42 protein-coding genes, 1 tRNA gene and 1 pseudogene (1 of these 44 cut by a window edge) are annotated in these 52,302 nt (G+C 71.1%); 33 read left to right on the top strand and 11 right to left on the bottom strand.

Going from position 1 to position 52,302, the window contains the following annotated elements; genetic code table 11:
* Positions 1 to 86 precede the first annotated feature (86 nt).
* A complete protein-coding gene (locus ACY34J_RS12940; RefSeq protein WP_462726563.1) occupies positions 87 to 2,528 on the bottom strand; it encodes a DEAD/DEAH box helicase in 2,442 nt (813 codons plus the stop codon).
* Between the two features lie 54 nt (positions 2,529 to 2,582).
* On the opposite strand from ACY34J_RS12940, the gene bldG reads away from it, so the two are divergent.
* The 6 genes from bldG (at position 2,583) to ACY34J_RS12910 (ending at position 9,094) form a co-directional block, all read left to right on the top strand.
* Entirely contained in the window at positions 2,583 to 2,924 is a 342-nt protein-coding gene (bldG, locus tag ACY34J_RS12935; protein ID WP_462726562.1) for an anti-sigma factor antagonist BldG, read from the top strand.
* 135 nt (positions 2,925 to 3,059) lie between these two features.
* On the top strand, positions 3,060 to 3,506 hold the full coding sequence (locus ACY34J_RS12930) for an ATP-binding protein (RefSeq protein ID WP_462726561.1): 447 nt from the start codon (positions 3,060 to 3,062) through the stop codon (positions 3,504 to 3,506).
* 432 nt (positions 3,507 to 3,938) lie between these two features.
* Positions 3,939 to 6,332: a sodium-translocating pyrophosphatase gene (locus ACY34J_RS12925; protein WP_462726560.1), complete on the top strand. Its 2,394-nt coding sequence runs from the start codon at positions 3,939 to 3,941 to the stop codon at positions 6,330 to 6,332.
* A gap of 205 nt (positions 6,333 to 6,537) precedes the next feature.
* On the top strand, positions 6,538 to 7,098 hold the full coding sequence (locus ACY34J_RS12920) for a small secreted protein (protein ID WP_462726559.1): 561 nt from the start codon (positions 6,538 to 6,540) through the stop codon (positions 7,096 to 7,098).
* A gap of 106 nt (positions 7,099 to 7,204) precedes the next feature.
* A complete protein-coding gene (locus ACY34J_RS12915) occupies positions 7,205 to 8,734 on the top strand; it encodes a DUF7059 domain-containing protein (protein WP_462726558.1) in 1,530 nt (509 codons plus the stop codon).
* 162 nt (positions 8,735 to 8,896) lie between these two features.
* The gene (locus ACY34J_RS12910; RefSeq protein WP_462726557.1) at positions 8,897 to 9,094 is read left to right on the top strand and encodes a hypothetical protein; all 198 of its coding nucleotides are present in this window, start codon (positions 8,897 to 8,899) and stop codon (positions 9,092 to 9,094) included.
* Between the two features lie 112 nt (positions 9,095 to 9,206).
* Here ACY34J_RS12910 and ACY34J_RS12905 read toward each other — a convergent pair whose 3' ends face one another.
* From ACY34J_RS12905 to ACY34J_RS12895, 3 genes are all read right to left on the bottom strand, one after another.
* Positions 9,207 to 9,482, bottom strand: a complete 276-nt coding sequence (locus ACY34J_RS12905; RefSeq protein WP_462726556.1) for a TM2 domain-containing protein — start codon at positions 9,480 to 9,482, stop codon at positions 9,207 to 9,209.
* Positions 9,483 to 9,653: 171 nt separating this feature from the next.
* Positions 9,654 to 10,097 carry a DUF2752 domain-containing protein gene (locus ACY34J_RS12900; RefSeq protein WP_462726555.1) on the bottom strand — a complete coding sequence of 148 codons (444 nt, stop codon included), beginning with the start codon at positions 10,095 to 10,097 and terminating at the stop codon, positions 9,654 to 9,656.
* Complete coding sequence (locus tag ACY34J_RS12895) at positions 10,090 to 10,464, bottom strand: TM2 domain-containing protein (RefSeq protein WP_462726554.1); 375 nt, start codon at positions 10,462 to 10,464, stop codon at positions 10,090 to 10,092. The genes ACY34J_RS12900 and ACY34J_RS12895 overlap by 8 nt, the downstream gene beginning before the upstream one ends.
* Before the next feature lie 268 nt (positions 10,465 to 10,732).
* On the opposite strand from ACY34J_RS12895, the gene topA reads away from it, so the two are divergent.
* The 15 genes from topA (at position 10,733) to ACY34J_RS12820 (ending at position 34,091) form a co-directional block, all read left to right on the top strand.
* Positions 10,733 to 13,585, top strand: coding sequence for a type I DNA topoisomerase (gene topA / locus ACY34J_RS12890; protein ID WP_462726553.1), 2,853 nt, complete (start codon positions 10,733 to 10,735; stop codon positions 13,583 to 13,585).
* A gap of 124 nt (positions 13,586 to 13,709) precedes the next feature.
* Positions 13,710 to 16,850, top strand: coding sequence for a dTMP kinase (gene tmk / locus ACY34J_RS12885; protein ID WP_462726552.1), 3,141 nt, complete (start codon positions 13,710 to 13,712; stop codon positions 16,848 to 16,850).
* Between the two features lie 265 nt (positions 16,851 to 17,115).
* Positions 17,116 to 18,396 carry a DNA polymerase III subunit delta' gene (locus tag ACY34J_RS12880; RefSeq protein WP_462726551.1) on the top strand — a complete coding sequence of 427 codons (1,281 nt, stop codon included), beginning with the start codon at positions 17,116 to 17,118 and terminating at the stop codon, positions 18,394 to 18,396.
* 119 nt (positions 18,397 to 18,515) lie between these two features.
* Positions 18,516 to 20,108, top strand: a complete 1,593-nt coding sequence (locus ACY34J_RS12875; protein ID WP_462726550.1) for an alpha/beta hydrolase — start codon at positions 18,516 to 18,518, stop codon at positions 20,106 to 20,108.
* Positions 20,109 to 20,275: 167 nt separating this feature from the next.
* Positions 20,276 to 20,349, top strand: a tRNA-Thr gene (locus ACY34J_RS12870).
* A gap of 425 nt (positions 20,350 to 20,774) precedes the next feature.
* Complete coding sequence (locus ACY34J_RS12865) at positions 20,775 to 21,134, top strand: hypothetical protein (protein WP_462726549.1); 360 nt, start codon at positions 20,775 to 20,777, stop codon at positions 21,132 to 21,134.
* On the top strand, positions 21,131 to 22,831 hold the full coding sequence (locus ACY34J_RS12860) for an ABC transporter ATP-binding protein (RefSeq protein WP_462726548.1): 1,701 nt from the start codon (positions 21,131 to 21,133) through the stop codon (positions 22,829 to 22,831). Before ACY34J_RS12865 ends, ACY34J_RS12860 begins: the two co-directional genes overlap by 4 nt.
* A gap of 330 nt (positions 22,832 to 23,161) precedes the next feature.
* Positions 23,162 to 24,907, top strand: a complete 1,746-nt coding sequence (locus ACY34J_RS12855) for a DEAD/DEAH box helicase (RefSeq protein WP_462726547.1) — start codon at positions 23,162 to 23,164, stop codon at positions 24,905 to 24,907.
* A complete protein-coding gene (locus ACY34J_RS12850; RefSeq protein ID WP_462726546.1) occupies positions 24,904 to 27,003 on the top strand; it encodes a hypothetical protein in 2,100 nt (699 codons plus the stop codon). The genes ACY34J_RS12855 and ACY34J_RS12850 overlap by 4 nt, the downstream gene beginning before the upstream one ends.
* Before the next feature lie 484 nt (positions 27,004 to 27,487).
* Positions 27,488 to 28,207, top strand: coding sequence for a hypothetical protein (locus tag ACY34J_RS12845; protein WP_462726545.1), 720 nt, complete (start codon positions 27,488 to 27,490; stop codon positions 28,205 to 28,207).
* An 87-nt stretch (positions 28,208 to 28,294) separates the two neighbouring features.
* Positions 28,295 to 30,388, top strand: coding sequence for a hypothetical protein (locus ACY34J_RS12840; protein WP_462726544.1), 2,094 nt, complete (start codon positions 28,295 to 28,297; stop codon positions 30,386 to 30,388).
* A gap of 583 nt (positions 30,389 to 30,971) precedes the next feature.
* The gene (locus tag ACY34J_RS12835) at positions 30,972 to 31,388 is read left to right on the top strand and encodes a PepSY domain-containing protein (protein ID WP_462726543.1); all 417 of its coding nucleotides are present in this window, start codon (positions 30,972 to 30,974) and stop codon (positions 31,386 to 31,388) included.
* 53 nt (positions 31,389 to 31,441) lie between these two features.
* Positions 31,442 to 31,747, top strand: a complete 306-nt coding sequence (locus ACY34J_RS12830) for a hypothetical protein (RefSeq protein WP_462761958.1) — start codon at positions 31,442 to 31,444, stop codon at positions 31,745 to 31,747.
* Positions 31,748 to 31,929: 182 nt separating this feature from the next.
* Positions 31,930 to 32,676: a response regulator transcription factor gene (locus ACY34J_RS12825; protein ID WP_462726574.1), complete on the top strand. Its 747-nt coding sequence runs from the start codon at positions 31,930 to 31,932 to the stop codon at positions 32,674 to 32,676.
* Positions 32,673 to 34,091, top strand: a complete 1,419-nt coding sequence (locus tag ACY34J_RS12820; RefSeq protein ID WP_462726541.1) for a sensor histidine kinase — start codon at positions 32,673 to 32,675, stop codon at positions 34,089 to 34,091. The genes ACY34J_RS12825 and ACY34J_RS12820 overlap by 4 nt, the downstream gene beginning before the upstream one ends.
* A 179-nt stretch (positions 34,092 to 34,270) precedes the next feature.
* Here ACY34J_RS12820 and ACY34J_RS12815 read toward each other — a convergent pair whose 3' ends face one another.
* Both ACY34J_RS12815 and ACY34J_RS12810 read right to left on the bottom strand, forming a co-directional pair.
* Complete coding sequence (locus ACY34J_RS12815; RefSeq protein ID WP_462726540.1) at positions 34,271 to 35,806, bottom strand: ATP-dependent DNA ligase; 1,536 nt, start codon at positions 35,804 to 35,806, stop codon at positions 34,271 to 34,273.
* A gap of 4 nt (positions 35,807 to 35,810) precedes the next feature.
* Positions 35,811 to 37,562 carry a bifunctional 3'-5' exonuclease/DNA polymerase gene (locus ACY34J_RS12810; protein WP_462726539.1) on the bottom strand — a complete coding sequence of 584 codons (1,752 nt, stop codon included), beginning with the start codon at positions 37,560 to 37,562 and terminating at the stop codon, positions 35,811 to 35,813.
* A 212-nt stretch (positions 37,563 to 37,774) separates the two neighbouring features.
* Here ACY34J_RS12810 and ACY34J_RS12805 point away from each other — a divergent pair.
* From ACY34J_RS12805 to ACY34J_RS12795, 3 genes and pseudogenes are all read left to right on the top strand, one after another.
* Positions 37,775 to 37,960, top strand: a pseudogene (locus ACY34J_RS12805) (DUF1275 family protein); the annotation flags it as partial.
* Positions 37,961 to 37,982: 22 nt separating this feature from the next.
* Complete coding sequence (locus tag ACY34J_RS12800; protein ID WP_462726538.1) at positions 37,983 to 38,468, top strand: DUF1275 family protein; 486 nt, start codon at positions 37,983 to 37,985, stop codon at positions 38,466 to 38,468.
* Positions 38,469 to 38,792: 324 nt separating this feature from the next.
* Complete coding sequence (locus tag ACY34J_RS12795; RefSeq protein WP_462726537.1) at positions 38,793 to 40,883, top strand: FUSC family protein; 2,091 nt, start codon at positions 38,793 to 38,795, stop codon at positions 40,881 to 40,883.
* Positions 40,884 to 40,900: 17 nt separating this feature from the next.
* Here ACY34J_RS12795 and ACY34J_RS12790 read toward each other — a convergent pair whose 3' ends face one another.
* Complete coding sequence (locus ACY34J_RS12790; RefSeq protein ID WP_462726573.1) at positions 40,901 to 41,320, bottom strand: (2Fe-2S) ferredoxin domain-containing protein; 420 nt, start codon at positions 41,318 to 41,320, stop codon at positions 40,901 to 40,903.
* A gap of 101 nt (positions 41,321 to 41,421) precedes the next feature.
* Here ACY34J_RS12790 and ACY34J_RS12785 point away from each other — a divergent pair, with 101 nt between their 5' ends.
* The gene (locus ACY34J_RS12785; protein WP_462726536.1) at positions 41,422 to 41,568 is read left to right on the top strand and encodes a hypothetical protein; all 147 of its coding nucleotides are present in this window, start codon (positions 41,422 to 41,424) and stop codon (positions 41,566 to 41,568) included.
* A gap of 130 nt (positions 41,569 to 41,698) precedes the next feature.
* Positions 41,699 to 41,938 carry a DUF397 domain-containing protein gene (locus tag ACY34J_RS12780; protein WP_462726572.1) on the top strand — a complete coding sequence of 80 codons (240 nt, stop codon included), beginning with the start codon at positions 41,699 to 41,701 and terminating at the stop codon, positions 41,936 to 41,938.
* A gap of 39 nt (positions 41,939 to 41,977) precedes the next feature.
* On the opposite strand, the gene ACY34J_RS12775 is transcribed toward ACY34J_RS12780, so the two are convergent.
* Positions 41,978 to 42,472 carry an ATP-binding protein gene (locus tag ACY34J_RS12775; RefSeq protein WP_462726535.1) on the bottom strand — a complete coding sequence of 165 codons (495 nt, stop codon included), beginning with the start codon at positions 42,470 to 42,472 and terminating at the stop codon, positions 41,978 to 41,980.
* 282 nt (positions 42,473 to 42,754) lie between these two features.
* Between ACY34J_RS12775 and ACY34J_RS12770 the strand changes: the two genes are divergently transcribed.
* The 5 genes from ACY34J_RS12770 (at position 42,755) to ACY34J_RS12750 (ending at position 46,986) form a co-directional block, all read left to right on the top strand.
* Entirely contained in the window at positions 42,755 to 43,651 is an 897-nt protein-coding gene (locus ACY34J_RS12770) for a helix-turn-helix domain-containing protein (RefSeq protein ID WP_462726534.1), read from the top strand.
* An 86-nt stretch (positions 43,652 to 43,737) separates the two neighbouring features.
* Positions 43,738 to 45,195: an aldehyde dehydrogenase family protein gene (locus tag ACY34J_RS12765; RefSeq protein ID WP_462726533.1), complete on the top strand. Its 1,458-nt coding sequence runs from the start codon at positions 43,738 to 43,740 to the stop codon at positions 45,193 to 45,195.
* Between the two features lie 97 nt (positions 45,196 to 45,292).
* The gene (locus tag ACY34J_RS12760) at positions 45,293 to 45,829 is read left to right on the top strand and encodes a DinB family protein (RefSeq protein ID WP_462726532.1); all 537 of its coding nucleotides are present in this window, start codon (positions 45,293 to 45,295) and stop codon (positions 45,827 to 45,829) included.
* A 42-nt stretch (positions 45,830 to 45,871) separates the two neighbouring features.
* Positions 45,872 to 46,504 (top strand): PadR family transcriptional regulator, encoded by a 633-nt coding sequence (locus ACY34J_RS12755; RefSeq protein ID WP_462726531.1) that lies wholly within the window; start codon positions 45,872 to 45,874, stop codon positions 46,502 to 46,504.
* A 71-nt stretch (positions 46,505 to 46,575) separates the two neighbouring features.
* Positions 46,576 to 46,986, top strand: a complete 411-nt coding sequence (locus ACY34J_RS12750) for a VOC family protein (protein ID WP_462726530.1) — start codon at positions 46,576 to 46,578, stop codon at positions 46,984 to 46,986.
* Between the two features lie 90 nt (positions 46,987 to 47,076).
* On the opposite strand, the gene ACY34J_RS12745 is transcribed toward ACY34J_RS12750, so the two are convergent.
* Complete coding sequence (locus ACY34J_RS12745) at positions 47,077 to 48,504, bottom strand: glutamate decarboxylase (RefSeq protein WP_462726529.1); 1,428 nt, start codon at positions 48,502 to 48,504, stop codon at positions 47,077 to 47,079.
* A 178-nt stretch (positions 48,505 to 48,682) separates the two neighbouring features.
* Between ACY34J_RS12745 and ACY34J_RS12740 the strand changes: the two genes are divergently transcribed.
* Entirely contained in the window at positions 48,683 to 49,441 is a 759-nt protein-coding gene (locus tag ACY34J_RS12740; protein WP_462726528.1) for a MerR family transcriptional regulator, read from the top strand.
* A 186-nt stretch (positions 49,442 to 49,627) separates the two neighbouring features.
* Here ACY34J_RS12740 and ACY34J_RS12735 read toward each other — a convergent pair whose 3' ends face one another.
* Positions 49,628 to 49,996, bottom strand: a complete 369-nt coding sequence (locus ACY34J_RS12735) for a YbjQ family protein (RefSeq protein ID WP_462726527.1) — start codon at positions 49,994 to 49,996, stop codon at positions 49,628 to 49,630.
* A 235-nt stretch (positions 49,997 to 50,231) separates the two neighbouring features.
* On the opposite strand from ACY34J_RS12735, the gene ACY34J_RS12730 reads away from it, so the two are divergent.
* Entirely contained in the window at positions 50,232 to 50,921 is a 690-nt protein-coding gene (locus ACY34J_RS12730) for a DedA family protein (protein ID WP_462726526.1), read from the top strand.
* A gap of 570 nt (positions 50,922 to 51,491) precedes the next feature.
* On the opposite strand, the gene ACY34J_RS12725 is transcribed toward ACY34J_RS12730, so the two are convergent.
* Positions 51,492 to 52,302, bottom strand: partial view of a threonine/serine exporter family protein gene (locus tag ACY34J_RS12725; protein WP_462726571.1) — the end only. Its footprint extends 914 nt past the window's final position; the window shows 811 of its 1,725 coding nt (coding positions 915–1,725); the start codon falls outside the window, past its right edge — the gene reads right to left on this strand; the stop codon is at positions 51,492 to 51,494.

Genomic DNA, 52,302 nt, shown 5'->3' with positions numbered 1-52,302 from the left:
GAGTAGGCCCACTACGAGGCCGATCCGGCGCCTTGCAGCTGACCGCACCAGGTCACCTCGCTAGGCAAACCCTGGCTGACGTGGCACTAGTCCTCCGGCGCGCCCGCCAGAAGCGTGGTGAGCAGCCGTACGGCGGCCCGCTTGTGCAGGGGATCGTTGCCGTTGCCGCACTTGGGGGACTGGATGCAGGAGGGACAGCCGGACTCGCACTCGCAGGCCGCGATGGCCTCGCGTGTGGCGCGCAGCCAGCTGTACGCCGTGTGGAAGGCGCGCTCCGCGAAGCCCGCCCCGCCGGGGTGGCCGTCGTACACGAAGACCGTGGGCAGCAGGGTGTCCGGGTGCAGCGGGACCGACACCCCGCCGATGTCCCAGCGGTCGCAGGTGGCGAACAGCGGCAGCATGCCGATCGAGGCGTGCTCGGCGGCGTGCAGGGCGCCCGGCAGCTGCTCCTGGCCGATGCGGGCGTCGTCCAGCTGGTCGTCGGTGACCGTCCACCACACGGCCCGCGTGCGCAGGGTCCGTGGCGGCAGATCCAGCTTGGCCTCGCCGAGGACCTCACCGGTGATGAGTTTGCGGCGGAGGAAGGAGACGACCTGGTTGGTGACCTCGACCGAGCCGAAGCACAGCCGCGCGTCTCCCCACGGGATCTCGGTGGTGGTCTCCAGAACGGAGATCGCCGTGGTGTCGCGGGCGGTGGTGGAGTACGGCGGGCTCGCCTCCTCCACCAGCGCGACGGACTCCTCCAGGTCCAGCTCCCGGACGAGATAGGTACGGCCCTGGTGGAGGTGGACCGCACCCTCGTGCACCGTGGCGTGCGCGGCGGAGGCGTCCACGGTGCCCAGCAGACGGCCGGTCCCGGCCTCGACGACCTGGACGGGGGTGCCGCCCCCGCCGCGGATGTCGGCCAGGTCCACCGCCCGCTCGCGGTGCGGCCAGTGCCAGGCGGTGGCCCGACGGCGCAGCAGCCTCCGCTGCTCGAGCTGCGGTATCAGCTCCGGGGCGGCCGGGCCGAAGAGCTTCAGGTCGGTTTCGGTCAGAGGAAGTTCGGACGCGGCGGCGCACAGATGAGGGGCGAGCACGTACGGGTTGTCGGGGTCGAGGACGGTGGACTCCACCGGCCGCTGGAACAGCGCCTCGGGGTGGTGCACCAGGTAGGTGTCCAGGGGGTCGTCGCGCGCCACCAGCATGGCCAGCGCGCCTTGGCCTGCCCGGCCTGCCCGGCCCGCCTGCTGCCACAGGGAGGCCCGGGTGCCCGGATACCCGGCCAGTACGACGGCGTCGAGTCCGGAGACGTCCACGCCCAGTTCCAGGGCGGTGGTCGCGGCCAGGCCGAGCAGCCGGCCCGAGTGCAGCGCGCGCTCCAGTGCCCGGCGCTCCTCCGGGAGGTAGCCGCCGCGGTAGGCCGCGACGCGCCGGGGCAGCGAGCGGTCGACGGCCGCCAGCCGCTCCTGCGCGATGAGGGAGATCAGCTCGGCGCCCCGCCGGGAGCGTACGAAGGCGACCGTGCGAACGCCCTGCACGGCGAGATCGGTGAGGAGGTCGGCGGTTTCGGCGGTGGCGGTACGGCGGACCGGAGCCCCCTGCTCGCCGCGCAGCTCGGTCAGCGGCGGCTCCCACAGGGCGAAGACGACCTCGCCGCGCGGCGAGGCATCGTCTGTGACCTCGGCCACCGGCAGGCCGGTGAGCCGGGCGGCCGCCTCGGCCGGCTCCGCCGCGGTGGCGGAGGCGAGCAGGAAGACCGGCTCGGAGCCGTAGCGGGCACAGACCCGCCGGAGCCGGCGCAGGACCTGGGCGACGTGCGAGCCGAAGACGCCGCGATAGGTGTGGCACTCGTCGATGACGACATAGCGCAGGGCGCGCAGGAAGGAGGACCAGCGGGCATGGGCCGGAAGGATGCCCCGGTGCAGCATGTCGGGGTTGGTCAGCGCGTAGTTCGCGTACTGGCGGACCCACTCGCGTTCCTCGACCGGAGTGTCGCCGTCGTACACCGCGGGCCGTACGGCACTGCCCAGCGGGGCAGCCAGCTCTGCCACGGCGCGTCGCTGGTCGGCTGCCAGGGCCTTGGTCGGGGCGAGGTAGAGGGCCGTGGCCCCGCGCCCGTTCGGCGCTTCCGAGCCGTCGAGAAGGGCGCTGAGTACGGGCACGAGATAGGCCAGGGACTTGCCCGAAGCCGTGCCGGTGGCCACCACCACGGACTCCCCGCGCAGCGCGTGCTCGACCGTACGTGCCTGGTGCTCCCACGGCCGCTCGATCCCCGCGCCGCAGACGGCCGAGATCACCTCTGGCCGGATCTGCTCGGGCCAGTCCGCATGCCTGCCCGTACGCGGGGGCAAGTGCTCCGTATGAGTGATGCGCGCAGCCCGGTCACCTCCGGCCGCCAGCCGGTCCAGGACCGTGCGGGGGGAGGGGCGCATGCCCGCGACACGCGGGAGTTGTTCGTCGGCCATCGGAACCGAGTCTGTCACTGGCCTGACGGACAATGGGCTCAAGGCGTCGTGCACGCCTACTCGTAAGTGATTGAATGCCATCGCGGCTGCCGATCCATGGGGGGCGACCGCTCGATGCAAGGTGCTGGAGGATCCGTGGACCTGTCCCTGTCGACCCGGACCGTTGGCGACCGCACGGTCGTCGAGGTCGGTGGCGAGATTGATGTATACACCGCGCCCAAGCTGCGCGAGCAGCTGGTCGAGCTTGTCAATGACGGGAACTACCACCTGGTTGTGGACATGGAGGGAGTCGACTTCCTCGACTCCACCGGGCTCGGCGTGCTGGTCGGTGGCCTGAAGCGAGTGCGTGCCCATGAGGGCTCCCTGCGCCTGGTCTGCAACCAGGAGCGCATTCTCAAGATCTTCCGAATCACCGGTCTGACCAAGGTGTTCCCGATCCACAGCTCGGTCGAGGAAGCCGTGGCGGCCACCGACTGACGGCTACCGGTTCCCGTGTGAAAGTCCCCCGGCCGCGCGGCGCGGGGGATGCACAGGGAGGAAGTTCTTGGGGGGTACCGGGCTGTAGGGGCCCGGCCCCCTGCGATGTACGCCCGTACGACCGAGGGGGATGGCATGGCCACCGTCGAGCTGCTGTTCAGCGCCCTGCCCGAGCACGTTCGCACGGCTCGGCTGGTAGCGGCTGCGGTGGCGCGAAGGGCCGGGGTCGACGAGGCCGCCCTCGACGAGGTGCGCCTGGCCGTCGGCGAGGCGTGCACCCGCGCGGTCGGGCTGCACATCAGCCATGGTGTGACCGAGCCGGTGCGGGTCGAGCTGATCGAGGACGAGAAGAAGTTCTCCATCGAGGTCGGAGATCACGCACCGCACACCGTCAGCGGCTCGGCCGCCGGAGCCGGTGGAGACGAGGAAGGCGGCGTGGACGGGGCCGCGACCGAGGAGGAGGACGAGATGGGCCTTGCGGTCATCAGCGGGCTCGTCGACGACGTCGAGGTGACCACCGCCGAGTCCGGTGGCCGCATCCGGATGAGCTGGCCGACGACCCCGGACTCTGTCACTACCTAGAACGTTCTGTCACCATCTGAAAAGCGCTCGGGCGCATACCGCTACGCCCCGCTCAGCAGGCGGTTTCACAGAACGTGGAGATCTTCCGTGGATCTCCCCGCAGATCACCCGCTGATCTCTCCGGAGATCAACTCGTAGATCACCTCATAGATCATCCCCATAGACCATTCGGCGGATCATCTCGAGATCGTTTTACATATCATCCCCGATTGTCAGTCCAGGGGGCGCTTTCCGTCCTCCGGGGGAATTCCCGCAGCGTCCCCTTTCGATCTTCGCTGGTACCGGCGAAATCGCGCGGCACGCGCACTTTTGCGATCTAGCCCAGGTACCTACAATCCGTCCACATCTTGAGCTCAGGACGCCTGAGCGTGGCGGCTGTTCTTGACCGCAAGGACTGCTGCGCGCCCATGTGCCAAACGTCAAGGAGGACGAATGGCGGGGCCTCTTACCCCTCTCCAGCAGGACCATTCCTCATCGCTCGCAGCCGCCGTGCTCACCACGGACAATCGCGTGATCGTGCTGGTCATCGCGGCAGTCGCGGTGGCGGCGATCGGCGTCGCCGTGACGCTGGTCCGGCAGGTGCTCGCCGCGGGCGAGGGCACCGACAGCATGAAGAAGATCGCCGCGGCTGTGCAGGAGGGCGCCAATGCCTATCTCGCACGCCAGCTGCGCACCCTCGGCGTATTCGCCATTGTGGTGTTCTTCCTGCTCATGCTGCTGCCGGCCGACGACTGGAACCAGCGTGCCGGGCGTTCGGTGTTCTTCCTGATCGGCGCGGCCTTCTCGGCGACGACCGGCTACATCGGAATGTGGCTTGCGGTGCGCAGCAATGTGCGTGTCGCGGCCGCCGCCCGCGAAGCCACCCCCGGCGAGGGTCAGCCGGCCAAGGACCTCACCCTGGTCTCGCACAAGGCAATGAAGATCGCCTTCCGTACGGGCGGCGTAGTGGGCATGTTCACCGTGGGACTGGGCCTGCTGGGCGCCTCCTGCGTCGTGCTGGTCTATGCGGCCGACGCGCCCAAGGTGCTTGAGGGCTTCGGTCTGGGTGCCGCGCTGATCGCGATGTTCATGCGTGTCGGGGGCGGCATCTTCACCAAGGCCGCGGACGTTGGCGCGGACCTCGTCGGCAAGGTCGAGCAGGGCATCCCCGAGGACGACCCGCGCAACGCCGCCACGATCGCGGACAACGTCGGCGACAACGTGGGTGACTGCGCGGGCATGGCGGCCGACCTGTTCGAGTCGTACGCGGTGACGCTCGTCGCCGCGCTGATCCTCGGCAAGGTCGCCTTCGGCGACTCCGGTCTCGCCTTCCCGCTGCTCGTCCCGGCGATCGGCGTGATCACCGCCATGATCGGTATCTTCGCCGTGGCCCCCCGGCGGGCCGACCGCAGCGGTATGACCGCGATCAACCGTGGTTTCTTCATCTCCGCGGTCATCTCGCTGGTGCTGGTCGCCGCCGCGGTCTTCATCTATCTGCCGTCCTCGTACGGCGACCTCGACGGTGTCACCGACACCGCCATCCTCGGGCACGAGGGCGACCCCAGGGTCCTCGCGCTAGTGGCGGTCGCCATCGGCATTGTGCTCGCCGCGCTGATCCAGCAGCTCACCGGCTACTTCACCGAGACCAACCGGCGCCCGGTCCGGGACATCGGCAAGACATCGCTGACCGGACCGGCCACCGTCGTGCTGTCCGGCATCTCGGTCGGCCTGGAGTCGGCGGTCTACTCGGCGGTGCTGATCGGGCTCAGCGTCTACGGGGCGTTCCTGCTCGGCGGCAGCTCGATCATGCTGGCGCTGTTCGCGGTCGCCCTGGCCGGGACCGGCCTGCTCACCACCGTCGGCGTGATCGTGGCGATGGACACCTTCGGCCCGGTCTCCGACAACGCGCAGGGCATCGCCGAGATGTCCGGCGACGTCCGCGGCGAGGGCGCCAAGGTGCTCACCGACCTCGACGCCGTCGGCAACACCACCAAGGCGATCACCAAGGGCATCGCCATCGCGACGGCGGTGCTCGCCGCCTCGGCGCTCTTCGGCTCCTACCGCGACGCGATCGCCACGGCGGTCTCGGACGTACAGGCGAAGGCCGGGCAGATGGGGCTGAGTCTGGACATCTCGCAGCCCAACAACCTCGTCGGCCTGATCCTGGGCGCGTCCGTCGTCTTCCTCTTCTCGGGACTGGCGATCAACGCGGTGTCGCGGTCCGCAGGGTCGGTGGTCTTCGAGGTCCGGCGGCAGTTCCGTGAGCTGCCGGGGATCATGGACTACTCCCAGAAGCCGGAGTACGGCCGGGTCGTGGACATCTGCACCAAGGACGCACAGCGTGAGCTCACCACCCCGGGCCTGCTCGCCGTCATGTCCCCCATCGTTGTCGGCTTCATCTTCGGTATCGGCGCCCTCGGCTCGTTCCTGGCGGGGGCGATCGGCACCGGCGTCCTGATGGCGGTTTTCCTCGCCAACTCGGGCGGTGCCTGGGACAACGCCAAGAAGCTGGTCGAGGACGGGCACCATGGCGGCAAGGGCAGCGAGGCGCACGCCGCCACGGTGATCGGTGACACGGTCGGCGACCCGTTCAAGGACACCGCCGGCCCGGCGATCAACCCGCTGCTGAAGGTCATGAACCTGGTGGCGCTGCTGATCGCCCCGGCCGTCGTGAAGTTCTCCTACGGTGACCAGTCCAACCTCGGCATCCGCGTGCTCGTGGCCGTGATCGGACTGGTGGTCATCGTCGCCGCCGTCTACGTCTCGAAGCGGCGCGGAATCGCCGTAGGTGACGAAGACAACTCCGAGCGGGTTTCCAAGGCGGGTGACGCGGCCGTCGTGTCCTAGCGGCACGGGGCCTTACACCTCGTCAAACACCGGGCGGGCGGCGCGCGAAGGGCGTGCCGTCCGCCCCTTCGCATGCCTGCGAACGCGTCGTCCACCACAGGGTGCAAATGCTCGCAATAGCCGTCGGGAAGGATGATCAGCTCGCGAACCCCACCGGCCGGGCGTGTAAGTTCCGGGGCCGAGAGCCATGGAAGGGACCGATCCGGTGAACAAGAAGCTTGTAGCCGCGGTGTGCGGAAGTGCGGCACTGGTACTGGCGCTGTCCGGGTGCGGCGACAACCAGAACAAGGTCAACGACTACGCCAAGAAGGTCTGCGACGACGTCCAGCCGCAGCTGAAGAAGATCACCGACGCCAACCAGTCGATCACCTCGACGGCGGCGGACGGCAAGCCGACGGAAATCAAGAAGGTCGACTCGGCTGCCTTCCAGCAGATCTCCGCTGCCTACGCGGCCATGTCCGACGCGGTCGAGAAGGCGGGCGTCCCGCCGGTCGACAAGGGCGAGCAGACCCAGCAGGAGGCGGTCAAGGAACTCGACGCCACCTCCAAGGCGTACGCGGATCTGAAGCGGGCCGTGGACAAGCTGGCAGTCAAGGATCAGGCCAAGTTCGCCGAGGGGCTCAAGGGCGTCGCGGAGGACCTCGGCAAGGTCAACAGGGTCGGCGACAACGCCGTCAAGAAACTGCAGTCCGGCGAGATCGGTGCGGCGATGGCCAAGCAGGCGGGCTGCCAGCGGTCCAGCGCCTCGCCTGCGAAGGCGTCCTGACTGCCGCCCACCACTGCGTGAGGTACCAACCGGCCATGGCCCGCCGCCCCGCCGAACAGGTGGCGGGCCATGGCCGCGGCCGTTGCCTGCACCCGACAATGGTCCGGTGAGTACGCACACCCTCCCCACCCCCGACGCCGACCGCACCTCCCGCCTGCGGGACGCGCTGCAGGCGGCAGCCTTCACCGCTGACGGCCTGCTCGACCTGCTCGGCGCGTCCGCCTACGCCGCACTGGCCCGCAGCGAGACCATCCCTGCCCTGCGCGCCACCCGCGGCGGCTCCCCGCTCGAGACGCTGGTGCGGCTCTTTCTGCTGCAGCGCCCGGTGCCGTACGAGCAGGCGCAGGCCGCTCTGCCGGTCGAGGACTGCCTCGCCGACGGCTGGCTCCGGAAGGACGGGGCTCAGGTGCGCGCGTGCATGGACGTGCGCCCGTACAGCGGGCCGGCGGGCGAGGACTGGTGGATCGTCTCCGACCTGGGCTGCGCGGTCGGCGGGGCCGGTGGGATCGCCGGTGGTACCGCATCCGAGGCGGCCGGCGTGGACCGCTCCGAGTTGGTCCTGGGCGTGGGAGGCGCGTCCACCACCCTGGCTGGGATCACCGTCCGCACGCCGGTCGGGCGAGCCCTCGACCTCGGCACCGGCTCCGGCATCCAGGCACTGCACGCCGCCCAGCACGCCACCCGCGTCACGGCCACCGACCTCAATCCGCGCGCCCTGCGTTTCGCCCGCCTCACCCTCGCCCTGTCCGGCGCGCCGGAGCCGGATCTTCGCAAGGGCTCGCTCTTCGAGCCGGTCGGCGGCGAGACCTTTGATCTGATCGTCTCCAACCCGCCCTTCGTCATCTCGCCCTCCGCCCGGCTGACGTACCGAGACGGCGGGATGGGTGGCGACGACCTGTGCCGCACACTCGTCCAGCGGTCCGCCGGCCATCTCTCCGACGGCGGCTACTGCCAACTGCTCGCCAACTGGCAGCACGTGGAGGGAGAGGACTGGCGGGAGCGGCTGTCGGCCTGGGTGCCGGCGGGCTGTGACGCGTGGATCGTGCAGCGTGAGGTCCAGGACATCACGCAGTACGTCGAGCTGTGGCTGCGCGACAGCGGCGACCACCGGGGCGACCGCGAGCGGTATGCCGAGCGCTATGACGCCTGGCTGGCGGAGTTCGAGGCCCGCAAGACCAAGGCCGTCGGCTTCGGCTGGATCACGCTGCGCAAGTCCGGCTCAAAACGGCCGTCCATCACCACCGAGGAGTGGCCGCACCCTGTCGAGCAGCCGCTCGGCGAGGCCGTGCTGGCCCACTTCGCGCGCGAGGACTTCCTGCGGGACACCGACGACGCCGGGCTGCTCGCCGCTCGTTTCAGGCTGGCCGACGAGGTGGTGCAGGAGCAGGTCGGGATGCCGGGCGCCGAGGACCCCGAGCACGTGGTGTTGCGCCAGAACCGCGGGATGCGGCGGGCGACCAAGGTGGACACGGTCGGCGCGGGCTTCGCGGGGGTGTGCGACGGCACCCTCAGCGCCGGCCGCATCCTCGACGCGATTGCCCAGCTGGTCGGCGAGGACCCGGTGCTGCTGCGCGACCGTACGCCCGAGTCGATCCGGCTGCTGGTGGAACAGGGCTTCCTGGAGCCGGTGCGGTAGCCCGCTCTCCTGACCGGCGCCACTGCGTACCCCTGTGCGTCATCGGTCACTGTGGTCACAGGGGTCACTGTGGTTCCCGCTCGTTCACCTGTCGTTCGCCCTTACGCCGTGGGCAGGTGCCACTGTGCTGCGGGCGCGCCGTGCACAAGGGGGTTTGGAGCCTTGGAGAGTGTTCCCGCTGTCTTCGCCGGGACGGTTTTTGTGCTGTTCGGTACGGCGCTACTGCTCTGGACAGGGGCGCGCATCCGGGCCAACGCGCCGGTCGCGTACGGAGTGAGCCGCCCTGTGGGCGCAGCGCTGGCGGTGCTCTTCGGATGCGTTTTCCTGGTCGCCGGCGTCTGGGTCCTGCTGCAGATCTGACAGCGGCCCTCAGGCCCGCATCCGACCGCGGCCCGCGTCCGGCACTCGGAACGCGGGCCACGCATCACGCACAACGCGTCGTACAGACGAGCCGACGCCCGTACAGCCGCCGTCAGCCGCGCAGGACCCGGCCCTGGCTGTCGGTGCGCTCGCTGCTGACGAAGAACATGATCGCGTCGATCAGCGCCCAGAAGCCGAGGCCGCCGCAGGTGAGCAGCTGGGCGATCGCCATGCCGGTGTGGCCGGTGTAGAAGCGCCCTATGCCGAGGCCGCCCAGGAACAGCTGCAGCAGACCGGCGACGACCTTGGACTTGTCGGAGTAGGGCTGCCCGTTGGGGGCGTAGCCGAACGGCGCTTCGGGGGACGCGGGGGTCGCGGGGTTCGACACTTCGGAGGCTCCTTGTTGACCTTTGCGGACGTTCCACACCGCTGTGATCACACAGCGGCACAGAGGTGACCGCAGGCAGGCCGGCATGGTTGCACCGTCAACCAGATCGTCATCGGGCAGTGACCCGGGTGATCGCCGGATGGTGATATTCCGGATCGACCGCCGTTGGTCTCAGCCCACAAGATTGCGTACGACGGCCCAGACCGCGGCGGTGACGAGGATCACCGCATTGCCACGCGGCCCCAGTGTGAGCCGGTAGCGCCTGCCGCGCAGGCCTTCGAACAGCCAGCGGCCGCAGGTCCAGGCCGCGAGCGGAAGGCCGAGGACGAACAGCGCGGCGTTGTCGTGGAAGGCCGCGAGGACGTCGCCGTGCATCAGGTCGTACGCCATACGCGTGCCACCGCAGGCCGGGCACAGCAGTCCGGTCGCCCAGTTGAACGGGCAGCGCGGCAGCCAGTGACCCGGCTCATGCGGATTCGTCCCCCACAGATACGCGGCTCCCGCGGCCCCGGCTCCGAGCGTCGCGAGAGGCGCCGCGGACGGATGGGCGGCCGCCCGGCGTGCCGCACTCCACAGCGCCCTCCCACCCCGGGGTGCCCCAGGCCCTTCAGCCACGCAGAACGCGTCCCTCGGAATCGGTGGGATTTCCGGTCAGCAGGATGATGCCGTCGATCAGCGCCCAGATCCCGAGGCCGCCGCAGGTGAACAGCTGGCCCAGCGCGATGCCTATGTGCCCCGTGTAGAAGCGGCCGACGCCGAAGGTGCCGACGAAGAACTGCAGAATGCCCGCGACGATCTTGGATTTGTCGGAATATGGACGGCCGTAGGGGTCGTAGCCGTAAGGTGCGGTGGGATCCCCGGTGTACATGCCGGGGGCAAGGTATGGGTAGCCGTAGGCCGGCTGGCCGTACGGTCCGGCAGGGGGCGGGCCCGGCTGGCCATGCGGATTCTGCGGCTGCGCGTACGGATTCGTGTCGGACATCGAACGGACCCCCTGAGGCGTAAAACGGACCGAAATGCCAGGCGCACCAAGGAAGGTTCGCCTCGTCCGTCATCCTGCCAGCCCAGGCCGGCGGCCGGCCTCCGGGACCGGGACGTTGCGGTCCGGGCGGCAAACAGGACGCTTGTCGGGTTACCGTTCGAGTGGCGTTGCGGGGTTTTCCCGTTTGACACGGGGCCGGGAGGTACCGTCACACTCCGCACCGACACCGCAGTGCCTACATGAGCGTCAACCGGAGAGAAGAGCGAAGTTGTCCCCGACCAGCGAGACCGCACAGGGCGGCCGCCGACTCGTCATCGTCGAGTCGCCTGCCAAGGCGAAGACGATCAAGGGCTACCTCGGCCCGGGCTACATGGTCGAGGCGAGCGTCGGGCACATCCGCGACCTGCCCAACGGCGCGGCGGAGGTCCCCGCCAAGTACAAGGGCGAACCCTGGGCACGCCTGGGTGTCAATGTCGACGCGGACTTCCAGCCGATCTATGTCGTCAACGCCGACAAGAAGAGCCAGGTCAGCAAGCTCAAGGAACTGCTGGCCGAGTCCGACGAGCTCTTCCTCGCCACCGATGAGGACCGCGAGGGCGAGGCCATCGCGTGGCATCTGCAGGAAGTCCTCAAGCCCAAGGTCCCGGTCCGGCGCATGGTCTTCCACGAGATCACCGAGGCCGCGATCCAGGAGGCCGTGAACAACCCGCGCCAGCTCAACCAGCGGCTCGTCGACGCCCAGGAAACCCGCCGAATCCTCGACCGCCTCTACGGCTACGAGGTCTCTCCGGTGCTGTGGAAGAAGGTCATGCCGCGGCTGTCCGCAGGCCGTGTGCAGTCCGTCGCCACCCGTCTCGTCGTCGAGCGGGAGCGCGAGCGCATCGCGTTCCGCTCCGCCGAGTACTGGGACCTGAACGGCACCTTCGCCACCGGCCGCCCCGGTGACGCCACCGACCCCGGCACCTTCGGCGCCCGCCTGGCCACGGTCGACGGCCGCCGGGTCGCCCAGGGCCGCGACTTCGGTCCGAACGGGCAGCTCAAGGAGGGCGCGCAGGTCCTGCACCTGGACGAGGCGGCCGCTCGGGCGCTGGCCGAGGCGCTGCAGGACACCTCCTTCTCGGTGCGCTCCGTCGAGTCCAAGCCGTACCGCCGCTCGCCGTACGCCCCGTTCCGTACGACCACGCTCCAGCAGGAGGCCTCGCGCAAGCTCGGCTTCGGTGCCAAGGCGACGATGCAGATCGCGCAGAAGCTGTACGAAAACGGCTTCATCACCTATATGCGTACCGACTCCACCACGCTGTCGGACACGGCGGTGGCGGCCGCCCGTGCGCAGGTCACGCAGCTGTACGGCTCCGACTACCTGCCGGACCGGCCGCGGGTCTACACGGGCAAGGTCAAGAACGCGCAGGAGGCGCACGAGGCGATCCGGCCGTCCGGTGACCGGTTCCGTACGCCGGCGGAGACGGGCCTGACCGGCGACCAGTTCAAGCTGTACGAGCTGATCTGGAAGCGGACCGTCGCCTCCCAGATGAAGGACGCCGTCGGCCAGTCCGTGACCGTGAAGGTCGGCGGGCGCGCGAGCGACGGCCGGGACGTCGAGTTCACCGCCTCCGGCAAGATCATCACCTTCCACGGCTTCCTGAAGGCCTATGTCGAGGGCGCCGACGACCCGAACGCCGAGCTCGACGACCGCGAGCGGCGCCTGCCGCAGGTCGCCGAGGGAGACGCGCTGACCGCCGAGGAGATCACCGCGGCCGGGCACGAGACCAAGCCCCCGGCCCGCTACACCGAGGCCTCCCTGGTCAAGGAGCTGGAGGAGCGGGAGATCGGCCGCCCGTCGACGTACGCGTCGATCATCGGCACGATCCTCGACCGCGGCTATGTCTTCAAGAAGGGCACGGCCCTCGTGCCGTCCTTCCTGTCCTTCGCCGTCGTCGGCCTGCTGGAGAAGCACTTCGGCCGGCTCGTCGACTACGACTTCACGGCGAAGATGGAGGACGACCTCGACCGGATCGCCGCGGGCGAAGCCCAGGCGGTGCCGTGGCTGCGCCGGTTCTACTTCGGTGAGGGCCCGCAGAGCGGTGCAGCCGACGCGGGCAACGGCGACGGCGACCACCTCGGCGGGCTGAAGGAGCTGGTCACCGACCTCGGCGCGATCGACGCCCGTGAGGTGTCCTCGTTCCCGGTCGGCGAAGGCATCGTGCTGCGCGTGGGCCGCTACGGTCCGTACGTCGAGAAGCCCTCGGAGGTCGAGGGCGAGCCCGGGCAGCGGGCCGATGTGCCGGAGGACCTGCCGCCGGACGAGCTGACCGTCGAGCTGGCCCAGGAACTGCTGGCCAAGCCCAGCGGCGAGCGCGTGCTCGGCACCGATCCGGAGCCTCCGCACCACCCGATCGTGGCCAAGGACGGGCGCTACGGCCCGTACGTCACCGAGGTCCTGCCCGAGGGCACGCCGAAGACCGGCAAGAACGCGGTCAAGCCGCGGACGGCGTCGCTGCTGAAGTCGATGTCCCTGGACACGGTCACGCTCGAGGACGCGCTGAAGCTGCTCAGCCTGCCCCGTGTCGTCGGTGTCGACCCCGAATCCGGCACCGAGATCACCGCGCAGAACGGGCGCTACGGCCCGTATCTGAAGAAGGGCACGGACTCGCGCTCGCTCGAGAGCGAGGAGCAGCTGTTCACGATCACCCTGGACGAGGCGCTGGCGATCTACGCACAGCCCAAGCAGCGCGGGCGGGCCGCGGCCAGACCGCCGCTGAAGGAGCTGGGCACCGACCCCGTCAGCGAGCGTCCGGTGGTGGTCAAGGACGGGCGCTTCGGGCCGTACGTCACGGACGGCGAGACCAACGCGACGCTGCGCCGCGAGGACGACGTCGAGACGATCACGCCCGAGCGCGCATACGAGCTGCTGGCCGAGAAGCGGGCCAAGGGTCCGGCCAAGAAGACGGCGAAGAAGGCCGCCAAGAAGGCGCCGGCGAAGAAGGCCGCCGCGAAGAAGACCACGGCCAAGAAGACGTCGGCCGGCAAGACGGCGGCGAAGAAGACAACGGCGAAGAAGACAACGGCGAAGAAGACGGCGGCCAAGAAGGCCGCAGCGAAGGCGACGCCGGAGGACGCCTGATGCCCTGGCCTGCGCCGGTGGCGCGGCCTTCCCACCCGGTCTCCGCGCAACGGGGCGTGAGCGGGGTGGGGCACTTGTTCGGATGCACTCACAGGGATTCGGCCAGTCCGGATAGGCTGACGGGATGACGCGAGCCGAGCAGCCAACGGTCGTGACCTCTTCATCCGACGCACTTGCCGCGGACTCCCGCGAGCGCGCCGTACGAGCCCTGTTGCGCTTTCCGCCGCTGAGGCGGCTGTGGAGCGCCCAGCTGGTCGACAGCATCGGAGATGCCCTCGCCCTGCTGGTCCTTGTGCTGTTGTCGCTTCAAGCGGCAGTGGCGCAGGGCTCCTTGGGGCCCGGCTATCGCAATGCCGCGTTCGCCGTCGCCGCCGTCTTCGGCGCCCGGCTCCTGGCAACCCTGCTCTTCGGTGCGGTTCTCCTCGGTCCGCTCTCGGCTCTGACCGGGCCCTCCGGCCCGCTCGACCGCCGCTGGACCATGATCGGGGCGGACGGGGTGCGGCTCGCGCTCCTCATCGTCGCTCCGCTGTGGATCGACTGGATGCCCGACAAGGCGCTCGCCGCCCTGCTCGTCACCGTCTTCCTCACCGGCGTCGCCGAGCGCTTCTGGATGGTCGCCAAGGACGGGGCGGCGCCCGCGTTGCTGCCTGCGCCGCCCGCCGAGGGCGCCGCCGTACGGCCACTGCCCGACCGGATGGAGGCCCTGCGCCGGCTCTCGCTGCGGACGGGCTATGTGGCGCTGCCGCTCGCGGCCGGCACGCTCCTCGTCGTCACGCTGATCGGGAACCTGCTCGGCTCCGGCGTGGAGTGGTTCCACCTGCACCAGGCAGCCCTCGGCTCGTACGTCGCCGCCGGGCTCTTCGCCGCCGCCATCTCGGTGCTCCTCTCCCTCGAACTGCCCGGCGCGAAGACCCCCCGCGCGCGCTCCCCGCTTGAGGGGCTGCGCCGTCCCCGGTCCGGCACGAGTCTCGACAAGGGACGCACTGGCGCGATCCCGCTGCTCGTCCTGTCCTGTGCGGCAGTCGCCGGAGCGGTGGCGGGCGCCGTGGCGGTGGCCGCGCTGCAAGCCCGCGACCTCGGCGGCGGGCCGGTCGGCTTCTCATTGCTCGTCCTCGCGCTCACCGGCGGCACGGTCGCCGGCATCCGGCTCGCGCCACGCGTGCTGCCCGCCTTCTCCCGGCGCCGGATGCTCGCGCTCGCGATCGCTGTCACCGGGCTCGCCTTGCTCGCCGTGGGCCTCACCCCCGACCCGACGAGCGTGCTGATCCTGGCGCTCGTGGCCGGTACCTCGGCCGGGATAGCGGCCAACACCGGGCACACCCTGCTGGACCAGGAGTCCGAGGAGTACCGGCGGGCCCGTACGACCGACCATCTGCACGCCGTTGTCCGCGTCTTCATCGCACTGGGAGCGGTCGCGGCCCCGCTGCTCGCCGCCGGAATCGGCCCGCACCGGCTGGCAACCGGCGACTTCGTCTTCGCGCACGGCGGCGCTGCCTTCACGCTGATGCTGATCGGCGCGCTGCTGCTGCCGGTGGCGGCGCTCGTCCTCGGCAGGACCGACGACCGGTCCGGCGTGCCGCTGCGCCGTGATCTCAGGGACGCCCTGCGCGGCGGAGAGACCGAGCTGCACCCGGCGCCCACGGGCTTCTTCATCGCTGTGGAGGGTGGCGACGGCGCGGGCAAGTCCACCCAGGTCGAGGCGCTGGCGGAGTGGATCCGCGCCAAGGGGCACGAGGTCGTCGTGACGCGCGAACCGGGCGCGACCGCCATCGGCAAGCGCCTGCGTGCCATCCTGCTGGACGTATCCAGTGCCGGGCTGTCGCCTCGCGCTGAGGCGCTGCTGTACGCGGCCGACCGCGCCGAGCACGTCGACTCGGTCGTACGGCCGGCCCTGGCGCGCGGCGCCGTCGTGATCTCCGACCGCTACATCGACTCCTCCGTTGCCTACCAGGGCGCCGGCCGCGATCTGTCGCCGACCGAGATCGCCCGTATCTCGCGCTGGGCCACCGACGGCCTGGTGCCGCATCTGACCGTGCTGCTGGACGTCTCCCCGGAGGTTGCCCGGGAGCGGTTCACGGAGGCGCCGGACCGGCTGGAGTCCGAGCCCGCCGAGTTCCACGCGCGCGTGCGCGCCGGCTTCCTGGCGCTCGCCGCCGCCGACCCGACGCGCTACCTCGTCGTCGACGCCGGACAGGAGCCCGAGGCGGTCACCACGGTCGTACGCCACCGGCTCGACCAGATGCTGCCGCTGTCGGAAGCGGAGGTGGAGGCGCAGGAGGAGGCTCGTAAGGCCGCCGAGGAGGAGGCCCGGCGCCGGGCCGAGGAAGAGGCGGCCCGGAAGGCCGAGGAGGAACGGCTCGAGCGCGAGCGCCAGGAGCAGTTGGCGAAGCAGCGCGCCGAAGAGGAGGAGCGCAAGCGCCGCGAGCTGGAGGAAGCGCAGCGCCGCGAGGCCGAGCGGCAGGCCGAGGAGGCCCAGAAGCGGGCGGAGGAGACGCGCCGCCGGGTCGAGGCCGAGCGCCAGCGCCGCGAGGCGGAGGAGCGCGAACAGGAGCGGCTGCGGCGCGAGGCCGAGCGGGAGGCCCGGCTCCGGGCGGAGGCCGAGGCGCAGCGCCTGGAGAAGCAGCGCAGAGCCGAGGAGGCCTTGCTCGCGGCGGAGCGGGAGCGCGCGGCGGAGGCCGCGGCGTCGTCTGCGAACGAGGCCGCGACGGTGGAGACGCCGATGCCCGACCGCCCGGAGGGCCCGGACTCCTCCTCGGACTCCGAGGCGACGCAGAACGTCCGCACCCCAGGGGCGGACCACGCTCCGCGCCGGGATGCGGACGAGACGGCGGTGCTGCGACCGGTCCCGCCGGAGGACGGGGACGACAGCGCCGGAGACCCGGAGGAGACGACCGTCCTGCCCAAGCCGCCGACGGCCGGCCCGGCCGACGAGACGGCCGTGCTGCCACCCGTACGGCCCGAGGACGGCGGCCCGTACGAGCAGCGGTCGTCCGACCCGACGGACCGGGTGCCGCCGTGGCTGTTCCGTCCCGAGGACGGGGCGGAACAGCAGCCGTCGGATGCCGACCGCACCCGCGAGCTGCCGCAGGTCGATCCGTCCGCGGGTCAGGGGGCACCCGAGCCGCGACGGCGCGGCCGTGGCGGCGATCGTCCGGACTGGGCGGAGGAGACCCCGCTCGACGACCTGCCGAGCCTTGCCGACGAACTGCTCGGCTCGTACGACGAGGAGAACGACGACCGGCGCGGCAGGCGGCGCGGACGCTAGCCCGCGGGGCCACGCTGCCGGCGAGGACCGCCACCGAGGCGGGGGATACGTGGCCACCGTCCCCCGCCTCGGCGTCTGTCTGTACGGCGACGCGTCTGGGGGACGCGTCTGAACGGTGACCGGAGCGGAGCGTGCGGGCCGGTCGTCCGTCACCGTTGTCAGTGCGGTGGACGACAATGGGGAACCGCGGCGCGCCACGCATTCCGTGCGGCGCGCCCGCGGTACGGGGCAGGGACGCGGGAAAGAGACGGACGGCAGGGCAGCGATGGCGGTGTGGGACGACCTGGTCGGGCAGGACCGGGTGACTGAGCAGCTCGCGGCTGCCGCCCGCGATGCGGACGCGTTCGTCACCGCGGAGGCCGCTGAGGCCGCCGCCGCGGGGTCGGCCCATGTGGTCGCCGTACCTGGCCCCGCCGATGAGCACCCCGACGGTCCTGGGGGGCGGGCGGCGCCATCGAGGATGACGCATGCCTGGCTGTTCACCGGCCCCCCTGGCTCCGGCCGCTCCACCGCCGCCCGCGCCTTCGCCGCCGCGCTGCAGTGCGTCAGCCCCGACCGCGCCTTGGGCGGCGCCCCCGGCTGCGGCTTCTGCGAGGGCTGCCACACCACTCTCGTCGGCACTCACGCCGACGTCGAGATCGTCCGCACCGATCTGCTGTCCATCGGTGTGAAGGAGACCCGCGACCTCGTCCGCCGCGCCCAGCTCTCCCCCGCGGGCGGCCGCTGGCAGGTGATCGTCATGGAGGACGCCGACCGGCTCACCGAGGGCGCGGGCAACGTCCTGCTCAAGGCCGTCGAGGAGCCCGCGCCCCGCACCGTGTGGCTGCTGTGCGCACCGTCGATCGAGGATGTGCTCCCGACGATCCGCTCGCGCTGCCGCCACCTCACCCTCCGTACGCCACCCGTCGACGCGGTCGCGGATGTGCTGGTGCGCCGCGACGGCATCGAGCCGCCCCTGGCCGCGGCGGTCGCCCGGGCCACCCAGGGCCACATCGGGCGGGCCCGCCGCCTGGCCATCGACGAGCGGGCGCGCGCCCGCCGGGCCGCCGTGCTGAAGGTGCCGCTCCGGGTCGACGATGTCGGTGGCTGTCTGAAGGCCGCGCAAGAGCTGGTCGACGCGGCAGCCGAAGACGCCAAGCAGGTGGCCGAGGAGATCGACGCCAAGGAGACCGAGGAGCTGCGTGCCGCGCTCGGGGCCGCGGCCGGCACCGGCGGCCGGCTTCCGCGCGGCACGGCCGGCGCGATGAAGGAGCTCCAGGACCGGCAGAAGCGCCGTGCGACCCGCACCCAGCGCGACAGCCTGGACCTGGCACTGACCGACCTCACGGGCTTCTACCGCGATGTGCTCGCCCTGCAGCTGGGCTCCTCCGTCGCGATCTCCAACACCGAGGTTCGGGATGCTTTGGAGCGCGTCGCCCAGTCCTCCACGCCGGAGCGCACCCTTCGCCGCATAGAGGCGGTGATCGCCTGCCGTCAGGCGCTGGACAGCAATGTCGCTCCGCTGCTGGCGGTCGAGGCGATGACCATGGCACTGCGCGCCGGCTGAGGGCGGCCGAGGGCCAGACGGTCATGGCCTCACCCGTACGGGATGGCGGACTGCGCATGGAAGGTGGTCGGACGGATACTCTCCGAACACCCGACGTCGACAACCGAGGGACACCCCCCATGGACACCAGTCGCCTGTTCCGCATCTCCGCCACCGTTGTCGCGGTCGCGGGCCTGCTGATCTCCGGCTGTTCCTCCGGCCAGTCGCCCCAGAGCGCCTCGGCGTCGCCGAAACCCACCGGTGCGCAGGCGCAGACCAGCGGAGCGGTGAGCGTCCTGCCGCCGCTGCCGGCGCAGACACCGGCGGGCCTCAGACCGTTCTACGAGCAGAAGCTGCGCTGGCGCGAGTGCGGCGTCCCCGGCTTCGAGTGCACCTCCGTGAAAGCGCCGCTCGACTACGCACACCCCGACAACGGCAAGGACGTCGACCTCGCCGTCGCCCGGAAGAAGGCGACCGGCCCGGGTGAGCGGCTCGGCTCCCTCCTGGTGAACCCCGGTGGCCCTGGTGGCTCCGCGATCGGCTATCTGCAGAACTACGCGGCGATCGGCTATCCGGCGCCGGTCCGGGCGCGGTACGACATGGTGGCGATGGACCCGCGCGGCGTGGCCCGCAGCGAGCCCGTCATCTGCCTGACGAACGAGGAGATGGACGCCTACACCCAGGTTGACCAGACCCCCGACGACCAGGGCGAGGTCAAGCACCTCGTCGACTCCTTCAAGGAGTTCGCGGGCGGCTGCGAGCGCCGCTCGGGCAATATCCTCGGCCATGTCTCCACGGTCGAGTCGGCCCGCGACATGGACATCCTGCGCGCGGCTCTGGGCGACCAGAAGCTGAACTACGTGGGGGCCTCGTACGGCACCTTCCTGGGCGCCACATACGCCGGGCTCTTCCCGAGCCGGGTGGGCCGGCTGGTCCTGGACGGCGCGATGGACCCCTCGCTTCCGGCCCTCCGCATCAACCGCGACCAGACCGCCGGCTTCGAGACCGCCTTCGATGCCTTCGCCGCGGACTGTGTGAAGCGCAAGACCTGCCCGCTGGGCCACAAGAGCGGGCAGGAGGCGGGCAAACAGCTCTCGGACTTCTTCAAGAAGCTCGACGCACAGCCCATCCCGACGGGCGAGGACCGCCAGCTGGGGGAGTCGCTGGCCACCACCGCCGTGATCGCCGCGATGTACGACGAGGGCGCGTGGCCGCAGCTGCGCGCCTCGCTGAAGGCGGCGATGGACGGCGACGGCAGCGGGCTGCTGAAGCTCTCGGACCTCTACTACGAGCGACAGCCCGACGGGACGTACGCGAACCTCATGTTCGCCAACGCGGCCGTCAACTGCCTTGATCTTCCCCCTGCCTTCCGGGGGCCGGCCGATGTGCGCAAGCATCTGCCGTCCTTCCAGAAGGCCTCGCCGATCTTCGGTAGGGGCCTGGCCTGGTCGGCGTTGAACTGCACGTACTGGCCGGTGGAGCCGACCGGCACGCCGCACCGCATCGAGGCCAAGGGCGCCGCCCCGATCGTCGTGGTCGGCACCGTCCGTGACCCGGCCACCCCGTATGTCTGGGCGAAGGGGCTGGCCGGCCAGCTCAGCTCGGGCCGCCTGCTGACGTACGACGGCGACGGGCACACGGCGTACGGGCGGGGCAGCGAATGCATCGACAACGCGATCAACACCTACCTCCTGGAGGGCACGCCCCCGTCGGAGGGCATGAACTGCCGCTGACCTGCACCGCCTGGCCGTCGGACCCGCTCCCGCCGACGCCGCGGCCCGTCCCGGCCGCCTCCCAGTACCGGCGCAGGCCCTGGTGCGGGGCACCCTTGGCAACTGTGTAGACTTGGCGCCGTTGCCGATGCCAGTCTGTGCCTCACAGCCCGGTGTATCCGCAGCTTGCCGCCTTAGCTCAGTCGGCCAGAGCGACGCACTCGTAATGCGTAGGTCAAGGGTTCGATTCCCTTAGGCGGCTCAGAGAAACCCCAGGTCAGATAGCAAGCTGACCTGGGGTTTTCTGTTGCTCGGAGCATGGCATGTCACACGGTCGGGTTGCCGTGACTTTGCTTGCGTGAGCGATGCGTGAGCGGAGCCGCTCGGGGACCTACTTCTCGGGCGTTCGGCGCGTGGCCTTCTTGTCCGCCTTGGCCTGGGCTTTCGCCAGGTTCTGCGGCTTGCCGCCCTTGCCCTTGCCGGCGTTCTTCGCCGCGGCCTTCTTGGCCTTCTCCTTCTTCGCGGCCTTGCGTGCGGCCTTCTCGGCCTCGGCCTTGCGCTGAAGCGGGACCAGCTTCGCCGTCGCCTCGGCGGCGCTCCTGCCGCCCTGGGGCAGGACGCTCTGGTAGATGTCCCGCGTGATCCGGGTGTCGCTGTGCCCAAGCGTCCCCGGCGGCCGCCTTCATCGTGGAGACCCACAACAAGCCCGCCATCCTCGCCCTCCACGAAGGGCGCAGCCACGCCACGTACTTCACCCCGTACCCGGAGCGCGGCACCGGACTGCAGACCCACTCCACCCTGCTGCCGGAAGGCGGCCTGTGGCACTGCTCCCACATCTGGTACGAGTCCGACGGCAGCACCCGCGTCGGCACCGAACTGTCCCGCCTCACCCACCCGGACGAGGTCGACGCCTACGCCCGTAACGCCAGTCTGGAACCGGAAAGCCGCACCGCGAGCTGGTCCGGCGACGGCGCCCCGTACACCGAACAGTCCCCCATCTTCATCTCCACCTACGTCAAGTCCGCCCACGCCAAGGCCGCGGCGTGAGCGTCTGGCAGATCGCCCGCAGGCACCGCGCACTGCTGCTGACCGGAATCGTCCTCGGTGTCGCCGGCGCGGCGGCGACCCTGGCCCAGCCCGTGGTCATCGGCGAAATGATCGAGGCCGTCGCGGCGGACCGGTCGCTGACGGGGCCGATCCTGCTGGCCGCCGCGCTGTTCGCCGCGGACGCCGCTCTCGCGGCCGCCCACGCGTACGCCATCGGCCGGGCCGGGGAGAATGTCGTCCACGACATCCGGCACACGCTGGCCGCCCGGCTGCTGCGCTCCCGGCTCCAGTCCTACAACCGTTGGGACCAGGGCGATGTGTTCACCCGGATGGTCACCGACACCTCGCTGGCCCGTGTCTGCATGACCCAGGCCCTCGCCCAGATCGTCACCAGCGCTTTCATGGTCGTCGGCGGGATCGCGCTGATGGCGTGGCTCGATCCGCTGCTGCTCGCCACCACCCTCGGCTGCCTCGGAGTCGCCAGTGTGGTCTCCCTGCTGCTGGCCCGTCAGGTCCGCCGGGTGTCGGTGACCAACCGCGAGGACACCAGCACCTTCGGCTCCGCCCTGATGCGCGTCATGGGCGCCCTGCCGACCGTGAAGGCGTCCCGCGCCGAGGCCCGCGAGACCGAGCACGTCACCGGCCTCGCCCAGCGGGCCCGGCGCTCCGGCATCCGCGTCTCGGCCCTGTCGGCGATGCTCACCCCGGCCATGAACGTCGGCACCCAGGTCGCGCTGACCGTCGTCACCGCCTGGGGCATGGCTCGCGTGGCCACCGGCGACATGGCGCCCGCCGATCTGACGTCGTTCATGATGTACCTCTTCTACCTGGTGTCGCCGCTGGTGATGCTGTTCATGTCGATCGCCCAGTTCCAGCAGGGCAGGGCCTCCATCGACCGCATCGCAGAGCTCGGCACCATCGAGCAGGAGGACGGCGGCGCCGGCCCCGAGGCGGTCGTCGAAGGGCACGGCCTCACCTTCGAGAAGGTGTCCTTCTCCTACCCCGGAAGCGACGCCGTCGTCCTCGACGAGGTGTCCTTCACGGTCCTCGAACGCGGACTCACCGCCATCGTCGGCCCGTCCGGCGCGGGCAAGAGCACCGTGTTCCAGCTCGTCGAGCGCCTCTACGAACCGGTGTCCGGCACGGTCCGCATCAGCCGGACCGACACCGCCCGGATGCCGCTCGGCCAGCTGCGCTCCCTCGTCGGCTACGTCGACCAGGACCACACCCTGCTGCGCGGCACCATCCGCGAGAACCTCCTCTACGCCGCCCCCGAGGCCGCCGAAGGGGACATCGCCGACGCTCTGCGCATGGCCCATCTCGCCGAGGTGATCGCGGCCCTTCCCGACGGCCTGGACACCGAACTCGGCGAGCGCGGCTCCGGCCTCTCCGGTGGCCAGCGCCAGCGGCTGGCCATCGCCCGTACCCTCCTGCAACATCCCAGGATCGTGCTCCACGACGAGGCCACCGCCCATCTCGACGGAGAGTCGGAGGCGGCACTGCGCGACAGCATCTCCACCATCTCCCGCTGGTGCGCGGTCGTCGTCATCGCCCACCGCTTCTCCACCATCGCCCAGGCAGAGAAGATCATCGTGCTGGACGGGGGCAGAGTGCAGGCCACCGGCACACACGCCGGCCTCAACGAGAGCAACAGCCTCTACCGCCGGCTCGCCGAATACCAAGGGGCCGCCGCATGACCCCGGATGCCGCCATCGTCGACACGGGAGCAGTCCGGCCGGCGGGACCTGGGACAGCTCGCCGACCAGCGGGGCCGATCGCCCCCCGGCCCGCAGACGGTCTCGGACCGCCCGGGTGCCAGGCGGTGTGAGCGTGATCAGTTCCACGGGTCCGGCGGCCAGTTCCTCGATCAGGGCGCGAGGACTCTCGTCGGAATCCTCGTCGCCCTGACCGGCGCCGACCGCCTCGGCTACACCAGGGCTCGTGTCCCGCGGGTTCGGTAGGCTGGCCCGCACGGTGACGGAGCGTGCCCGTTGCCATCCGTTCCGCTGCTCCCCGAGCGAGGTCGCTTGAGCACCGCCACCGTTCGCCCCCCCATCGCCGACGGCTCGGCTCCGCGGCCCGAAGGACTGCCCGACGCGTTCGCGGTGCTGTTGGCCCAGCTGGGCGCGGCTCCGGTGGATCCGGCCACCTCGGTGCTGGTGGACGCGGCAGTGGAGGTGTGGCGCAGGCCCGGTTTCGACTCTTTCCTGTCGCTGCCGCAGCTGTCCTTCGCGCCGTTCGGGTACCAGATGCAGACCGCTCAGACGGTGCTGCGGCGGATGCGCGGCCGGGCGATCCTTGCGGACGAGGTGGGGCTGGGCAAGACCATCGAGGCGGGTCTGGTCCTGTCCGAGCTGCGGATGCGGGGGTTGGCCGATCGGACGCTGGTGCTCACCCCGGCCGGGTTGGTGGAGCAGTGGCGCGAGGAGCTGGAGCGCAAGTTCGGCCTGCCGACAGCGATCGCCCGGGGCCGGGGCTGGGAGGAGGCGGACGCGGAGCGGCCGGTGGTGCTCGCCTCGATCGCCGCCGCGCGCCGGGAGCCGCTCAAGTCCCGGCTGACCGAGGGGCAGTGGGATGTGGTGGTGGCAGACGAGGCGCACCGGCTGCGCAAGCCGCGCAGCGCCTCGGGGAAGCTCGCCCGGGCCTTGCGTGCCCGCTATCTGCTGCTGCTCACCGCGACTCCGGTGGAGAACCGCCTGCAGGACCTGTACGAGCTCGTGAGCCTGGTCGCGCCCGGGTTGCTGGGTACACCTGCGCAGTTCCGCCAGCGGCACGCCGGAGCCGGGACGGAGCCTTCGACGCCGCGCAACCTGGACGAGCTGCGGGCCCGTACCCGTGAGGTGATGGTCCGTCACCGGCGCAGCGAGGTCGAGGTGCTGCTGCCGCAGCGGCTGGCCGAGACGGTGCTGGTGGCGCCCACGCAGGAGGAGGCGGAGCTGTATGCGGGCATCGCGGCCAGGATCAGGGCGGAGGCCAAGGGTGCGTCCTCGGCGCGGCTGCTGACCCTGCGCGGGCTGACCCGGCTGGCCGGGTCGAGCCCGCAGGCTGCCGCGCCGACCCTGGCCAAGGCGGGCTGGCCGGACCTGGCGGCGCTGGCCCGGCAAATCGAGGGATCCACCAAGGCGGAGCTACTGCTGGAGCGGCTGCGTCGGCACAACGGACAGGGGGAGAAGGTGTTGGTGTTCACCGCCTTCCGGCAGACCCTGGACGCGCTCGCCGCGCGGCTGGAGCGCGAGGGCGTCCAGGCGGCGGTGTACCACGGCAGCCTCTCGCGCCGGGACAAGGAAGCGGCGGTGGCAGCCTTCCGCGATCAGGCACCGGTGCTGCTGTCCACCGAGTCCGCTGGAGAGGGCCGCAATCTGCAGTTCTGCCATGTGATGGCCAATGTGGACCTGCCGTGGAACCCCATGCAGATCGAGCAGCGTCTGGGCCGGCTGCACCGGGTGGGGCAGGAGCACGACGTGGTGCTGACCAATCTGGTTGCCCGGGGCACCATCGAACAACGGATCCTGCACGTCCTTGAATCCAAGATCAATCTGTTTGAGCTGGTCGTCGGCGAGCTCGACATGATCCTGGGCCGGGTGGACGAGGACTTCGACTTCGAGGCCTCCGTCTTCGACGCCTTCGCCACCGCAGGGGACGACGCGGAGTTCGAGGAGCGCCTGGAGCGCCTGGGCGAGCGGCTGGTCAGTGCCCGCACGGACTACCTGGACAGCCGCGGCGCGGTCGACGCACTGGTCGGCGGCGATGACGAGCAGGAGGCGGGCCGGTGATCCGCAAGGAGGCTGGGCTGGCCTTCTGGCTGGACTGGGTCGAGCACCGCGGCGGGCTGTGGGAGGACGCCGGGGACACCGCCCTGGCACTCCTGCCCGCTGCCCTGGCGAGCGAGCTGGAGCTGCCCGAGGAGACCGCGGTCACCGCCGACCCCGATGTCGCCCGCGAAGACGGCGCCCTGCTGCTGGTGACCGGACACCCGGTGGTCGCCAAAGCCGCCGAGAGCGTTCTGGCCGCGGGCGACACCGGCACCCTCACCCTGGCCGCGCCGCGCTCCGTGCCGCCCGATGCCACCACGTTGCTGTCCAAGGCCCGAGAGCATCTCCCGGTCGACCACGGCCGCCTGGATCCGCGCGCCGACGCCACGCCCGAGCGGGCGCTGCGGCCGGTGCTGCGCGTGGGCGCCCTTGTGGGCTACGAGCTCTCCGCGGAGGACCACTTCCAGGAGCAGGTCGAGGTGTTCGTCGACGTACCCAGCCGCCTGCAGGTGCCGACGAGGGTCAGCGAGCGCCTCGCCCGCACCGGCCATGACCCCCGTGCCGAGACCGCGCTGCCGGTCGGGCTCGCCGCCGCCGTGGACTACGCCTCGACCAGCCGGCCGGACCTGGCCGCGGCCCTCGCCGAGGCCCACCGGATGCTGGAGGCCGTCGCCGTGCTGCGCCGTGATGGGCTGGCCGGGCAGATCGGCGACGCGTACGCCAAGGAGCGCGCCCGCGCCGAGGAGTACTACGCCGCCGCCGTGGAATCCTTGGAGCGCCGTGCCGCCACTGCGCCCGAGGACCGCGCGCCGTTGCTGCGCGCCCGTATCGAGAGCACCCGCGAGGAGCGCGCCCGCCGCCTGGCCGAGATCGCCGAAAAATATCGTGCCCGCCACACGCTCACTCCCTACCGGCTGCACCTGCTGAGAGTCCCGGTGCTGCGCCTCGCGCTGGACGTCCGCAGGGGCGAGCGGCGCTATCCACTGGACCTGGACTGGCTGCTGCCCGCCGGAGAGTTCGCCCCACTGCGCTGTCCGGCCTGCGCCCAGAGCGGTGCGGCGCTCGTCGCAGCCAAGACGCACCTGGGCTGCGCCCGATGCCTGGCCCCCAAGCGCCCCACCCCGGTTCCGGCCCCGGAGTCCGTACCGCCGCCCCGCGACGGCGCCGCCGCGCACACTGCCGCATCCGCGGAACGCGCGGTGGCGCCAGTGCGTGCGGGCGCCACCGTCGCTGTGGGGCCGTCGGCCGCACGGAACGCCGAGGCTGCGGGCGGAGCTGCGCCGCGGAGCGGGGGTCGATCGAAGGCCGGGCGAATCGCCGAGGCGTCCGCAGCGCGCGCCTCCTCCTCCCGCCCCGCCACACCCGGCCATGCCCCGTCCCCGCCGCAGCTCCGGTCTGTCGATCCCCAGACCCTGCAGAAACGCGCCTTCACCTTCTGGGAGCACGCCGCAGGCGGCGACCGCCGCAAGCTGGAGCGGCTGTGCGCCCCGGACTCGCCCGCCGCCGCCCTGCTGCGGCTGTACGGCGCGGCCGGGCCGCTGTACGGAATCGGCGTCGACTCCCGGGAGCGGGTGGAGTCCTGCAGCGCCGTGGTCTTCCCCGCCGAGGGACGACGCGGCTGGGACAGTGCCGGAGGCGAGGTCCGCACCGACCGGGGACGCCATGACTACCTGCTGCGCTGGTCCCTCGGGCCCGACCCGCTGATCGCCGAGGTCCTGCCCCATCAGACCCCCTACGCGATGAACGCCAGCACCATAATGGCGCGCTACCGCCCAGGTGGTACTGAGCCGGCCACCCGCCTCCCGCGCACCGGTGCCGAGCTGGACCCGGTCGCCCACCTGCTGTGGCAGCGCACCCCTGCCCGGTACGGGGCGCACCTGGCCGCACGGGCCCTGGCCTCCTGGTGGCGACTGGCCGACCCGCGGGCATTGCGGGGGCGTTACCCGGCTGCGGTCCTCGCCGCCGCCGCCGAGCGGTCCGCCTGCTACTGGAGCGGCGCCGGCGGGGGCGGTTACCGCGACGCGGCACGGCTGTGGCAGGTCCCTGAGGCCGACCTGCGCAAGGCCGGCACGCACCTGCAGCGTGTGCTGAAATTGACCCAAGACCAGCCCTGGTAGCCGCGCACGGCGCCCGGCCCGATCGGCCGGGCCGGTCCCCACCCGGAACGCACTGACGAGGACTGCGCTTGCCGACCGCCTCGCCGCAGACCGCCCGGCGGATGCGCTCGGGGTACCTGCGCGCCATCGAGCCCCTCAGGCCGTCGCCGGCGACGCCAACTACCAGCAGATCGCCCGGCTGCTGCTCAGCGCCCGTGCCTGCCACCAACGCCTGGGCGCCACCGCCGAGTTCGAGACATGCCGCACCGCGCATGGATCTGCTGGTGAAGCCGTCACGGCATGGCCGAGACCGGGCTGTTCGGGCCAGTGGGTTCACGGGTGCCGTTGACTGTTGGCGGAGGCGCGCGAGCAGGCAGGGCTACTGGCCGCCGGGAGCCATTGAGTCGGTCGCGTTGGGTAAGCTGGACGGGCACTGGAATGGTGTGAACAGGCGGTCAGCGGCCGGGAGTTGTGGACGTGACGGCCGTGATCCTGGAGATGTTCAGTGAGAGACGACGCGGAACTCCTGGCGCAGGTGCGTGAGCTCCGGCGGCGCGGCAGTGGGCCGAAGCAGATTGCCCGGGCGCTCGGTGTGCGGCAGTCGGTCGCGAGCGTGCTGGTGCGGCGGGCTGCCAAGGTCGAACAGGCGGTCGATGACCCGGCGGGCCGTGCCCTGGTCGGCTGCTGGCTCAGTCCGGGGTGGAGCGAGGGGCTCGGCCTCGGCGACGATCCTCGTGCTTGGCACCAGAGCGACCCGTTGTCCGGTGCGGAGACTGCCTCGGGTGGGTTGGCGGGGGTACTGGTTGCCCGGCGGGAGCGGGCGAGCCGGGTCACGGTCTGCGGGTTCCTGGTCGACGTGCACTGCCTCGGTGTGAAGAACGTGAACGGGCCGCACACGCTGGGATCGGGCTCTCTCGACGCTTGGCGGCGGGAGTTCTTCTCCGCGTTCGACTCGCCGGGTGTCGAGGCGTCGCTGGAGTTGGCCCAGCATCTCGTGCACGGAGCGGTGGCCTTTGCCCGCGGGCTGGGCTTCGAGCCGCATGAGGAGTTCGCCGCGGCGGCCGCGTACCTGGGTGAGCCCGCGGGACCGGTGCCGATCGAGTTCGGCCGGGACGGCGTGCCGTTCTATGTAGCGGGTCCGTACGACGATGCCCGGTCCGTCGTCCGGACGCTCGAAGCCGCGGTCGGCAAGGGCAACTACCACTACGTGCTGCCCATGGGGTAGCGGTCCGCTGGTCCCGGCCGAGTTGGCGTAGCGGTTCAGCGGTAGCTTGGCGGGGCAAGGAGTGCCGCGGACAGGTTGGGCGGGTTCATGCGGATGCGGTTCGAAGCCGGGGCCGAGGAGGAGTACGAGGCGGCGCGTGGACTGCTGGTCGACCGGCTGGTCCGGTGGGCCGGGGAGCAGGGGCTGCCGGTCGACGGGTTCACGGCCGAGGCGGCGCTGGACTACCGGCACCGTGCGACGGCCGACGGTCGGCTAGGGCTGTGGGAGCCCCGGCACGTGGAGGAGTTGCTGCTCTCCTGGTTGCCGGAGAAGATCACCGAACTCCCTGGAGAGGAACGCGGCGACGCCCCTGGCACGCTGCGCACGCTGCTGCGCTATCTGCACGCCGCGCAGTTGGCGGACCCGCGCGGGCCCACACTTCAGGACTCCCTCGCCGCGGTCGAAGCGGTCGCGGAGCGGCATCCGGCGGCGATGGCGGAACGCACCCGCTGGGGTTTGGCGAAGTTCTGGGCGATGACAGCGGCCGAACAGGGCGTGGACGTCATGGACGGGGCGGCGTTGCGGCGATTCGCGGAGCGAGCGCAGCGTGAGGAGGTCGCCTACGACAAGCAGGCCCTCGATGCGATCATGGAACGGCGGTTGACCGGCCGCGCGCTGTCCAGTGCGGCACGGGCCGAGCCGCAGTTGCCCGTGGTGCTGCCCCCGGACGGCGAGCTGCGCCGACGGGCCGAGGTCCTGACGATCGTGGCGCAGCTGCGCGGGCTCGCCGAGTGGGCGGGGCAGGGCGGCCGCGCGGTGACGACGACGGGGCGGCTGCGGATGGCCGACGCCCGCGAGCTGGTGGACGTGCTGGGCACCGGCGACAAGGCCGAGGGGGTGCGCACTTCGGCCGACCTGCCGCGGCTGGGACTGCTGGTGGAGTGGGCGAAGAAGGCGCGGCTGGTCCGGGTGACCAAGGGGCGGTTGTATGCGGTGGCCAAGGCCCGGCCGGTGCTGGCCGATCCGCTTCGGCTCTGGCTACGCGCCTTCGACGCGTGCTTCGAGCTGCGGCAGGCCCTGATCGGGGCGCGCAGCGGCTGGCATGTCGAGTCGATGCTCTTCGATGTCTACGCGGACGTGCTGGAGGACGTGCTGAACGCGCTCTACAGCCTGCCGTACCCGATGCCCTGGCCGCGGCTGCGCGACTCCGTACACCTGGCCTACCGGGCGTGCTTCCAGCTGGACGGCGGGTCGGACATCCGGCACCGGATGTGGTTCGAGCACGCCGACCGGGACCTGCGCACGGTGCTCGACATGCTGGAGGACCTGGGCGCGATCGAGCGCGACCGGGGCATGGCCGATCCGGTGTTCCTGGAGGCCGACCTCTCCGGCGCCGGAGAGGAGCTGCCCGCGGACATGCCGCCGGAACCCGCGGAGCTGCTGGGCGCCGCGGGGGCGGCAGCGGACCCGGCGGCGCAGGAACGTGCCCGCGCTCAGCGTGAGGAGCTGACCGCCGGGCCGGTCGAGCTCATCCGTCTCACCGAGCTGGGGACCCGGGCCGTACGGCAGCGGCTGCTGGCGGTCGGCCGGAACGCACCGCTGGTCGGTGAACTGGCCCAGGCGCCGGCCGCCGGCCTGCTGGGGGTGCTGGCCGAAGACTACGACCCTGATGCCGCCCGCGCGGAGCTGGCCGGCTGGATGGCGGCCCGCGGCGACCGGGATGACGCGCTGCGGCAACTGACCGACGCCATACGGTTCATGGCCTTCCGCACGCGTGCACAGGCGATGCTCGACGTGCTGCTGGCGGCGTTGCCGGACGGCGAGGGTGAGCGGCTGCTGCGCGGGCTGCGCGGTGACGCCCAGCTGGCGCCGCTCGCGCTGAACGCGCTGGCGCACCATGAACTGCTGTCCCCTGAGGACATGACCGATGCCGAGCATCTGCTGGTGCTCGCCGAGAGCCTGCTCCAGCTCGTTGAGCTGGCGGGCGGCCGGGACGGCGCCGAGGAGGCGCTGCGTGGCCAGGGCCCCGAGGTCAGGGACGCGGTCGCCGCCGCGCTGGACTCCGCGCACCCGGACCGGACCGGACTCGAAGAGCTCGGGGATCTGGCGGCCCGGGCACTGCGTACTCCCGCCACCCGCCTCGGCCGCACCCGGAAGGGCCGGCGCCCCGCACGCAAGAGCGGTCGCGAGCGGCATCGCTGACCAGGGCGACACGGCGCGGTTCCGCCGGCGCAGGGTGAGGCCGACACGGGCACGGAGTCGGGTGGCGGGGAAGCGGTGGGTCCTGGTGTCGTACGTCCTCGGTGGTGCGCGCTACCTTCAGGGTCGTGGCTGAGGGATGGGACGAGGACGGGCTGCGGGCCGTTCGCGGCGCGCTCCACACGCAGGACGGGATGGCGCTGCTTGCCGCGTTGCGCCGTGGACCTGTTGGTGTCGCGCAGCGTCAGATTTTGACCTAAAGGCCCTCCATGAAGCTCATGGAGGGCCTTTCTTGTACCCGGATGGGAACATCATGGGAACGGCGCTTCTCGGATAAGTCCCCTATTTCCATTCTCGTTGAGTCGCTCCGCTGCTGATAGGTGGTCCACTGACCCCGGAGTGGTTCGGTGCCCACGAGCGCCGCTTCGCTGGGTGGCCAAAGATTGGCAGTCTGCTGGTCTTTCGCTCTCTGTTTGCTGGGCTGTCTCTCAACGGCGTGTTTCTAGGGTCGTTGTCGTCCCCCGGAGGTCCGGTTGTGCCGGCTTCCGAACCCGCCAGTGAAACCCCAGTGTTTGGAGACACCCTGATGCGCGCAATGCCCCGTCGTGCCCTGGCCGCCGTTCCCGCCGCCGTGCTGATGTTCGCCCTGGTCGCCTGCGGCGGCGGATCCGATTCCGGTGATTCTGCCGCCGGTGCGAGCGATACGCAGGCGGCTCAGGACGCCGGTGCTGCTGCCGAGGGCGGCGCCGCGAACGAGGAGGCGGAAGGCGGCGATGCGGTGGAGACGCCGCTGACCGGCGAGGCGAAGGAGAAGGCCGAGGCGGCGGCGCTTGCTGCCTATCCCGGCACGGTGGTCAAGTCCGAGGAGGACGCGGAGAACCCCGGGACGTACGCGGTGGAGATCAAGAAGGCGGACGGCAGTGAGGTCGAGGTCTATCTCGACCCCGCGACGTACAAGGTCGTCAAGACCAAGGACGAGGAGGCCGACGAGGCCGGCAGCTGATCCCTGGCTGCCTGACGGAAGGAGCATCATGCCCACCGACCCCACTGGTGGTCGTGTTCGGCTTCGGCGTCGCCCTGTCGATGGTGGGCGAGACGCTCTCCTCCAACCCGGCGCCCGGCATCGGCGGCACTGCTCAGGTTTCCGCGCCGAAGTCGCCGACCGCGCCGTCTGCACCCCCCGACGCCACGGCCTCCGCCTCGCCCCCCGGCGCCGGCGGAGCCGGCGGAGACGGTACGTCTGCAACGCCGAGCCCGACCGGTCTCCTTCCCAGCACCGGCGAGCAGGGCGACGACGAGCGCGGGGAGGACGACCGGGAGGATCACGGACGCGAGGACGGCGACCGCGCCGACGCCGACTGACTCCCCATGGTGTCTGACACCGCCCGTCCCGCCGCCGCCCGGCCGGTCCTTCCTCCCGCGTTGACCGGTCGGGCGCCCCCCGTATGCCGCTCATGGGAGAGGCATCATCCGTTCTCCCAGGTCCCAGGCGGCTTCTCGTGAACACCCCAACTCCCGTGGCACTCCTGTGCGAGCCTGTCGCCATGCGGCTGCTGTTGATCGAAGACGATGACCGGATCGCCGGGCCCCTCACCGAAGGGCTGAGCCGCTACGGGTTCACCGTGGACCGGGTGCGCACTGGCGCCGCCGGACTGGCGGACGCCGCCGCCTTCCCCGATCTGGTCCTGCTCGACCTCGGGCTGCCGGACATGGACGGCCTTGACGTCTGCCGCAGCCTGCGCGCCCGCTCGCCCGTCCCGATCATCATGATCACTGCCCGGGGCGAGGAAGCCGACCGGGTGGCGGGCCTTGAACTCGGCGCGGACGACTATCTCGCCAAGCCCTTCGGCGTACGGGAGTTGGTGGCCCGCATCCGGGCCGTCACCCGCCGCACCGGCGCCCTGCCGGCCGTACCGCCGGGACCGGACACGACGGCCACCGCGCCCGCGACGGCACCCGCGCCGCAGCAACTGGGCTCCCTGCACCTCGACCGCCGCACCCGCCAGGTCCGCCTGGATGGCCGCGCAGTCGCTCTGTCACCCCGGGAGTTCGACCTGCTCGCCTTCCTTGCCCAGGATCCAGGGGCCGTGCACACCCGCCAGCAGATCATGGACGCGGTGTGGGACCCGCACTTCTTCGGTCCCACCAAGACCCTCGACGCCCACGTCGCCGCCCTGCGCCGCAAGCTCGGCGACCCGGCGTGGATCAGGACCGCGCGCGGCGTCGGCTTCCGCCTCACCGACCCCGCGGCCCGGGCGGACGAGACCTCCCCGCCGGAGGGCCCGCGATGACGCGGCGCCTGCTGTTCAGCTACCTCGGCCTGGCCCTGATGGTCCTGGCCTGTCTGGAGATCCCGCTCGGCTACCTCTACGCCCGCGGCGAGACCGACCGCTTCGCCCAGAGCATCGAGCGGGACGCGACGATGCTCGCCGAGGTCACCGAGGAGAACATCGAGGAGGGCAACCTCGCCGAACTGCCCGCGCTGATCGGCGACTACACCGCGCGCACCGGGGGCCAGGTCGTCGTGGTCGACCGTGCCGGGATCGTCCTGGCCGCCTCCGGCACCCCGGTGCCCACCGGCACGGACCTGTCCGCCCAGCCGGACCTCGCCGCCGCCCTGCGCAACCAGCCCAGCACCGGCACCGGCACCGCCGCGGACGGCAGCCAGGTCCTGTACGCCACGCAGCCCGGCTCCTCGGGTACCACGATCCGCGGCGCCCTGCGGCTGACGTACCCGACGGCGACGGTCACCGACCGGGTGCACCGGATCTGGCTCGCCCTCGCGCTGGCCGGAGCCTGCGCCCTGGCCGCGGTCGCGCTGGTGGCCTTCACCCTCGCCCGCTGGATCACCCGCCCGCTGCGCACGCTGCAGCGTGCCACCCGCCAGCTCGCCGACGGCCCCCTGACCAACCCGCCCGACGCCGACAGCGGACCGCCCGAACTGCGCGAACTGGCCGCCTCGTTCACCCACACCGCCACCCGCCTGCAGCAGTTGCTGGACGCCCAACAGGCGTTCGCAGCCGAAGCCTCCCACCAGCTCAAGACGCCGTTGACCGCGCTGCGGCTGCGGCTGGAGAACTTCGAGCCCTACCTCGACCCGCGCGCCCACCCCAGCCTGGACGACACCATCGACGAGGTCGAACGGCTGGCCCGCATGGTCCACGGACTGCTCGCCCTGGCCCGGCTGGAGAACACGGCCACCACACCCGAACCGACCGAGCTGGACGCCGTCCTGGCCGAGCGCGCCGCGATGTGGGAGCCGCTCGCCGCCGAACAGCACGTCACGCTCGCCGTCACCGGCACGGCCGGCGCAGTCTGGGCGATCCCCGGAGCACTTGAGCAGATCATCGACAACCTGGTGGCCAACGCGCTGCGGGTCTCCCCGCCCGGCAGCACGCTCACCCTCACCCGCGCCCCCGGCGCCGAGCTGCACGTCATCGACCAGGGACCCGGCATGTCACCGACGGACCGGGACCGGGCCTTCGACCGGTTCTGGCGGGCCTCCGACTCCCACCACGACGGCACCGGCCTGGGCCTGCCCATCGTCCGCCACCTCGTCCACGCCTCCGGCGGCGAGATCACCCTGAACGCGGCCCCCGGCGGAGGGCTGGACGCGGCCGTGCGGCTGCGCCCGGTGGCCGGCGGGCGAGGGCGCGCTGCGAACCGATCTCCCCGATCTGCGCGGGCGACAGCGTCAGCCCGGTGAGTCATCCGTTGCCCGGCGCGAGTCAGCTGCGGGTGGTGTGCGCTCATGACGCCGATCGTCCTTGTCCCGCTCGCTGACGAGGCTGTCGGAGATTGAGTTAGCGTTGCCGGCGTCGTGCAGGGCGGCTGCGGGACCGACGGGGGAGCGGCCCCGCAGGCGCCGTGGGAACTGGTGGACGGTCAGCGGCCCAGGTCCAGGACCGTCTCCACTGTGTCCGCTTCGTCCGCCGGCTTGTCCTCGCGGTAGCGCAGCACGCGCGCGAAGCGCAGCGTCACTCCGACGGGATAGCGGGAGGAGCGCTGCAACCCGTCGAAGGCCACCTCGACCACGAGTTCCGGCCGGACGACCACCCCCCACGGCTCGTGCCTGATGGCGAGCTCCTGCAGTCGCTCGGTCTGCCATGCCAGCAGCGTGTCCGTCATCCCCTTGAAGGTCTTGCCGAGCATGGCGAAGGAGCCGTCCGGCCGGCGGGCCCCGAGGTGCAGGTTCGACAGCTTTCCGGTGCGTCGGCCGTGGCCCCACTCGGCGGCCAGTACGACCAGGTCCAGTGTGTTGACGGGCTTCACCTTCAGCCAGGACGCGCCGCGTCGGCCGGCGCTGTAGGCGGAGTCCAAAGCCTTGACCACGACACCCTCGTGGCCGCGCGCCAGCGTCTGGGCGGTGAACTCCCGTGCCTGCGCGCGGGCTTGCGCATCGTGCGGATCCGCCACCACCGTGCGGCGTACGCGCAGCGGCTCCGGCACGACCCGGGCCAACTCGGCGTGGCGCTGCTCGAAGGGCAAGGTGAGCAGGTCCCGGCCGTCCACGGCCAGCAGGTCGAAAAAGACGGGCGAGAGCGGCAGCGACACCTGCGCACGGGCGATGTCGAGCCGGGAGCCGACCCGGCCCGCCGTCTCCTGGAACGGGCGCGGCCGCCCGTCCGGGCCGAGCGCGATCACCTCGCCGTCGAGGACCAGCCGGTCCGTCGGCAACTGCCCTACGACATCCAGGACTTCGGGCAGCCGCTCGGTGATCTCGTCCAGCGTGCGGGTCCAGATCCGTACGTTCTCGCCGTCCCGGTGCACCTGCATGCGGATGCCGTCGAGCTTCTCCTCGACCGCGCACGGGCCGAGCCGGTCCAGGGCCTCCGCCACGTCCTTGGCGGTCTGTGCGAGCATCGGCAGGACGGGACGGCCCACTTCGAGCCGGAAGTCCGCGAGCGCGTCCGGTCCGCGCGCCAGCAGCGCCTCGGACACCGCGCCGATGGAGCCGCCCAGCATCACCGCGCGCCGTACGTCAGCGGGGTCGGCGCCGACCGCCGCCGACAACCCCTCCACGGCGAACGCGTCCAGAGCCCCCTGCCGTAGCTCGCCGCTGATCAGGCCGAAGAGGAAGCGCTGCTCTTCGGCGGTGGCGGCCGACAGCAGCTCCTGCACCTGGCGCTTGCGTTCGGCCTGCGCACCCTTGCCCGCCACGGCCGCGATCCGGCTCAGCCGCTCATGCACCTCGAGCACCGCCAGGGCCGGTTCGGTGGCGGGCGGTACGGGCTCGCGCAGGGCTTGCCAGCCGACCCCGAGCTTGCGCTGCGGTAGGCGGCCCGCGAGATAGGTGATCACCACGGTTGCCTCGGAGGGCTCCGCCAAGCGGAACAGCCTGGCGAGCAGGGCGACCTTCTCGCTCCGCGCCGGGGTGGCGGCGACCTCCTGCGACGTCCGGGCGATGTCAGCCAGCAGCATGGCCTCATCCTGCCCTCGACGGCGTGATGTCCACAGCGCCCGGAGCACTCGCGGCGTTCGCGGTGGAATGGGCCGCTGGCTGCTTCGCGTCGGCGTAGCACTCCACCACCGCCGTGGTGAAGGGGAAGGCGACGGGAGTCTCGCCGAACGCGATCCGGCCCGCGCGTTCGCCCGCGGCCCGTACCGCCTCGGTCACGACCTCCGCCTCCTCCTTGGGGCAGTGCACGATGACCTCGTCGTGCTGGAAGAACACCAGCTCCGCGCGCAGGCCGGCCAGCGCCTGCCGCACAGCGGCCAGCATCAGCAGGGCCCAGTCGGCGGCGCTGCCCTGAACGACGAAGTTGCGGGTGAATCGGCCGCGGGCGCGGGCGTCCTGGGAGGCGTACCCGTACTCGTACAGGCCCTGCGCCGAGCCGGATTCCTCCGGCGGTGGGGTCTCGGCCTCGTCCTGCGTCGCCGCCGCGGGCGGGCAGGTCCGGCCGAGCCAGGTGCGCACCAGCCGCCCCTCCTCGCCCGCGCGCGCCGCGTCGTCCACGTAGGCGACGGCGGCCGGGAAGCGGCGGCGCAGATCGGCGAGCCACTTGAGGGCATCGCCGGAGGTCTGGCCGTAGACGGCGCCGAGCAGCGCGAGCTTCGCCTGGTCGCGGTTGCCCGCGAAGGCCCGGTCGGACAGGGCTGCGTACAGGTCGCCGCGGTGGCTCGCCACCTCCATCAGGCCCGGGTCGCGGGAGACGGCCGCCAGCACCCTGGGCTCCATCTGGTCGGCATCGGCCACGACGAGCCGCCAGCCCGGATCCGCGACGACCGCCCGGCGTACCACCTTGGGGATCTGAAGCGCCCCGCCGCCGTTGGTGGTCCAGCGGCCGGAGACGGTACCCCCAGGGACATACGCGGGGCGGAAGCGGCCGTCCCGTACCCAGGACTGCAGCCAGGACCAGCCGTGCGCCGTGTGCACGCGGTAGAGCTTCTTGTACGCGAGCAGCGGGGGGACGGCCGGATGGTCGATCCGGCGCAGCTCCCACGCGCGCGTGGAGCTCAGGGCGATACCCGCGCGGGCGAAGGCCCGGATGATGTCCGCGGGCAGGTCGGGCCGCACCCGTACCCCACCGAACGCGCGGGACACCTCGTCGGCCAACTCGGCCAGCCGCCGCGGCTCCTGGACGCCCGGATAGCGCTCGCCGAGGAGCTCGGCCAGCAGCTCCCGGTGCACATCCGCCCGCCAGGGCACCCCGGCCCGGGTCATCTCGGTGGCCACCAGCATCCCGGCCGACTCGGCGGCCGTGAGCAGCCGCATCCGGTCCGGGTGCACGGCGGCGCGGTGGCGGCGCTGCTGCTCGGCGTACACCTCCAGCAGGCTGCTGAGCGGATCGACGCCGGGCGGCAGGGGCCGCGGGCCCGGCTCGAAGAGGGAGGGCTGCGGCTCCGTGGCCCGTACGGGCGGGTCTGCGGGGACGGGGAGACGGTGCAGCCGCGCCCACGCGGCGGCGAGCGAGCGCGGCTCGCCCCACCGGCCCTCATGGCCCAGGAGCAGCGCCTCGGCAGCCTCCACGTCGTAGCACCGCTCGACGCGGACGCCCGTGGCGAGCAGGCGGGGGTGGAACTCGGCGGTGGACCGCCACACCCAGCGGCCGGCGTCCGGACGGGACCGGACAGCGTCCGCGAGCCCGTCGGCGGGCACGTCGACGACCGGCCCGGCCGGCCGCCCCTCGCCGTCCACGGGAACGATCCGGGCGCCGCCGTCCTCCGTCTCCGCCATCGCCCAGCGCACGCTGCGAGTCTCGCACCGGGGTACGACAACGGGTCCAACGGGCCGCTGCGGCAGATGGCCCAGCGGCTGGATGCTCCCGCCCGCCTTCCGGGAAGAGACGCCGACGAGCGGCCGGACGGGTGGGGGCGACATCGGGTGGCGGGAGTGAGCGAGGGGAACGCGATGGCTTGCCGGCTTGAAGCGGCGTCAGTGGTGACAAGGTGCCGGCCGTGAAGCCGGAGCGGCGAGTGACCGTGGCCCTGATCGCGCTCACCATGACCACGGGGATGGTCGACGCGGTGAGCTACCTCGCCCTCGGCCATGTCTTCACCGCCATGATGACCGGCAACATCCTGCTGCTCTCGTTCGCCATCGCCGGGGGCCAAGGCCTGTCGATCCTCCGGACGTCGGCCTCACTGGCGGGCAGTAGTGGGCAGCCGGATCGAGCAGCGGATGCTGTCGCATCGGCGCCGGTGGTTCGTCGTGGGGCTGGTGGCCGAATCCGTGCTGCTGGCCGGCGCGGCGCTGCTTGTATGGCAGATGACCGATGTCGGCGTCCTGTCGTCCGACCGGCGCTATCTGGTGATCACCCTGGTCGCCGTGGCGATGGGTGTGCGCAATGTGACCACCCTGCGCGCAGGCATCCCCGATCTGACGACGACCGTGCTCACCCGCACCCTCACCCGTCTGCTCGACGAGGCGGCGGTCGCTGAGGAGCGGCGCGCGATACCGACGGGCGGACCACAGTTGCGTCGCATGGGGGCAGTGCTGGCGATGTTCTTGGGCGGGCTCGCCGGCGGTCTGATGCTGCAGGCGCGATGGCGGCCGGCGGTGCCCCTGCTGGTGGCCGCCGGGACCGTGATGGCCGTCGCCGTCGCATACGGGCTGGGGCCGCGCGTCCGGCCGCCCGCGTAGTCCGGCCGCTCACACCGTCCGTACGGACAGCGCGCGGACCCGACCCGTGCAGCGCGCCAGGTGCGCGGTCTCCGCCTCGAGGCCCTCCGCCGGCACCTCGGCGCTCTCCGCGAACAACTGGATCTCCCCCCGTCGCTCAGCCCGCTGCCTGTCCGCCGCGCGCCACGCCCACGCGCGCGTGCACCATCGGGCGCGCGCCGATCAGTCTGCACCACCCTGCTCCGCGCTGTCCCTCGCGCGCAGCCCTGTGCGGCCGAGCTGGAGGGCACGCGGCGCCCGGCGAGTGGTGGCCGGGGTTGTCCTGTCTGTGCATATCCTCGGGGCGTGAGCTGGCTGCGCGCGCTGAAGGAGACCGCGCGCTCCGGGCTGACGATCGAGCGGGGGCGGCTCGAGCCGCTGGTCGCGTTGCGCGGAGCGGCCGGTGTCGCCATCGTCGTCTGGCTCGCGCTGTGGCTGGTCTCTCCGGCCTTCGCCGCATCCTCCGCCTTCGGCGCCTTCGCCGCAGGCAGCGTGCCGTTCCACCGCAGCTGGCGCTCCCGCCCCGTGCTGGCCGTGATCGCCGGCTCCTGCCTCGCGGTCAGCACCTTCGTGGGCTATGTGGCCGTGTCGCATGCCCTGCTGTTCGCCGTCGTGCTCGCGGTATGGGCGTTCGTCGCGGGCATGGCGTGGGCAGCTGGGACTACCGCGGGCCTGACCGCGTCACTGACCGTCGGCATCATGCTGGTGACCGTCACCCTGCCGACAACCGTCCTGCAAGCTCTGGGGCACGCAGCCATGATCGCCCTGGGCGGGCTGGTGCAGGCCGGGCTGATCGTGCTGTTTCCGATCCGCAAGTGGGGCCGCCACCGGGACGCGCTCGCGGATGCCGTCGCCACCGTGGCCGACTACGCCCGGCGGCTGCGGGAGGACCCCTGGGCACCGTTCGACCCGGAGCCGCTGATGACGGCGCGCCGCGCTGCCACCATGACGCCATGGGAGGCCCGGCGGCGGCCCGCCGAGCTGCACGGCAGCCGCGGGCTCGTCGAGCGCATCCGGCCCGTACTCGCATCCCTCGCCGACCCGGCGGTCGGGGCCACGGCGGACGAACAGGAACGCGGGCGGGTACGGCAACTGCTGGGCGCCACAGCGTCCGTCCTGGACGCCGTGGCCAGTTCGATCCGTCAAGGGGAACCCGCCCCGCTGCCGTCGGAGGCCGTGTCGGTGCTGCGGATTGCCGAGGGCGGCCCGGAGCTGACAGGTCCGGCCCACCGGGCGGCCACCCGGCTGATCGCCTCGCTGGGCGAGCTGGTCGAGGCGGTCTACGGCACGGGTTCCTCGGCCCGTACCTCGTCCGCCGCGGCTGCGGATGCGACCCCGCTGCTGCGCCCCACCGTGCCGCAGATGGTGCCGATCGTGCTGCGGTCGATGCGGGCCGAGCTGCGCCGCGACTCGCCCATCTTCCGGCACGCGCTGCGCCTGACGGCCGTGGTCTCGCTCGGCAACCTGCTGGGTGCGGCACTGCCCCTGGGGCACAGCTACTGGGCGCCGTTGACCTCGGTCATGGTCATGAGGCCCGACTTCCACCAGACGTACGCGCGGTCGGTCGCCCGCTTGGCCGGGACTCTCGTGGGCGTGGGAGTCGCCACGGGCGTGGTACGGCTGACCGGCCCGGACACCACGCTGCTGGCCGCCCTGGCAGTGACCTCCGCCGCGGCCCTGTACCTCCTGATCCGTACGGGGTACGCCGTCCAGCAGGCGTGCGCGGCCGCGTACGTCGTCTTCCTGCTGGGCATGGGAGGGGAACAGTGGATGCAGACAGTGCCTGAGCGGGTGCTGCTGACGCTGTTCGGAGGGGCCCTGGCGATGGTGGCGTACGCGGTCTTCCCGGCCTGGGAGACGCCGCGGCTGCGGGACCGGCTCGCGGACTGGCTTGAAGCGACAGGGCGTTACGCCGCCGCCGTGATCGCCGGCTATGCGGACCCCACGACCGAGCGGCGCGCGGAGGTACGCGATGCGCTGCTTGCCGCACGGGCCGCGCGGGCCGCCTGGAAGGACGCCGCCACACGGGCGGTGCTGGAGCCCGTCCGGCACCGCGGGCTGTCCCGCGCCGCGGCGGACGACGCCGAGAAGGCGCTGTGGGCGCTCTCAAGGGCGGCCATGCTGATGGAAGGTCACCTGCCCGAGTGGGGCGCACGGCCCGTTCCTGGCGCCGCGCGGGTGGCTGAAGCGCTCCGGGAGGCAACGGCGCAGGGCGCGCGAGCGGTGCGCGAGGGCCGGGCTCCGCGCTGGGACGCCCTGGAGGAGGCCCTGGACTCCTGGGCGAGCGCCGGCGATCAGGATCCGGTCGTCCAGCGCGGTGTGGAGCTGATGCTGGAGGCCTTGGAGGATTTCACGGCCGCGGTTGGCGCCTCCCCGCTGGACAGCCGCGGCGGTTGACCGGTCGACTCGCCGGCTCAGCTCCGGGTGCGCGAAGCGCTTGGTGCCGGGACGAACTGCAGAGTGAGCGTGGCCGGTGGCTCTGCCTCGCCCGGCCCGCCGGCGGCGGTCCAGGCGAGAATGTCATCGGTGCAGTCGTCGTCCATGGCCCACCCGATCCAGGTAGCGCGGCCGCCCTTGCGCCGTCCCTCGCTCGACGGCTGGACCACGACGACGTTGGCCTGCGCGCACGGCCCCAGGCAGTCGGTGGTGCGCACCTCCAGCCGCCCGCCCGAGTCCGCGGCGGCAGCCAGCAACCGCTCCAGCTGCCACTGATGGTCGGCCTCGGGGTGCTTGTGTGGATTGCCGCAGCAGCACCCCCGGCAGACCACGACGGTGCAGGGACGGGCCGGATACGACCGCACGGACAGGTCAAAGGTTCCACGGGGAGTGCGCATCACGGTTCCGGATCGTACGGGCGGCTGCCAGGGCAACGTCGCTGTCGGCGGGCCAACTGCGGCCGTACCGGCGGCAGATCGGACAGTGCCGGTGCCTCTCGATGAAGGCCCGGTCGCAGCGCGGCCGCGCGCCGGGCCTCGCCATCGCCCTCACCGAGCATGGCGAGGAGCCTGATCCGGCCGACCTCGCGCTGCTCTCCCAGCTGCACCTGATGGCGCTGCTGCCGTACTCCTCCAAGGCGGGGTAGCGAATCCGCCACGTAGCCAACCCGCCACAGCTGGTGCACGTGCATATGCTCATGCAGCAGCACGGGAACGCAGATATGATCCCCGGCAGTTGACAGCTTGACTACACCACTTGCGCCCGGGGAGAGCTCTGTGCACCACCCGTACAACGGCATGGCGGCCACGGATCTCCAGGGCGTCGTCTGGCGGAAAAGCAGGCACAGTAACTCGCAGGGCGCGTGCGTGGAGTTCGCCAAGCTGCCGGACGGCGATGTGGCGATGCGCAATTCGCGCTTCCCCGAGGGGCCTGCGCTCATCTACACCCCCGGCGAGGTCGAGGCGCTCCTGCTCGGTATCAAGGACGGCGAATTCGATGATCTCGTCGGCGGCTAGCGGCCGATGGCCGGCGTGGAGCGGCAGAGGGCCGGCCGGTCAGCGCAGGTGGAAGAGCGCCCAGACCACCTTGCCGCGCAAGGTTCCGGCCAGCGGATGCCAGCCCCAGGTGTCGCTGAAGGCGTCCACGAGATGGAGTCCCCGGCCCGACTCCGCCGAATCGTCAAGATCGCCCGAGACCGGATTTCCGGCGACCGGGCTTTCGTCACTGGGGTCTCGTACGGCGCAGATGAGGCGGGAGGCCCGATACATCAGATGCAGACGGACCGGGGGCTCCGGCAGTGGCGGGGACGAACTCGGCAGTCCGTGGCGCAGCGCATTGGTGACGAGTTCGGAGACGACCAGCGCCACGGTGTCGAACTGGTTGCCCAGCCCCCACTGTCCTAGTGCGGACTTGGTGAACTGCCGGGCGCCTTTGACGGATTCATAGCGAGCGGCCAGGGCGCAGGAGACGGAATTCGACACGGCCGCGGGGTCGATGGGTGGGAGGCCCTGCCTTAACGGCTCGAGCATGGTCGATCCTTCGGTCCCCATGCGAGCTCTCCTGGCCCAATAGGAATCGGTCAATGCATCGTGCTGTGTGCATGCCCATCGTTCCCAATGCGCACGGCCGATGCAAGGGCAGATGCACGTGCACGCGCCTGCCTTGCGGGTGTACATGCCGGTAAGGGGAGAAATCTTCCGCTGTCCAATTTCGTACTCTGGTCGCCTACTTCTCTTCTGTGTAACCGCGCAGGCACGCAACGAAGCCCAAAGATGGCAGACTTCGCCGGTGACGGTCGCAGTGCATCACGGACGAAGGACGGCAGTCGGGACATGAGCACAGTGCAGCCGGGAAGTGGACCGAGCGTCGCTTCGGGAGGATCGAGCGGCTCGGTGGTGCGTCGGATCCTCCTCGGCTCCCAGCTCAGACGCCTTCGTGAATCCCGAGGCGTCACACGGGAAGCCGCCGGCTATTCGATCCGTGCGTCCGAATCGAAGATCAGCCGCATGGAGTTGGGGCGGGTGAGCTTCAAGGCGCGGGACGTCGAGGACCTGCTCACGCTCTACGGCGTCACCGACGGAGCCGAGCGGGAGGCCCTCCTCAGCCTGGCCCGGGAGGCCAACGCCACCGGCTGGTGGCACAGTTACGGCGATGTCCTGCCCGGCTGGTTCCAGACGTACATCGGACTCGAAGCCGCCGCCTCCTCCATCGCCGCCTATGAAGTGCAGTTCATCCACGGCCTGTTGCAGACCGAAGGCTACGTCCACGCGGTCGTCGTCAACGGCCAGCCCGACGCCGCCCCGGAGGAGGTGGAGCGGCGCGTCGCCCTGCGCCTGGAGCGGCAGAAGCTGCTCGTCGCCGAGCGCGGGCCTGAGGTCCAGCTGATCCTCGACGAGGCGGCGCTGCACCGCCCGTACGGCGGCAGCGAGGTCATGCGCGGCCAGCTGCGGCACCTCATCGAGGTTTCCGAGCGGTCGAACGTCACGCTGCAGATCATGCCCTTCGCGTTCGGCGGCCATGCGGCCGAGAGCGGTGCCTTCACCGTGCTCCGCTTCCCCGAGTCCGACCTGCCCGACGTCGTCTATCTGGAGCAGCTCACCGGTGCCTTGTACCTCGACAAGCGCGATGAGGTTGCCCACTACGTCCAGGCGATGGAGCGGCTGCGCACCGACAGTCTCACCCAGGAGGCGAGCCGGGATCTGCTGGCCAAGATCCTCCAACACACCTGATGCGACAGTACGATGAAGTGCTATCAGGAGCTAGAACCGTCCGACAGGTGCTCCACCGGGTACCTCGGCCTCCAGACAGGGATGGCATGTCCTACTTCACAGAGCTGGCCCATCAGTACATCGACGGTGAGTGGCGGGTCGGCAGCGGTTCCTGGGACATCATCGACTTCAACCCCTACGACGGGGAGAAGCTGGCTTCGATCACCGTGGCCACTGTTGACGAGGTGGACCAGGCCTATCGGTCAGCGGAGCGTGCCCAGCGTGCATGGGGCGCGACGAACCCGTACACGCGCCGCCTGGTGTTCGAGCGCGCCCTGCGCATTATCGAGGACCGCGAGCAGGAGCTGACCGAGGCGATCATCAGGGAGCTGGGTGGCACCCGGCTCAAGGCGGGCTTCGAGCTGCACCTGGCCAAGGAGTTCCTGCGCGAGGCGATCCAGCTGGCGCTGCGACCCGAGGGGCGGATCCTGCCCTCCCCGATCGACGGCAAGGAGAACCGCCTCTACCGGCTGCCAGTCGGCGTCGTCGGCGTCATCAGCCCCTTCAACTTCCCCTTCCTGCTGTCGATCAAGTCGGTTGCTCCGGCACTGGCGCTGGGCAACGCAGTCGTCCTCAAGCCCCACCAGAACACGCCGATCGTCGGTGGCACTCTCGTCGCCAAGGTCTTCGAGGACGCCGGGCTGCCGTCCGGTCTGCTGAATGTGGTGATCACGGACATCGCGGAGATCGGCGACGCGCTCATCGAGCACCCGGTGCCCAAGGTGATCTCCTTCACCGGCTCGGACAAGGTCGGCCGGCACGTCGCCACCGTCTGCGCCGCGAACTTCAAGCACGTGGTGCTGGAACTCGGCGGCAACAGCGCGCTCATCGTGCTGGACGACGCGGACATCGACTACGCCGTGGACGCCGCGGTCTTCAGCCGCTTCGTACACCAGGGCCAGGTCTGCATGGCCGCCAACCGCCTGCTGGTGGACCGCGCCATCGAGAAGGAGTTCACCGAGAAGTTCGTCGCCAAGGTCAAGACGCTCAAGGTGGGCGACCCGGCCGACCCCCAGACTCACATCGGCCCGCTGATCAACTCCTCGCAGGCCGAGACGGTATCGGCGCTCGTCGAGCAGACGGTCGAGGAGGGGGCGACCGCGGTGGTGCACGGCCGGACCCAGGGCAATGTCGTCGCTCCGTCCGTGCTCACCGGGGTGCCCGCGGACTCGCCGGTGCTGGCGCAGGAGATCTTCGGTCCGGTGGCGCTCATCGTGCCGTTCGACGGCGAGGAGGAGGCCGTACGGATCGCCAACGACACCCCGTACGGGCTCAGCGGTGCGGTGCACACCGGCGACATCGAGCGGGGCGTACGGCTCGCGCAGCGCATCGAGACCGGCATGATCCATATCAACGACGGCACGGTCCACGACGAGCCGATCGTCGCCTTCGGCGGCGAAAAGCACTCGGGCCTCGGACGGCTCAACGGGGACTCCATGGTCCAGGCCTTCACCACCCAGAAGTGGATCTCCATCCAGCACGGCCGGAGCGCCTTCCCCTTCTAGGTGTTTTCCGTCGCGTCGCGTGCCGGTCGGGGCGGGGTCGACAGCGAAGATCCGTAACGTCACGAGCGTCAGGGGCGGCACGACGAAAGGGAACCCGATGCCCACCCATGTGAAGGCGGAAGCCCCCGGTGACGAGCGGGGCGCTCTGCTGGCCTTCCTGGAGGCTCAGCGCGGCGGGATGCGCCGGGCCCTGATCGGTCTCACCGAGGAGCAGGCGACGAGCAAGCCCACCGCGAGCGCGCTGTCGCTCGCCGGGCTGCTCAAGCATCTTGCGGAGTTGGAGCAGGGCTGGGTCCGCACGGCCCAGGAGCTGCCGCCGCTGATCGAGCGGGACGCATCGGACCGGGAGTCGAGCTTCCGGCTCGAGGGCGACGAGACGGTCGCGAGCGTGCTCGGCTTCTGGGAGGAGGTGGCCAGGGACACCGAGGAGTTCGTGTACTCCGCGCCCGACCTGGACGTGACCTTCCCGCTCCCCGACGCCCCCTGGTACCCGTCGGGCAGCCGCCACTCGGTGCGCTGGCTCCTGCTGCATCTGATCGAAGAGACCGCCCGGCACGCCGGCCACGCCGACATCATCCGGGAGTCGATCGACGGCGCGACGGCCTTCGAGCTGGTCGCGCGGGCAGGAGCCTAGTCTGGGCCCGTACGGATACGGGCGGATGGGGAGAGACGGGCGATGTCAGCGATCCGGCTGCTGGTGCTGGGGGCGGTTCGCCAACACGGGCGGGCGCACGGCTATCAGGTGCGCAACGACCTGGAGTACTGGGGCGCGCACGAGTGGTCCACCGCCAAGCCCGGCTCGATTTATCACGCTCTCAAGCAGATGGCGAAGCAGGGGCTGTTGGTCGCCCATGACGTCGCGCCGAGCACGGCCGGCGGCCCGCCGCGCACCGAGTACGAGCTGACGGACAAAGGCGAGGAGGAGTACTTCTCGCTGCTGCGTGAGGCCCTTACCCGCCACGACCAGAAGATCGACATGCTCACGGCCGGGGTGGGCTTCATGGTGGACCTGCCTCGGGCCGAGGCCATCGCGCTGCTCAAGCAGCGGGTCGCGGCGCTGGAGAGCTGGCGCTCGACGGTCAAGGAGCACTACACGCCCGAGGAGGGACCCGAGTCGCTGGGCCACATCGGCGAGATCATGGGGCTGTGGGTGCACTCCGCGGACAGCGGGGCCGAGTGGACGCGGGGGCTGATCGAGCGGCTGGAGGGCGGGGCGTACGTCATGGCGGGGGAGGGAGAGCCCTTCGTGGGCGTGCTGCCCGAGGGAACCCCGAATCCGTACCCGGTCGACGACAAGTGCGCGGATTAATCAAGTTTGACTAGATGCTCGGCCGGGGATATGGTCGCGGTAGGTAGTCAAACTTGACTAAAGGATGGTGTATGCAGATCACCGGTTCCGCCCTGTCGCTCAACGTCGACGACGTGGCCGCCTCGGCCGCATTCGTCGAGCAGCACTTCGGGTTCAGCCGGGACATGGCAGCCGACGGCTTCGTGTCCCTGTCCCGGCCGGACGCGGGGTTCAACCTGATATTTCTGCGCACCGGACTCGAGAGCTTCAAACCCGACAGCATGCGGGGTCATGGCGCCGACGGCGTGCTTGTGGCCTTCGTCGTGGACGACATCGACGGCGAGTACGCACGACTGCGTGCCGAAGGCGTGCAGATCACCACGCCGCTGCAGACGGAACCGTGGGGGGAGCGGTTCTTCCAGGTGACCGCCCCGGGCGGTGTGGTCATCCAGCTCGTCCAGTGGGTGACCGGCGCACCAACCGGGGTGGGGGAGGAGGCGTAGCGCGCGGCGGGGGCGGCGGGCGGGAACCTCGGGCCGGCGAGCGGTGTAGTAGAAGTGCGCGACGCTCACGGGGGTGCGTGCGGGAGGGGGTCAGTGATGGAACGCGGTTGCGATCGATTCGGGGCGGTTCAAGGGGGCGGCCTGGCTTCGGAGTTCGGGCAGCAGCCGGCGCAGGTCCTCGATGAACAGGTCGGCGAGGTCCGCCGAGAAGCCGTTGCGACACACGATGCGCAGTACGGACAGGTCCTGGCGGTTCGGCGGGAAGGTGTAGGCGGGTACGAGCCAGCCGTACTCGCGCAGCCGCCGGGACACGTCGAAGACATCGTAGTTCTCGATGCGTGGGGCCGTGGTGAAGGCGAAGACCGGCAGCTCGTCGCCGTGGGTCAGCAGCTGGAAGTCGCCGAGCGCCCCGATCCGGTCGGCCAGCGAGCGGGCCACGTTCCGCGAGGTCTGCTGGACCGCGCGGAAGCCGTTCCTGCCCAGCCGCAGAAAGGTGTAGTACTGCGCGGCGACCTGGGCTCCGGGGCGGGAGAAGTTGAGGCCGAAGGTCGGCATCTGGCCGCCCAGATAGTTGACGTGGAAGACGAGATCTTCGGGGAGGTCGGCGGATGTGCGCCACAGGGCCCAGCCCACACCCGGATACACCAGGCCGTACTTGTGCCCGGAGGCGTTGATCGAGGCCACGCGCGGCAGCCGGAAGTCCCAGACGAGGTCCTCGTCGATGAAGGGAGCCACCATCGCGCCCGACGCGCCGTCGACATGGACCGGCACGTCCAGCCCGGTGCGCTCCTGGAGGTCGTCCAGTGCCGCACATACCTCCGCCACCGGTTCGTACGACCCGTCGAAGGTCGAGCCGAGAATGGTCACGACGCCGATGGTGTTCTCGTCGCAGAACTCCGCCGCGGCCTGCGGGTCGATGTGGAAGCGTGCGCCCTCCATGGGGACTTGACGGGCCTCGACCTCCCAGAAATTGCAGAACTTCTCCCAGCAGACCTGGACGTTCACCCCCATGACGAGATTGGGCCGGGCGCTCGCCGGATACCGGTCGCCGCCCTGTCGTGCCGCAGTGCGCAGGGACCAGCGGCGTTTGAAGGCCAGTCCCGCGAGCATGCACGCCTCGCTTGACCCCGTGGTGGAGCAGCCCACGGTCCTGGCCGGGTCCGGGGCGTTCCAGAGGTCGGCCAGGATCGCGACGCAGCGCCGCTCCAGCTCGGCGGTCCGGGGGTATTCGTCCTTGTCGACCAAGTTCTTGTTGAGGCACTGGGAGATCAGCTCGCCGGCCTGTGGCTCCATCCAGGTTGTGACGAAGGTGGCGAGGTTCTGCCGCGCGTTGCCGTCGAGCATCAGCTCATCGTGGACGATCTGGTGGGCGGTGTCCGGTGGCAGCGGGTTGTCCGGGAGGCGGTGGCGCGGAGGCGACACAGCCATGCCGGCGATGGGGCTCGCCTCCCAGTAGAAGGGATTGACCGACAGCCCGCGTCCGTCGGCCCCATTGCTCGCGCCCAGGTGCAGAGCCATGGTGGACAGGCCTCCTTGTGATGGTTCTTCTGCCGCCCCAATCAGTGACGATACGGGCATAACACCCACAGGGCCTGTTCGGTTGGTACGCATCGCCTACCAGGCAGACGGCACGACTTGCACCTCACGCGACGTGAGGACTCAGGCTGAGGAGCGCACACGACAAGGAGCGGAAGTCATGGGCTACTCAGTCGGACAGGTCGCCGGATTCGCCGGCGTCACGGTGCGCACCCTGCACCACTACGACACGATCGGGCTGCTCTCCCCGAGCACCCGCAGCCCCGCGGGCCACCGGCAGTACGACGACGCCGACCTCGACCGGCTGCAGCAGATCCTGTTCTACCGGGCGCTCGGCTTTCCGCTCGAGGAGGTGGCGGCCCTCCTTGACGACCCGGAGGCGGACCCGGTGCAGCACCTGCGTCGGCAACACCAGCTGCTCACCACCCGGATCGCCAAGCTGCAGGAGATGGCCACCGCCGTCGAACACGCCATGGAGGCACGAAAGATGGGCATCAGTCTCACGCCTGAGGAGAAGTTCGAGGTCTTTGGCGACTTCGACCCCGACGAGTACGCGGAGAAGGCCGAACAGCGGTGGGGCGGTACCGACGCCTACCGGGAGTCGCAGCGCCGCACCGCCGGCTACACCAAGGAGGACTGGCTGCGGATCACCCGGGAGCAGCAGGACATCACCGAGCGGTTCGGCGAGCTATTGGCGTCCGGCGCGCCGGCGTCGGGTGAGCAGGCCATGGATCTCGCCGAGCAGCACCGGCAGCTGATCAGCCGTTTCTTCTACGACTGCACCTACGACATACACACCGGGCTGGGCGAGATGTATGTCGCGGACGAGCGCTTCACGGCAACCTACGAGGCGGTACGCGGCGGTCTGGCCGTGTACGTGCGCGACGCGATCCTCGCCAACGCGGTGCGGAACGTCTGAGCACTCCGGGTCCGGGCATCCCGGCCGCCTGGTGCCGGGCTGCCCGACAGCGCGTGCGGCGCCGTCTCGAGCCGGCCACCTGGCCCCATCTCGGGGCGGGTGGCCGGGCGTGGCGGAATCCCGGCGCGAAGTGCGGGGCCGGGGGCGCTGTCTTGCCGAGCCTTGCCGACCGGGCTCGCGCGCGGCTCAGGCCTGGGGGGATATCACCGCCGCGGTGCCGTACGCGCACACCTCGGTGCCGACGTCGGCGGCGTCCGTCACATCGAACCGCATCATGAGCACGGCGTTGGCGCCGCGGGCCCGGGCCTGCTCGACCAGCCGTTCCATGGCCTGGTTCCGGGTCTGGACCAGGGTCTTGGTCAGCCCCCTGAGTTCCCCGCCGACCACCGACTTCAGGGCGGCGCCGACCTGACTGCCGAGGTGGCGCGAACGCACCGTAAGACCGAAGACCTCGCCCATGACCTGCTGCACGTGGTAGCCCGGCACATCGTTCGTCGTGACCACCAGGACGTCGGGCTGGGGCTCCTGTCCGCCGCCGTACTCGTCGATGCCCATGGCATCCACCTCCTCCCCGGCATGATCACCCGCTGTCTGCGGAGGCGCACTTTGAGCGCTGTGCGGAGGGTTCCGGCCCGCTCGGCCAGGCGGGGCCGCTCCGCCGCTCAGTGGCTTGGGGACCGGTGGAACCGAAGGCGTCCAATCAACGTTGATAGCTTTGGGCCGCTACCAAGCCCAGATACCTGCCGGGCCCCGCTTGAGCCTGCGCCCTCGACCCAGGAGCCTGTCAACCGTGACCACCCTCGCGCTCGGCCCCAACTGGCTGGACCCGGACTATCTGATCCAGGCGTTCGGTCTGATCGGCATCCTGACGATCGTCTTCGCCGAGTCCGGCCTGCTCATCGGCTTCTTCCTGCCGGGCGACTCACTGCTGTTCACCACGGGCCTGCTGGTCGCCACCCACCAGTACCTGCACTACCCGCTGTGGCTGGTCTGCCTGCTCGTCGTATTGGCGGCGATCCTCGGCGACCAGGTCGGCTACCTCTTCGGGCGCAAGGTCGGGCCCGCGCTGTTCCGCCGTCCCGACTCCAGGTTCTTCAAGCAGGAGAACGTCGAGAAGGCGCACGAGTTCTTCGAGAAGTACGGGCCCAAGTCGCTGGTCCTGGCCCGCTTCGTCCCGATTGTCCGGACATTCACGCCGATCATCGCGGGCGTCAGCCGGATGAACTACCGCTCCTTCATCACCTTCAACATCATCGGTGGCGCTCTGTGGGGCGCGGGGGTGACGCTTCTCGGCTACTTCCTCGGCCAGGTCGACTTCGTCCACAAGCACATCGAGATGATCCTCGTCGCCATCGTGCTGCTCTCGGTGGTCCCGATCGTCATCGAATATCTCCGCGCCCGCAGTAAGGCGAAGAAGGAAGCCCCTGCCGACGTCGCCTCGGGCCCGGCAGCGCAGCGCCGCCGCCACGCCAAGCGGTAAGCCTCGCCGGCGGGCCGCTCCGCGCACCAGGGCCGGGCTTGTCGGCTCGTGCCCGGCCGTTGGCTGGCGGTTGTGGGTGGGGCTGTGGCCCGAGGGCTGGATCGTGGTCGAAGAGCTCCGTTTGGCGGTAGGGGAAGGCGGGGGCTCTTGTGGTGCCCGTGGGGCTGGCTGCGCACCAGGGTCGGGCTTGTCGGCTCGTGCCCGGCCGTTGGCGGTACCTGGCGGTTGTGGGTTGGGCTGTGGCCCGAGCGCTGGATCGTGGTCGAAGACCTCCGTGGCGGGCAAGGGAAGCGGACGCCCTTGCGGTTGCCTTGCGCACGGTTGCGCAGCGCGGTTGCCCGACAAGCGGTAGGTCTGGCCGGTGCCCGCTCCGCGGAGCGGGCCGGGACTTTCCTGCCTGGCCGGCCATCGATCGCGCGTCGCTGCGTGACGCGCGGCGCCGTTGCCTCGCTGCTGTCCGTGTCGTCGCAGCGGATTGTTCGGTGGGACAACCCTCGCGGAGCGCCACGGACGGGCATTGGCCTGGGCGGGGTTCGCGCCGTCGCCTCGGCCTGCCCGGCGAGGGCCCCGTTAGAAGCCGCGCGTGCGCTTCGCCGCGCGGCGGCCCGCGCCGGTCGTCGCCCCGCCCGGCACCTTCATGACGAGCCGCGCGATCTCCCCACCCAGGTTCACGCCGATCGCGATCGCCAGGGCCAGCGCCACCGCCTTCGACAGCGAGGCAAAGCCCCCGTCAAGGTCGCCCTGGGCGAAGCTCAGCAGCCCGAAGTACGTCGCGCTACCGGGCAGCAGCGGCCCGATGGCCGCCGTCACGTACGGCAGCGCCGACGCATACCGGTAGCGCGAGAGCAGCTGCCCGAAAAGGCCGACGAGCCCGGCGGCGACAGCCGTCGCCGCGACCGGCGAGATTCCTCCCACGTCGGCCAGCGCGCCGTAGATGACCCACGCGACCCCGCCGTTGAGTGTGGCGACCAGCACGGTGTGACGTTCCTGCTGCAGCAGCAGGGCGAACGCCAGCGACAGCAGCATCGCGGCGAGGATCTGCACCACCGGCCGTGAGTCGTACGCCAGCGCCTCGTCAGGGTTGAGAGTGGCGCCCAGCTGCACCCCGCCGTACAGCACCATCAGCACACCGACGACGATGCCGATGATGAGGTAGCAGACCTCCAGCAGACGCGCGGACGCGGTGATGTAGTAGCCGGTCAGCCCGTCCTGGACGCCGGCGACCAGAGCTCGCCCGGGGATCAGCGCGAAGAGCCCACCGGTGATCACCGCCGAGGCCTGCACGCTCGCGTGCGCGAGGCTGAGTGCGATCCCCACCGCGGCGGGAGGCATGGCCGCCGCCACGAACTGGTAGAACTCCGGCAGGCCGCGCCCCGAGCAG

It is taken from the genome of Streptomyces sp. HSS9-12, from assembly GCF_054963655.1.
This window is presented reverse-complemented; position numbering and strand designations above follow the sequence as displayed.

Bases quoted from the DNA above. Each gene is read 5' to 3' on its own strand.
- tmk (WP_462726552.1), top strand. From the start codon at position 13,710: ATGACGCGAGCCGAGCAGCCAACGGTCGTGACCTCTTCATCCGACGCA.
- ACY34J_RS12785 (WP_462726536.1), top strand. From the start codon at position 41,422: ATGAAGGCCCGGTCGCAGCGCGGCCGCGCGCCGGGCCTCGCCATCGCC.
- ACY34J_RS12775 (WP_462726535.1), bottom strand. From the start codon at position 42,472: ATGGGGACCGAAGGATCGACCATGCTCGAGCCGTTAAGGCAGGGCCTC.
- ACY34J_RS12755 (WP_462726531.1), top strand. From the start codon at position 45,872: ATGTCAGCGATCCGGCTGCTGGTGCTGGGGGCGGTTCGCCAACACGGG.
- ACY34J_RS12840 (WP_462726544.1), top strand. From the start codon at position 28,295: ATGCGGATGCGGTTCGAAGCCGGGGCCGAGGAGGAGTACGAGGCGGCG.
- ACY34J_RS12930 (WP_462726561.1), top strand. From the start codon at position 3,060: ATGGCCACCGTCGAGCTGCTGTTCAGCGCCCTGCCCGAGCACGTTCGC.
- ACY34J_RS12760 (WP_462726532.1), top strand. From the start codon at position 45,293: ATGCCCACCCATGTGAAGGCGGAAGCCCCCGGTGACGAGCGGGGCGCT.
- ACY34J_RS12835 (WP_462726543.1), top strand. From the start codon at position 30,972: ATGCGCGCAATGCCCCGTCGTGCCCTGGCCGCCGTTCCCGCCGCCGTG.
- ACY34J_RS12750 (WP_462726530.1), top strand. From the start codon at position 46,576: ATGCAGATCACCGGTTCCGCCCTGTCGCTCAACGTCGACGACGTGGCC.
- ACY34J_RS12815 (WP_462726540.1), bottom strand. From the start codon at position 35,806: ATGCTGCTGGCTGACATCGCCCGGACGTCGCAGGAGGTCGCCGCCACC.
- ACY34J_RS12740 (WP_462726528.1), top strand. From the start codon at position 48,683: ATGGGCTACTCAGTCGGACAGGTCGCCGGATTCGCCGGCGTCACGGTG.
- ACY34J_RS12790 (WP_462726573.1), bottom strand. From the start codon at position 41,320: ATGCGCACTCCCCGTGGAACCTTTGACCTGTCCGTGCGGTCGTATCCG.
- ACY34J_RS12825 (WP_462726574.1), top strand. From the start codon at position 31,930: ATGCGGCTGCTGTTGATCGAAGACGATGACCGGATCGCCGGGCCCCTC.
- ACY34J_RS12735 (WP_462726527.1), bottom strand. From the start codon at position 49,996: ATGGGCATCGACGAGTACGGCGGCGGACAGGAGCCCCAGCCCGACGTC.
- ACY34J_RS12895 (WP_462726554.1), bottom strand. From the start codon at position 10,464: ATGTCCGACACGAATCCGTACGCGCAGCCGCAGAATCCGCATGGCCAG.
- ACY34J_RS12925 (WP_462726560.1), top strand. From the start codon at position 3,939: ATGGCGGGGCCTCTTACCCCTCTCCAGCAGGACCATTCCTCATCGCTC.
- ACY34J_RS12940 (WP_462726563.1), bottom strand. From the start codon at position 2,528: ATGGCATTCAATCACTTACGAGTAGGCGTGCACGACGCCTTGAGCCCA.
- ACY34J_RS12770 (WP_462726534.1), top strand. From the start codon at position 42,755: ATGAGCACAGTGCAGCCGGGAAGTGGACCGAGCGTCGCTTCGGGAGGA.
- ACY34J_RS12745 (WP_462726529.1), bottom strand. From the start codon at position 48,504: ATGGCTCTGCACCTGGGCGCGAGCAATGGGGCCGACGGACGCGGGCTG.
- ACY34J_RS12875 (WP_462726550.1), top strand. From the start codon at position 18,516: ATGGACACCAGTCGCCTGTTCCGCATCTCCGCCACCGTTGTCGCGGTC.
- ACY34J_RS12765 (WP_462726533.1), top strand. From the start codon at position 43,738: ATGTCCTACTTCACAGAGCTGGCCCATCAGTACATCGACGGTGAGTGG.
- ACY34J_RS12820 (WP_462726541.1), top strand. From the start codon at position 32,673: ATGACGCGGCGCCTGCTGTTCAGCTACCTCGGCCTGGCCCTGATGGTC.
- ACY34J_RS12810 (WP_462726539.1), bottom strand. From the start codon at position 37,562: ATGGCGGAGACGGAGGACGGCGGCGCCCGGATCGTTCCCGTGGACGGC.
- ACY34J_RS12880 (WP_462726551.1), top strand. From the start codon at position 17,116: ATGGCGGTGTGGGACGACCTGGTCGGGCAGGACCGGGTGACTGAGCAG.